The sequence below is a fragment of the Alkalilimnicola ehrlichii genome (genome assembly GCF_003399765.1).
Taxonomy (GTDB): domain Bacteria; phylum Pseudomonadota; class Gammaproteobacteria; order Nitrococcales; family AK92; genus AK92.
The window spans coordinates 225892-282458 of record NZ_NFZV01000001.1; the positions used below are offsets into that span (position 1 = coordinate 225892).

Below are 56567 nucleotides of genomic sequence, written 5' to 3' on the forward strand. Positions count from 1 at the left end.
ACGGTCGCCGGCACTTTTATCATGACGTTAGGGCGGTCGACCCAAGCGTGAAGTTTGCGCGCTTCGCGAACGGTACCTTCGGTATCGTGCGCAAGTGTCGGCGAGACTTCGATGCTGATCATGCCGTCGCGGGCATCGGTAGCATCGTATACCGGGCGCAGGATATCGGCGCCGGCTTGAATATCGGCAACGGCGAGATGATTGAAGAGCTCCTCCGTATCCCACTCGGGGTGCTCGGCGACAGCGCTGGCAATGGCCTCATCGTAGGCTTTGCTGCCGGTGATGGCCTTCTCGAAAATGGTCGGGTTGGAGGTGACGCCGGTCAAACCGTCCTCTGCAACCATGCGTTCGAGTTCGCCAGCCTGCAACATGTCACGGTGAATGTTGTCGTACCAGACGCTTTGGTCGAGACTACCAAGTAACTTTAAAGGATTTTCGCTCATGCCGTTCTCTGCTGTTGGCGCACCATGTGGAAACGAGGCCAGTCATTGTACCTGTTTGCCGGTGCCCCTTGAAATATGTGAATTGCTGCCGATAGTAGGAAAGTAAACGTTGTCAGGGCGGGGTATTGTGCTACGCTCGTAAGACAATCCTAATGGGTAAGGGTTCCGATCCCTCGGATAACCCGGGCACTTACTGAAAAATAAAGAATAAACGGGATATAAAAGCCATGCTGGATAATCGTTCGCGTTTTCCGAAACCCGATCTTATGACGGTGTTGACGGTGGTTGCCGTATTGGGCGTCATTGTGACCGTGGTGAGTAGCTACTTCTAGTCGAGGCTATTTCGAGGTCAAAGGCACAGCACCTGATTGAGTAGGCGTTGAGAAATAGCGCTGACGGGCCGTTTGCTAGCTGCCCGTACTCGCTTGGCTTCTCTGCGCCTGCTGGTGCCTTTTGGCCAAAACTAGAGGCGGACCGCTAAGACATCGCACGGCGCGCGTGGAGGATGGCATTGGCGGTAGAGCCGAGCAACAGGGCTAAGCCGTGGCGACCGTGGCTGCCGACGACGATAAGATCGGCGGGCAACTCTTCGGCTCGGCGCAGTATTTCATGCTTGGTGTGACCTAGGCGAACCTGACAGCGCTGCTCAGGAAGGCCGTGCCGGACGGTAAGCTCACGGAGTTTTTGCTCGGCCTGCTCGACGTATTCTTGTTCCAGATACAGCGATGGCGGCACCACCGTTTCGCTGCCTGCCTCGACCGGAATCGGTTCCACGACGTGGAAGATACTCAACTGGCAGTCATACCGCTGTTGCAGGTCCAGGGCGCGCAGGAGGACTTGCTCGCAATCTTCGTTGAGATCGATCGCCAGCAGGATATGTTGATATGCGCTCATCGCCGGGCTCCTCTGCTGGATGTCCCTCGTCCTGTCAGCGACTCTCTATGCTTTCCGCTTATGTTGGCAGAAAGCCCTATCGGATTACTGAAACTGGTTTCGATAAACCTAATAGATGGCCTTGTTTTCCAGTATAGGCAACTTAGGCGCCGGTGTCAGCGCGGACAGCAAGCGCATCGGCGAGGCGAATAAAGCCGGCGAGATCGATTTGTTCGGCGCGGGCGCCGGGATCGATAGCGGACGCTTTCAGCTGAGACTCGCTCGCTAAACCTTTAAGGGTGTTGCGTAAGGTTTTGCGGCGTTGGCTGAAAGCCTGGGTAACAACCCGTGCGAATAACGCTTCGTCGCTGACCTGCATACGTTCAATGCCGCGCCGGGGCTTTAACCTGACAAACGCAGAGTCGACTTTAGGGACGGGACGGAAGGCGCCGGGCGGAATAGTAAACAGGCTGTCTACCTGACAATAGTATTGAACGATTACCGAAAGACGGCCGTAGGCCTTGGTATGTGGCGCTGCGGCGAGTCGATCTACCACTTCTTTCTGTAACGTGAAGTGCATGTCTTCGATCGCGTCGATATCTTCAAGAAGATGAAAGATCAACGGAGTGGAGATGTTATAGGGCAGATTGCCGACGACGCGAAGCCGTTGGTCTCCCGCTCGCAGTTTGGAGAACGAGAAGGTCAGAGCGTCGCCTTCGTGAATGAGCAGCTCGCCCGCGCCGGCGCAATGCGCACGCAGTTTTGCGGGTAAATCCCGGTCTAGCTCTACGGCTTGAAGGCGTCCGCAGCGTTCCAGCAAGGGGCGCGTTAGAGCGCCCAGCCCGGGGCCGATTTCTACGATGTTATCCTCAGCGCGCGGCGCGATGGTTTCAACCATTCGGTTGATGATGCCGGGATTGTTAAGGAAGTTCTGGCCAAAGCGTTTGCGTGCGCGGTGCTTCATTGGATAGTGCTTATGCTTTATGACAGGTATGCGCCAAGTCGGTCGCCGCGACGATAGCGGCTTCCAGGCTGCCGGAATCGATCTTGCCGGTACCGGAGATGAGGGCTGTTCCATGGTCGACGGAAGTGCGAATGATGGGCAAGCCCAGGGTAATGTTCACCGCATGGCCGAATCCGACATGTTTGAGGACCGGGAGCCCTTGGTCGTGATACATCGCTAGCACAGCGTCGGCATCCTGCAAATGCTGTGGCGTAAAAAGCGTATCCGCCGGTAAGGGGCCTTGGAAATCCAATCCTTCGGTTCGAAGCCGCGCCAGGCAAGGCTCGATCACGTCGAGCTCTTCCCGGCCAAGGTGGCCGCCTTCGCCGGCATGGGGGTTCAGGCCGCAAACGAGCACGCGTGGTTGAGCCAGTCCGAACTTTTGCTGTAAATCGCGCTGTAAAATACGACACACCTGGGTCAGGCGTTGGTCGGTGATGGCGGCACTGACATCTTTTAGCGGCAGGTGCGTGGTGACCAGGGCAACACGCAGCCGATCCGCGGCCAGCATCATGACCGGTAGCGGTGCCTGGGTAAGCTCGGCAAAGTATTCGGTATGCCCGGTGAACGCGGTGCCGGCGTCGTTTATGACGCCTTTATGGACGGGGGCGGTAACCACAGCATCGAACACCCCTTGCAGGCAGCCTTGGCCGCCCTCGCGCAAAGTTTGCAGAACATAGCTCGCGTTTGCAGGGTCGAGCCGACCGGCTGCAACGGGCGTGTGCAACGGCGTGTGGAGAACTTGCAATTGCCCTGCCGCTTGCCGTTGCCGAGGCGCCGAGGCATCGAAGGTGCGTAACGTAAGCGGAAGTCCAAGCTGTGCCGCCCGTGCGGCCAGCAACGCTTTATCGGCGATAACCACCAGCTCTGCATGATGCGCCTGTTGCGCGATCATGGCACAAAGGTCCGGTCCGATGCCGGCCGGCTCGCCGGCCGTAATCGCAATCCGCGGCAGTTGCAGCATGAGCTAGTCCAGCCGAATTTCGACGTAAGCCTCGTCCCGCATCTGGCGCAACCAGTTCTCGGTTGCCTCCTCCATCTTACGCGCTCGCAACTGTTCGGCTGCTTGGGCGCGTCGAATGTCTTCGCTCACGTCTTGTTCGCGGCGATCCAGCACTTCCACAATGTGCCAGCCAAAGGGCGTGCGGAAAGGTTCGCTCAGCTCGCCCGGTGCTAATGAGTTCATGACGTTCTCGAATTCGGGCACCATAGTGCCGGGGTCGGCCCAGCCTAAGTCGCCGCCGCGTGCGGCGCTGCCGGGGTCGTCGGAGTGGGAGCGAGCCAGTTCGGCAAAATTGGCACCACCCTCAATGCGGCGATGTAGGCTTTCGATACGTGCTTGGGCATCGTCGTCCCCGACCAGTTCGGTCGTACGAATGAGAATATGCCGGGCGCGGGTTTGCGTCACCATCTCCGCGTCTCCGGTACGCCGTTGTTGGAGTTTGACGATGTGGAATCCGCCGGCATTCTCGATGATGTCGCTCACTTCGCCGGTTTCCATGGCGGGTACGACAGCGGCGAATAAGGTGGGCAGCTCGCCTTCGCTGCGCCAGCCCAGATCACCGCCTTCTAGCGCGGTTCGGCTGTCGGAGTGACTCGCCGCCATTGCGGCGAAGTCGGCGCCTTCGCGTAGTTCGGCCAGGACTTGCTCTGCTTCGGCGCGCGCTTCTCGGATCTGCTCGGCCGATGCCGCCTCAGGAGTGGCGATCAGGATGTGGCTGACCAGATACTCGGTCGAGTCGTCGCGGGCGGCTCGCGTTTCCAAATACTCGTCGATTTCCTGCGGAGTGATTTGTATTTGCCGTTCCAGCTGGGCTTGCCGGAGGCGGGTGACGGCGATTTCGTCGCGTACGGCCTCGCGGAATTGCGCATAGCTAATGCCGTCTTGTTCGAGGACATCGCGAAACTGCGACAAGGTCATGTTGTTTTGTTGAGCAATACGGCGTACGGCTGAGTTGAGCGTGGCTTCGTCAACTTGTATGCCCATGCGCTCGGCCACCGATAGCTGTAAGCGTTGGATAATAAGCCGCTCCAGCACTTGCTCTCGCAAGACCTGTATGGGCGGTAGTCGTGCGCCTTGCGCTTGCAGCTGAGCGGCGATTTGCTGCATCTCTTGCTCCAATTCGGAGGCGAGTACAACATCGTCGTTGACGACCGCAACGATGCGGTCCAGGGTTTCTCCGGCGCTGACGGCAGTGCCGATGCAGGCCAATAGTAGACCGGCGGTCCATTGCGTTAAGCGGCGGCGCAGAGAGATGCTCATGTTGGTGTCTACCTTCTCGGACGATAGCCCGTGACAGCGTCAATCATAAAATCTTGTACCGAGCGTCCGACATCGGCAAGCCCGGTGAATTCTAGTTGGAACATGACCTCACGTTCCGGTTCCCGGTCCAGGTCGCGCACATATTCGCGCGCCAATAGGCGGAACGACCAGCAGCAGTTGTCGAATTCAAAGCCCGCGAACTGTTCTAGGGTTTCGTTATCGAGCAGCGAGTAGCGCCAACCGCCAATCGCGTGCCAGCGTGCCCCTATAGGCCAGACAAACGAAAGGTCGGTTTGTTCCAGCTCGCGTGAGCCGCTGTCGCGTTCGGTGCGCGAACGATACCCTAGATTGATCACTGCGTCAGGCTGCGGGCGATACTGCAAGCGTAAACCGCTGCGCCGGGTTCGGTTATCGTAAGGGTCCCATCGATAATCCGCAAAGACATTGAAACCGCCGGGCAGTTGGCTGCGAAGTTCTGCCATGATGTCAGAGCTATTGCGCGTGGGATCTTCCAGGGCGTCGTTAATGGTGACTTCGCGGTCTTCCAAGTAAAAGATCTGGCCGACTGACGCGCTGAGGTGTTCCCGTCCGCTTTGGCGGTCGACGACGCGGCTGGTCAACGCCGCCGAGACTTGGTTGGCATCGCCTTGGCGGTCGGGGCCGGTAAAACGATTGGTGCGGAAGAGCTGACCAAGTGTCAGTTCGCTGTCGCGGGTATCGAAACGCGGCTGGTCGCTTTGATCGTATTCGGGAACGTACAGATAGAACAGTCGTGGCTCCAGCGTTTGCATTAAAGCGCGATTGCCTAAGGCGAAATCGCGCTCCAGAAATATCCCTGCCTCGACACTGAAGATCGGTATCGTGCTGCTGGGGTTCTCCGCCGCGCTGTTGTCCGGGCGATCCAGCCAGTACTCGGTGTGGCTAACCGCAAAACTGGGCGTAATAAAATACGCCAGCCCGTCCCAAGTTCGGCTTAAGGTCGGCACGACATGGGCGCGAACGCCGGTATCGCGGGCGCTGGGGTTGGCGTGATCGAAGTAGGTCAGCTCGGATTCCAGACGGTAGTCGAGTCCGGCGGCGATAGGGGCGGGATTATAGTCGACCCTGACTCGCGGCAGTATGCGGTAGGGGGAGCTGACTTCCTGGTCAAGCGTTTGCCACGTTTGCGCTTGGGCGCTGACCCGTAAGTCCAGCGTCTGATAACTGGCTATTGCCAGAGAGGGAAGGTGCGAGACGCTGCTGCTGGCAATGCCGCTGCCGAAATCCCGCAGGTAGTCCTCGTCGCTGACGCGGTTTAAGTCGAGCTCCCACTGAATAGCCCTCTCTTCGGGGCTCTCCATACGGAGGCTGGCCAGCCAGCGGTCGTCGCCGTAGAGGTCGTCGTCCGGTAAATACTGTAAATCGGTTTCTGCCGCGAACTGTCGGGTCAGTAAACGCCATTCGGTATCCAGCATCAGGCCGCGACGGGTGACGATACGCGGTGCGAGCACGGCGTCGTAGTTCGGTGCCATGTTCCAATAGTAGGGGATGCGTAGATCAAAGCCCGAACGCGAGCTTTGCCGGTAACTAGGCGCTAACAAACCGGAGCGGCGCCGGTCGTCGATCGGGAAGCTGATATAAGGCGTATAGAACAACGGAACGCCCATGAATTGGAGCCATGCGTGGCGAGCGCTGCCCATGCCCTCCTCGCGATCGGTACGCAACTCGCTGCCGCGCAACCACCAGTCGGTACGATCGGGTGGGCAGGTTGTGAACCTGACGTCCCGATAGCGACTACGTTGGCTGTCCTCGATAATAATCTCGTCAGCGTCGCCGTGGGTGTAACTATGTTCGAACTGAAACCGTGCGGTGGAAAGCGCGCCGCGGGTGACATCGAAATACAGATGCCCTTCCTCGGCCCATAGGGTCAACCCATCCTCGTAATAACGCAAGTTGCCGCTCGCATCCGCCCGGCTGGTCTCTTGGTTGAAGACGATGCGATCGGCTTGCAGTTGTTGGTCGGCCTGTTGCAGCAGGACATTCCCGGCGAACCGGTAGCTTTGCGTCGCGCCGAAATAGTCGACCCGGTCGGCATCGATAGTCACAGGCGTTGCGGGATCTTCGCGAGCGGCAAGATTCGCCGGGTCCGGTTGCGTACTAATAGGGCCGCCGCACAACGCAGGATCGAATGGCAGATCATTGTTTTCGGCATGCGCGAGCACCGGCGCTACGCCGGCGAGCATAGCGCTAAGTAGAGCGATGCGCGTTAAAGAAGATTTTCGATACACCGGCGATTTACCCGTGTCTGCAGCGGCCGATACCATCTCACAGAAGATGAAGTGCATCAATTGGGCAGACACATTTTACTTCCTTACGCTTTTCGCTAAACGGGAGGTCCGGTAAACGACATGGTTCATGTCGGTAGTTTAAGCCGCTCGTTTATACTGCAGGGCAATGGGTCTTTTTTGAGAGGCAACTCGTGACAGAGGATGTAGTAACCAGCCAACGGCTACCGGCAGCGGTCGACGACGAGCGCTTGCAGATCATGCAGCGTTGGCTAGTGGAAGAATGTGGGTACGCGATCGATACATTGCGTCCGGTATCCGGCGATGCCAGCTTTCGGCGCTACTTCCGCGCCAGCCGTGGTAGCGCCAGTTGGGTCGTTATGGACGCGCCGCCGAGTCACGAGCGCTGCGACGAGTTTGTCCGTATTGCCGATTGCTTACGGTCGATGGGTTTGGCCGCACCGGAGGTGTTGGAAGCGGATCTGGCGCGCGGCTTTTTGTTGTTATCCGATCAGGGAGATCGCCAATATCTCGATGCGCTGGGTGCCGAGCCGGCGGACGATCTCTATCGGGAGGCGCTCGCGGCCTTGGCGCGTCTACAAACCCAAGGCGAGGCGTTAGCCACAACGCTCCCTATTTATGACGAGTCGATGTTGCTGCGGGAAATGCGCTTATTCCCGGATTGGTTGTTGACCCGGCACTTGGGTCTTGAGCTTAGTTCGGCTACCACGCGAATGCTCGAAACCAGTTTTGCCCACTTGGTCGAAGTCGCTCTCAGTCAGCCGCAAGTGGTAGTGCACCGGGATTACCACTCGCGGAACTTGATGATTTTGCCGGATGGCGGTCCGGGGGTATTGGATTTTCAGGATGCCGTGCGCGGCCCCATCACCTACGATTTGGTGTCGTTACTGCGCGATGCCTACATAGATTGGCCCCTTGAGCGGGTTGAGGCCTGGGCCGTGGGTTATCTCGACCGGGAGGGGATTCGCGATTTGGTCGGTACGGTCGATCGCGAACAATGGCTGTATTGGTTTGACCTGATGGGCTTGCAGCGGCACCTCAAGGTCAGTGGTATTTTTGCCCGTCTTTGGCACCGAGACGGAAAAGCTCGCTATTTGCCGGATATTCCGCGAGTGCTTGCTTACCTAGTTCAGGTGAGCGAGCGTTATCCGCAGTTTGCAGGATTGCATCGATTGCTTGTCGAACAGGTGCAGCCGGCTATGGAGGCGATATGCGAGCCATGATTTTAGCCGCTGGGCGCGGCGAGCGGATGCGCCCTCTGACCGATCGAATGCCGAAACCGCTGCTACCGGTTGCCGGACGGCCGCTGATCGTGCATCACATCGAGGCGCTCAAAGCGGCCGGGATTCGCGACATCGTGATCAATACTGCTTGGCTGGGCGAACGGATTACGGAGGCGCTCGGCGATGGCGCGGCGTTTGGCGTTCGCCTTGCGTATTCCGACGAAGGCTCGCAGGCGTTAGAAACCGGCGGAGGCATTTTTAAGGCGCTTCCGTTGTTAGGGGACGAACCGTTTATTGTGGTAAACGGCGATGTGTGGACCGATTTCTCTTTTGAGTCCTTGCCGGAAGTGCCGACTGGAGTGGCTCATCTTGTATTGGTCGATAATCCGTCGCACCACCCTGAAGGCGATTTTCGTTTGCAGGCGGGGCGTGTCGTTGAGGATCAGGGAGAGCGGTTCACGTTCAGCGGGATTGGTGTGTATCGCCCGCAACTGTTTGCCGATTGCCGGCCGGGCGCTTTTCGGTTGGCGCCGTTGTTGCGTGCGGCTATTGCGCGCGGCGACGTGACGGGCGAACATCATGGCGGCCATTGGATAGATGTTGGCACGCCGGCGCGACTTGCCGCCTTAGATCGGATGCTGCAAAAGACGGTCTGAGGTCATGGCCGTGCCCGATAAACAGGCGCAATCAGGTGCGCCGTTGAGCCGGATATGTAAAGAGCCGCAGATGGGAATCGAAATTGACTCGACTTCGTTCAGCAAAGAAGACTTTCGCGCTTTTGCCGCGCGTTTGAAAGAAGAAACCGAGCTGTTCAAAACTTGGTGGAAACAGGGCGGCTTAGCGGCCGAACCGCCGCGGTTCGGCTTTGAGCTGGAAGCCTGGTTAATCGATCAGGCAGGTAATCCGGCGCGTTAACGATGCCTTGCTCGGTCGACAGCAGGACCCTCTGTTGGCGCCGGAGCTGGCACAGTACAACCTTGAGTTGAATAGTCTGCCTCTACCTGCAAAGGGAGCCTCGTTCTCTGCCATGGAAGCGCAACTTAGCGCACTATGGCAGCGGACGAACGCGGCGGCCGAGGCTTCCTCTGCTCGCCTTGGGATGGTGGGAATACTCCCCACACTAAAGCCCGAGCATTTGTGTCTGGAAAGGATGTCGAACTTGCAGCGGTACCGTGCGCTGAATGAGCAGGTGCTGTTGTTGCGCAATCGACGGCCGTTAGATTTGGATATCGAGGGCGAGGAAGTCCTGCGGTTGACACAAGGCGATGTGATGTTGGAGGCGGCGGCAACATCCTTGCAATTACACCTTCAAGTCTCGCCCGCGACTGCGCAGCCTTTATTCAATGCGTCCGTGCTGGCTTCGGCGATCACCGTCGCGGTAGCCGCCAACTCGCCATTTCTGTTCGGTCGACAATTGTGGGAAGAGACTCGGATTCCTTTGTTCGAACAGGCCGTGGCGGTGATGCCGTTGCATGGAGGGCATGCCGGTCCGTACGCCAGGGTGAGTTTCGGCAGTGGCTACGGGCGCGACTGTTTGTACGGTTTCTTCGTCGAGAACCGCCAGCATTTCCCGGTGCTGTTGCCGGTTGTGTTGGACGAGCCGGTAGAGCGCGTCCCGCATCTACGTTTGCACAACGGCACGATTTGGCGTTGGAATCGCCCGGTGATCGGTTTCAATGAGGATGGCCGGCCGCATTTGCGAGTTGAGCATCGAGTGATGGCCGCGGGGCCTTCCGTGCCCGACTCGGTGGCCAACGCCGCCTTTTATTATGGCCTCGTTTTCGGCTTGGCAAAAAGCGAAGAAGGGGCCGATGCCCGCTTGCCGTTTGCGATTGCCGAACGCAATTTTTACGAAGCGGCGCGCGCGGCCTGGCGGCCGATATCGATTGGTTCGGCGGTAGTCGCGCTAATCTGCGGCAACTGATATTAAGTAGTTTACTTCCCCTGGCGCAAAGCGGGCTGGAGACTGTCGGCGTAGACAGCACCGATATCAATCGCTACTTAAGTATTATCGAACGACGCGTTGAAAGCGAGCTGACCGGGGCTGCCTGGCAGCGTGCCTTTGCCGAACGCTACGGGCGCGACTTTTCGGCCATGGTCCAAGCGTACTTGAAGCGGCAGGAGTCGGATATTCCGGTGCACGAATGGCCGCTGTGAAGTAGAGAGCAAGATGACACGGTTAACGGGACGTTGGTGCGGGCATGCTGCAAATCTATGAAGCCTTGCCTGCCGGATTTGTAGACGCTGCTCCGACAGCCTTGGCAGCGTTGTTGGGTGGCCCAAGCTTAATCCACCTGCCCGGGCGGCGTACGCCGGCGCTCTTCGTATCGGTATTGCTGCATGGTAACGAAACGACTGGTGTTGAGGCCGTGCAAGCCGTCCTGCGCCACTACCGAGGTCGCGACCTACCGCGCGCGCTGTCCTTGTTTGTCGGCAATGTGACGGCCGCTCGGGAGGGGTTGCGGCGGCTGGACGGACAGCCGGATTACAACCGCATCTGGCCCGGCGGCGAGCACGTCGACTCTCCCGAGGCTCGGATGGCGGCGGATGTGGTGGATATTATGCGGCGACGAGGTGTGTTCGCGAGTATCGATATTCACAATAATACGGGCTTAAATCCGCACTACGGCTGCATTAATCGGTTAGACGGTCAGTATCTGCATCTGGCGTCCTTGTTTTCGCATACGGTTGTGTACTTTACGCGTCCGCGCGGTGTGCAATCGATGGCGTTTGCCGAGTTGTGCCCGGCGGTAACCGTCGAGTGCGGCCAGGCTGGGAGCGCGTTTGCCGCAGAGCATGCGCAGGAATTTATCGAAGCGGGGCTCCATTTGGCCGAAATACCGGCTCATCCTTCGATGCCGGTGGGCGTTTTCCATACGGTGGCTACGCTCAAAATTGCTCCGGACGTCTCGTTCGGTTTTGGGCGTTGCGGCGCCGAGTTGGAATTGCTGGAAGATCTGGAACAGCTCAATTTCCACGAACTGCCGGTTGGTACCGCTTTGGGGAGAATCGGCAACCATGCGGGGGTGGCCATTGTCGCGGAGGACAATAGCGGTCGGGATGCCACACGGCGTTTCTTATCGGTGGATAACCACGAGATACAGCTGCGTCGTCATGCAATGCCGGCGATGCTGACTCGGGATGAGCGAGTTATCCGCCAGGATTGTTTGGGTTATCTGATGGAGCGGTTGGAGTTGCCGGCAAGCTGAGCGTTCAGATGAACTAGCAAGCGCTTGCTCAGCTCGCCCATACCGATATCCACGCCTAAGTTTTTCAGTTGCGTTACCTCCAGCCCCGGATAGCCGCAGGGGTTAATCCGCTGAAAAGGTTCCACATCCATGTCGACATTGAGACTCAGCCCGTGATAACTACAACCTCGGCGTACGCGTAGGCCGAGAGAGGCAATCTTTTTTTCGTCGACGTAGACGCCGGGCGCTTCAGGCTTCGCCGCCGCCGCAATATCAAACTCGGCTAACAAGTCGACGACGCTTTGCTCCAAAAGACTGACCAAGCGACGGACGCCGAAATCGCGCCGTTTTAGATTGATCAGTACATAAGCAATCAATTGCCCAGGCCCGTGATACGTAACCTGCCCGCCGCGATCGCAAGCTACAACTGGAATCTCGCCCGGTGCAAGCAAGTGTTCGCGTTTGCCCGCCAAGCCCAAGGTATACACCGAGGGGTGCTCGACGAACCAGATTTCGTCGGCAGTGTCTGGGGTCCGCCGGTCGGTAAAGTCTTGCATGTCTCGCCATACGGGTTCGTAGTCCCGTAACCCGAGCTGGCGAATCGTAAGCGGATGTACGGCTGTCATAGTACTTGGGGCTGGGGCTACAGCGTCATGACAATTGCATCGTGATCGTTTAGCGCAAGATAAATGGTATCGAGCTGCTCCCGGCTGGTGGCCGTAATGGTGACGGTAACCGATACGTACTTGCCGTTCCGACTCGGTGTAACTTGAATGTCCTCGTCGCTAACATCCGCAGCGTGTTCGCGAACCAGTGCTGCGACGGTCGGACGTATGTCGTTGTTGGCAAGTCCCATGGCCTTGATCGGAAAGCGGCAGGGAAAATCAAACAGCGTATCGTCGTCGGCAGTCATCGTCTTCTCCAGGGGCGGCGGTCAGCGTTTCCTGGCCATTGTAACATCGACGTAAGAAGAGGGTGCGCAAACACCCGCTTCCAGAATTTTGCAATGATAAGCGGGCGAACAAGCCCAAAGAAATGGCGCGCGTCGCTTAAGCGACGCGCGCGGAGCGGTTCGCGAGCCGAAAGTAGCCGGGAAAGCCTTTTCGGGCAGTCTGTTAGTGGAACAACAAACGAACGTCGTCCATCATCCGGCGCCAAAAACCACCTTCGTCCACCGAATCTAAAGCGAACAGCGGTTCTTCCCGAACGATCTCGTCGCCCAGGCGGATAACCACGTGGCCGAGCGGGCTGCCGGCCGTTACCGGGGCCACAATCTGGCTGTCCACGCTCATGCTGGCGCGCAGGTTGTCGTACTGGCGACGCGGAATCGTGACGTAGAGATCTTGGTTCAGGCCCAGCGGTAGGCCATCCGCCGCGCCGCGCCAGACGCGGGTTTCGGTCAGTGCGTTGTTGGCTTCGTAGAGGCGGTGGGTTTCGAAGAACCGGAACCCATAGTTCAATAGCGCATGGCTTTGATCGGCACGCGCGCGTTCGCTCGAAGCACCCATCACGACCGAGACTAAACGCATGTTATCGCGCATAGCCGATGTTGCAAGGCAATAGCCTGCGGCTGAGGTGTGGCCCGTTTTCATGCCGTCGACGGAGTCGTCGCGCCATAGCAGTTGGTTACGGTTGCGCTGCGAGATACCGTTCCAGGTGAATTGCCGCTCCGAGTACCAAGCGTAATATTCCGGGAAATCCCGAATAGCTGCTTTGGCGAGAATCGCGACATCCCGTGCCGTGGTGTAGTGGTCCTCGTGCGGAAGCCCGGTCGCATTGCGGTAGTTGGTGTTATCCATGCCCAGGCGCGCGGCATACTGGTTCATCACCTGGGCGAAGGTGTCTTCGTTGCCGGCAATGTGCTCCGCTAGGGCGATGCTGGCATCGTTGCCGGATTGAATAATCAGCCCTTTCAGCAGGTTTTCTACCGATACCTGGGTGCCGACTTCGACGAACATCCGAGAGCCCGGGGCGCGCCAGGCGCGTTCGCTAATCGTGACTCTCTCGTCCAGGGTAATGTTGCCGGATTTAAGTTCGTTGAAAACGACATAGGCGGTCATGATCTTTGTCAGGCTTGCCGGATCCACGCGCTCGTCGGCGTTATGGGTGACAAGTTCTCGACCGCTATGGAAGTCCAGCAAAATGTAACTATTAGCCGAAAGACTGGGAGGGGCCGGCAAGGGGATAGAGGCTTGTACTGCCCCGGCCACCAGATACAGGCCTACCAACACTAGCGAAGCGATAAAGCGACTGGATTTAGTCCACGTAGCCATGAGCCGTCAATCTTCCTTATTACCTTGTCGGTCGCCAATACTGCCGGCGACCACAAAACGTTATTTAGCATTCACGCAAGCGCTACAGGCCGGCGTATCGGAGTCAATCGTTGGGCGGTCGCCCGGGGACTGGTCCGATTACTCCATGCGCAGCACTTGGGGCGCGTTAATGCCGAGTTCGGCTAGCCGGGCAGTGAGTTGTGCTAACTGCTCTTCCTGCCTCACCGGTCCTAATCGCACACGGTACACAGAGCCCCGCTCCAGTTCCGCGGCCTGAATCTCAACCGGCGTATCCAGTGCTGCATTTTGGAGCTGAGTTCGCAGCCGTTCGGCGTTGCCGCGTTGGCTGAAAGCGCCGGCCTGGACGAAGATGTTGCTGCCGTTAGGTTCGACCTTGGCCGGCACCGGGGGTTCCCCGGCTTGGTAGTCGGCCATATTGGCGGGTGCTTCTGTTGCGATCACCTCGATCCTGACCGGTGCCGTACCGCGGTCGAGCATGTCCAGGCGATAGGCGGCCGCGTAGGATAAGTCGATAATGCGGTTTCTGGCGAACGGGCCTCGATCGTTGACGCGGACGATAATCTGTTTATCGTTCTCTAGGTTGGTGACGCGTACGTAGACCGGGATCGGCAGATGTTTATGGGCCGCCGTCATGGCGTACATGTCGTAGGTTTCCCCGCTCGACGTGCGCCTGCCATGAAACTTCTTGCCGTACCAAGAGGCGATGCCCTCTTCGGTATAGCCCTGCTCGATGCTATCCATCACTTCATAGGTGACGCCGAATACCTCGTAGCTGCTGGGGTTGCCCCAGCGGCTCGGTGGCTCCCATTTCGGCTCCGGATCGATCACATGGCTGAGGTCCGGCGGGTTGGCGGGTGGGCCATCCGGCTGCCGGTCCGGATCCGGCCCTGGCGTACCCGTTTCGCTCGGTGGCGTGGTCGCGCAGCCGATCATAAACAGACAGATGAGTAAAGGCGCTAAGCGTAACCACGGCTTCATTGTTCAGCCTCCCGCTGTTCTCGAATCGCCTCGCTCAGTTGGTGTACGGCCATAGCGTAGAGCGGGCTGTGGTTGTAACGCGTGATGACGTAGAAGTTTTGTAGGGTCACCCAGTGCTCCGCGCCGTCTTCGGTCTCCAACTCCAGTAGGCGTGCCCGCCGGTCGTCGGCTAGCGTCGCGTTAAATTGGATGCCGGCTTGACGTAATTCGGCAACGCTGTGGCGTGGGCGTAAATCGTTAACGAGTAATTCACGCCAGGCATTGCCGCTGACCTGGGCCGTCGCGACCACCGGGTCGCCGTCGCGCCAGCCGTGACGACGAAAGTAATTGGCAACGCTTGCGAGTATATCGGCCGGATCGCTGAACAGGTCGCGGCGGCCGTTATTGCTGCCGTCTACCGCGTAGGCCCGGTAGCTACTTGAAATGAACTGGGGCACGCCCATTGCGCCGGCGTAGGAGCCGCTTAGGACTAACGGATCGATGCCTTCTTCCCGAGTCAGCAGTAGGAAATGCTCCAGCTCTCGACGGAAGAAGCTGCCGCGCGGCGGGTAGTCGAAAGCCAACGTCGCTAAGGCGTCGATGACTCGATGGCGTCCGCGATAGCGGCCGTAATAGGTTTCCACGCCAACGATAGCGACCAATATCTCCGGGGCTACTCCGTACTCGGCGCTAACCCGTTCAAGAATGTCTTGATGTTCTTTCCAATAGGCGACACCTAGTCGGATTCGCTCATCTGTCAGAAAGATCGGCCGATACCGATACCAGGGAAGTCCCTCCGCCGGTCGCGTAATAGCGTCAATAATTTCCTGGCGGTGCTTCGCCTGCCCGAGCAGCTCGGCAACCTCTGCGCGGTCTAAGCCGTGCCGTTCGCTGACTTCATCGATAAAGCGTTGGACTTCGGTGTGTTCGCTGAAGTCCATGGCCTGAGCCGCTATGGGGCCGCTCAGACTGAATGCGAGGCACAGGGTGCCAATGATCGGTACGCGCAAGGGGAAGTTCCTCTTCTTGTCCCGCTGCTGGTAAACGGTCAATCCGTCCTGTGCCGGTGGCGGAGGCCGGCTATGAAGACCACATTCGGCGATGGGTGTGGATCGACATGAGGATACCGAAAGCGGCCATCAGCGTCACCATCGAGGTGCCGCCGTAGCTAATCAGCGGTAAGGGTAGGCCGACGACAGGTAGTAGCCCGGAAACCATACCCGCGTTAACGAAAATGTATACGAAAAAGGTCAGCGATAGGCTACCGGCAAGCAACCGGCTGAAGCTGTCTTGTGCATTAACCGCAATGAACAGTCCACGGCCGATAATGAAGGCGTATAGCAGTAGGAGCAGGATGACGCCGAATAAGCCGAACTCTTCCCCGAGAACGGCGAATACGAAGTCGGTATGCCGTTCCGGTAGAAACTCCAGGTGAGACTGCGTGCCGTTCAGCCAGCCTTTGCCGTACGTGCCGCCGGAACCAAGGGCAATTTTCGATTGGATAATGTGATAGCCGGCCCCGAGCGGGTCGCGTTCCGGATTAAGGAATGTGAGTACCCGTTGACGTTGGTAGTCGTGCATGCCGAAATACCACAGCAGCGGCGCCGAGCCGACGATGGCGATTGCGGCTCCGATCATGTAGCGCAGACGTAAGCCCGCTAAATAGAGTACGAACAGGCCGGAGGCGGCTACCAGCAGCGACGTGCCGAGGTCGGGCTGCCTAATAATGAGTGCCGTCGGTACAAGCACGATAAACAGGCTGATGGCGATTTGTTTCCAATTCGGCGGCAAGGGATAGCGCGATAAGTACCAGGCCACCATCATCGGTAACGCGATTTTCATGACTTCCGATGGCTGGAAGCGAAAGACACCGAAGTCCAGCCAACGCTTAGCACCTTTGCCTTCGACGCCGATGAAAAGGACCGCCACCAAGGTGGCAACGCTGACGGCAAAGAGCCATGGGGCCCAGCGGCGGAGCGTGGTGGGCGGTATCTGCGCCAGGACCAGCATGACGCCGAAAGCGATTCCTAAACGGATGATTTGGCGGTTAATGGCATCGATATTTTGATCGAACGCACTATATAAGACGGCGAGTCCGGCAAGCGCAAGAATCAGCAACGGGCCCAGTAAGGTCTCGTCAAGGTGCAGGTTGCGCTGTATCCACGTCTGTTTTAGGAACGTGGTGTTCGATGGACCCCTACTCAGCATCGTTCTCATCCCTCAGTAGGTAGGCATCCAGCACCTGGCGCGCCACGGGGGCGGCGACCGAGCCGCCCCCGCCGCCGTGTTCGACGATGACCGCGACCGCAATCCGCGGGTTCTCGATCGGTGCAAAGGCTACGAATAATGCGTGGTTATGAAGCTCCCGGGCCAGTGCTTCGGCATCGTACTCTTGGTCCTGAGCAAGGCTAAATACCTGCGATGTCCCCGTTTTGCCGGCGACGGTATAGCTGAGATTGCGCGAAATCCTGCGGGCGGTGCCTCGGGCGCCCGTAATGGAGAGCTCCATACCCTTGATGATGTCGTCCCAATGCGCGGGGTTTTGCAGGACGATCGGCGGCTGGCTGTAATCGGGGTCAACCGGCTGGATCTTGGCTTCTCCCGGCGCTCGGCTGCCGAGCAGTAAGCGTGGCGGTACCCGGTAACCGCGATTCGCGATGATGGCCGTCGAATATGCGAGCTGCGTGGGGGTGGCGAGATTAAAGCCCTGACCGATGGAGTTGATGATCGTCTCGCCGTGGAACCAGCCTTCGCCTCGCGCTTGGCGCTTCCATTCCCGCGAGGGCAGGATTCCACGCGATTCGCCGATGAGATCGATGCCGGTGGGGCGGCCGAAATTAAAAGGCTCCATGAAGCTACTCATCGCATCGATGCCGAGGTCGAAGGCGACTTCGTAGAACCATACGTCGCAGGACTCGACAAGCGCGTCGGTCAGGTTGGTCGCGCCATGACCGGATCGGTTCCAGCAGCGGTAACGGTGATCTTGCCCGGGGAGCGTATAGAAGCCACGGCAAAATACCCGCTCTTCGGCGCCGATGGTGCCGTTTTCCAGCGCGGCTAGGGCCACGATGGGCTTGGTGGTCGAGCCGGGCGGATACTGGCCCCGCAAGGCACGGTTAAACAGTGGACGGCGGCGGTCGCTCTGTAGTTCTCGGAAAACGTCGATATCAATGCCGTTGACGAACAAATTCGGGTCGAACGTTGGATTGCTCACAAAGGCGAGCACTTCGCCGGTGCTCGGCTCCATTGCCACGATGGCGCCGGTCTCGCCTTCCAACGCTGCCTCGGCCGCTCGTTGTAGTTCAATGTCCAATGTCAGATAAATATCTTCGCCGGGTATGGGGGGCGTGCGCTCCAGAACCCGGATGGCGCGGCCCGAGGCATTTGTCTCGACGCGCTCTAAACCGACTTTGCCGTGCAAGCGGTCTTCGTAGTAGCGTTCGATGCCGGTTTTGCCGATGTGGGTGGTGCCGGCGTAATTGGAACGGTCGATGCGTTGCAGCTCTTGCGCATTGATGCGGCCGACGTAGCCGATAGCGTGTACGGCTTCTTCTCCTAACGGATAATGCCGCGTGAGTTGTGCGCGAACTTCAACGCCCGGAAAACGGTGGCGGTTGATTGCCAAGGCGGCAATTTCCTCCTCGCTTAAGCGAACCTTTAACGGCACCTCTTCGAAGCGACGCTGCCGTGTCCGTAGCTGATGAAAGCGTGTTAAATCGCTTTCGTCGAGTTCGATGATCTCGCCCAGCGCGGTCAACGTGGCGTTCAGATCCTGCACCTGCTCGGGTGTGATGACCAGACGGAAAGACGGCCGATTCTCGGCGAGGACGACGCCGTTGCGGTCATAAATCAAGCCCCGCGTCGGCGGGACGGGAACGACGCGAACCCGGTTCTGTTGCGAGAGCGTAGAGTAGTGCTGGTGATTGACGATTTGCAGGTGGGCCATCCGGCCGACTAGCGTGAGCATCAACGCAATAACCACTAGCCCGGCAACGACGGCGCGCCCGAAAAAGATCCGGGTCTCACGGTTGCGATCCTGAAGAGAGGTATGGGTTGACATAGCCTGGATCCGAGCCGGGCAAACCTAGCGTACGTTGAAGTTTCTTCTGAGCTCCCGCATTAGCACGAACACCCAGGGCCAGAGGACGGTTCCGGTAAATGGCGCAAGCCAATAGGTCCAACTCGTCGGCGAGCGGCCGACCAAACCGTTAATCCAGAACAGAATAAGCTGTGTCAGCAGGAGCAGAACCAGTACTGTAAGTGCTTGCTGCCATAATGGAAATACGCGAATGCGCTGATGCAGCTTCATGGTTAAGAAGGCCAAGAGCGCGAAGGCAAGCGCATGCTGGCCGAGCAGGCTACCGAGCAAGGCGTCCTGCATAAAGCCAACGATAAAACCAATGCCTACCCCAACGCGTTGCGGCAGGGCCATGCACCAGTAAATAAGCACCAGGGCGACCCACTGTGGGCGTGCCGCTGCTGCCCATTCGGGCAACGGGACGACTGTCAGCATCAGAGCGATAACAAAACTTGCGGTTATCGTCCAACCGCCCTGGTGTCCGCTAGCCGACATTAACGTTCCCCCCGCTTGAATTCTCCGCATCCGGTGCGAGTAGGGCCGGGTCCATCTGGCCCTCGACCAGTAAGACCTGCCGGCTTCGGTCTAAGGCGGCGGTAGGCTTGGCGACGATTCTCGCAAATGGTAGTCCGGGGTCGATAATCACGTCGGTCACCCGGGCGACCGGATAACCTGGAGGGAAGCGTCCGCCAAGGCCCGAGGTGACTAATAGGTCGCCGACTTCGACATCGGCGGTTGTTGGTAAATTAACGACTTCGAGGCGTCGTAAATCCCCGCTACCCATCGCTACCGAGCGCAAACCATTGCGGTTGATCTGTACCGGGAGTGCGTGACTTGGGTCGGTAATCAAACGCACCATCGCACTGACCGGGCCGAGTCGATCCACCTGGCCGACGACGCCGTTGGCATCCAGCACCGGTTGGCCCACGAACAAGCCGTCCCGACTGCCTCGGTTGATTTGAATCAGATGAATGTTCGGGTCCAGGTCGACCCGCATTAACTCGGCGATCAGGGTCGGTTCGCCGACCTCGTAAGACGATTGCAATAGCGCTCTGAGATTGATGTTCTCCCGCTCCAGGCTGTCGAGGCGTTGCAAGCGGGTCTCGTTGAGCAATTGTTGAGCGCGCAGGCGGGCGTTCTCTTCGATCAATTGGCGCCGCGAGCCGAATTGATCGGAGAGGAAATTGCCGGCCCGAAAAGGGATGTCAACCGCCGCATGAATGGGGTAAACCAGTCCGGCAATGGTCTGCCGAACCGGATCGCCCAGTTGCTGGCGGTGGTCGAGCACCATGAGTAATGTCCCGAGCAGTAGACACAGTACCATTCGGGTGGTGATCGACGGCCCTTGTAGGAATAACGGTTTGATGGCGCTCCCCGTTGATATATCTAAGGCTCGGACACCCAGCCTTGTTATTTGCCAATCGGTATAGGGCGTCCGGCGGGGCCGATGAGACCCCGCCAGTTCGAGCTTAGTCCATCACAAACAGGTCAGTGCCTCGTTCATCCATTAGCTCAAGCGCACGCCCGCCACCGCGAGCGACACAAGTGAGCGGATCGTCGGCTACCACAACGGGCAAGCCTGTCTCCTCCATGAGGAGGCGGTCGAGGTTGCGTAACAACGCCCCGCCGCCGGTGAGGACGATGCCGCGTTCGGCAACGTCCGCGCCAAGCTCGGGCGGCGTTTGCTCTAGCGCCGTTTTCACAGCACCCACAATCCCCGATAAAGGTTCCTGTAACGCTTCCAGAATTTCATTGCTGTTTAGCGTGAAGCTGCGCGGCACGCCTTGCGCTAGATTGCGGCCTTTAACCTCGATCTCGCGAACTTCCGTGCCTGGGAAAGCGGTGCCTATCTCGTGCTTAATGCGCTCCGAGGTGGCTTCCCCGATCAGAATGCCGTAGTTGCGGCGTACATAGTGCGCGATCGCTTCGTCGAAACGATCCCCGCCGATGCGGACGGAGGCCGAATAGACGATACCGTTCAACGACAATACCGCGACTTCGGAAGTGCCGCCGCCAATGTCGAGCACCATCGAGCCGCGCGCTTCTTCTACCGGCATGTTGGCGCCGATCGCAGCCGCCATCGGCTCCTCGATCAGATACGCTTCGCGCGCACCGGCACCGGCTGCCGACTCTCGAATCGCACGCCGCTCCACTTGGGTCGAACCGCAAGGGACGCATACTAAAACGCGAGGGCTCGGTTTTAGAAAACGCGCTTCATGCACTTTTTTAATAAAATGCTGAAGCATTTTCTCCGTAACCGTAAAATCGGCAATTACGCCATCTTTTAACGGTCGGATGGCACGAATGTTTCCGGGCGTGCGTCCAAGCATTTGTTTCGCTTCCGCGCCGACCGCGGCAATGCTTTTGACGCCGCCATCGGGGTCCTGGCGAATGGCGACCACTGACGGCTCGTTCAATACGATGCCTTGGCCTCGGGAATAGATCAGCGTGTTGGCTGTCCCAAGATCGATCGACAGATCGTTTGAGAACAACCCGCGAATGCCCTTGAACATGTTCTCTACCTGCTTATGAGAAGGCGATAATCTAGCAACGGTGGGGGCTTTGGGCAAGCAGTGGACTATGGTAAGTTTGTCCGCTTCTTGGGATCAATTCTCCGGAGTGTGATATGTCTCTCAGCTCTGCCGATGTCCAAAGCATTGCCCATTTAGCCCGTCTTTCAATTGAAGACCAGGATATCCCAGAATATGCAAGAAATCTGTCGGATATTCTCAATTTTGTGGAACAGCTTGGAAAAGTTGATACAAAAGGTGTCGATCCGATGGCGCACCCGCTCGATATGGCTCAGCGGTTGCGCGTTGACGAAGTGAGCGAGAGCGACCAGCGGGAGTTGTTCCAGTCGATTGCGCCGGCAACCGAAGCAGGTTTGTACCTGGTGCCGCGCGTCATCGAGTAAGGGCAAGTGCTCGAACCCTCTGGCGACTTTTAAATCATCCCCATCCAAGGCCGGAAGATGTACGAAAAGACTTTAGCCGAATTGTCCGCCGCTTTGCGGGCCGGTGAAACTTCCAGCGTCGAATTGACGCAAACCTTTTTGGACCGCATCGAGCGGCTGAACCCGGATTTAAATGCCCTGATTACGGTGACGCGGGAACAGGCTTTAGCCGATGCTAAATCTGCCGACGAAATGCGTGCGGCCGGTAAGGCGGGCCCGCTAACCGGTATCCCGCTGGCGCACAAAGATATCTTCTGTACCCAAGGTGTGCGTACCAGCTGCGGTTCGCGGATGCTGGATAACTTTATCGCCCCCTACAATGCGACGGTGGTCGAGAAGCTGAAAGCAGCCGGCATGGTGTGCGTTGGTAAAACGAACATGGACGAATTTGCCATGGGGTCTTCCAACGAAACCAGCTTCTACGGCCCGGTCCGGAACCCCTGGGATGTCCAGGCCGTTCCTGGTGGTTCGTCTGGCGGTTCTGCGGCGGCTGTGGCCGCGCGTCTGGTGCCGGTCGCAACCGGTACCGACACCGGCGGCTCGATTCGTCAGCCGGCGGCGCTATGCGGCATTAGCGGACTGAAACCGACCTATGGGCGCGTTTCGCGCTACGGCATGATCGCGTTCGCATCCAGTCTCGACCAAGGCGGGCCGATGGGCTATAGCGCCGAAGACCTGGCGCTGATGATGAACGCAATGGCAGGCTTCGACGAGCGCGACTCGACCAGCGTCGAGCGCGAAGTGCCCGATTATACGGCCGATCTCGGCGAGTCGTTGCAGGGATTGAAGATCGGGTTGCCAAAAGAATATTTCGGCGAAGGCTTGGACTCGGAAGTGGCGAAGGTTGTCGAAGCCGCTGTCGAGGAATACCGCAAGCTCGGTGCCGAAGTGCGGGAAATCTCCCTACCCAATACGGAATTGGCCGTGCCGGTTTACTACGTGATCGCCCCGGCCGAGGCTTCTTCCAACCTGTCGCGCTACGACGGTGTACGGTTCGGCTACCGCTGCGAAAATCCGGTGGATTTGGAAGACCTTTATAAGCGTTCTCGCGGCGAAGGCTTCGGTCCGGAGGTGAAACGCCGCATTATGGTCGGTACTTATGCGCTTTCCGCCGGTTATTACGATGCCTACTACCTGAAGGCGCAACAGGTTCGGCGCATGATTCGCGACGACTTCACCCGGGCGCTGGAGGAGGTCGACGTGATTATGGGGCCGACCTCGCCTACCGTGGCGTTTAACTTGGGCGAGCGTTCGGACGATCCGGTGCAAATGTACTTGTCCGACGTCTACACCATTGCCATCAACCTTGCCGGGGTGCCGGCCATGTCGATTCCGGCCGGTTTCGCCAACGGCCGCCCTGTCGGCTTGCAGGTGATCGGCAATTATTTTGACGAGGCGCGGCTGCTTAACGTCGGCCATCAGTACCAACAGGTGACCGATTGGCACCGGCGGATGCCGGAACAGTACGCCTGATCAGATTGCCGCCGAGTCTCGTTAGCGGAGATCGGCGGCGGCTGTTCCCTCTAGACGCTTAGCGCCGCTGCAAGCGGTGGAACGAAGGTAGTAAGCATGGAATGGGAAACCGTAATTGGGCTGGAGATTCACGCTCAGCTCGCGACTAAGAGCAAGATTTTTTCCGGCGCATCGACCGCATACGGTGCAGCGCCGAACACCCAGGCGTGCGCGGTCGATCTGGGCTTGCCGGGGGTTTTGCCGGTATTGAACAAAGATGTAGTGCGGATGGCCGTGAAGTTCGGCTTGGCTATCGGTGCAAAGGTGGCTCCGCGCTCGGTGTTCGCCCGGAAGAATTATTTTTATCCCGATCTGCCCAAAGGCTATCAGATCAGTCAATACGAGCTGCCGGTTGTCGAGCAGGGTATGCTGGAGATCGAGCTGGAGGACGGCAGCACCAAGAACGTCGGGGTGACGCGAGCGCACCTGGAGGAAGATGCCGGTAAATCCATGCACGAAGATTTCGAAGGCATGAGCGGTATCGACCTTAACCGTGCCGGTACCCCGCTATTGGAAATCGTCTCCGAGCCGGATTTGCGTTCGGCGAAAGAGGCGGTGGCGTACATGAAAAAGCTACACAGCTTAGTACGTTACCTGGAAATCTGCGACGGCAACATGCAGGAAGGCTCGTTCCGCTGCGATGCTAACGTGTCGGTACGGCCGAAGGGGCAAAAGGAGTTCGGTACGCGCGCCGAGTTGAAAAACCTGAACTCGTTCCGTTTTGTCGAGCGTGCCATCAATATCGAGGTCGAGCGGCAGATCGATTTGCTGGAAAGCGGCGGCACGGTGGTGCAGGAAACTCGCCTGTACGACTCGGTGAAAAACGAGACCCGCTCCATGCGGACGAAGGAAGAAGCGAACGACTACCGCTACTTCCCGGACCCGGATTTGCTGCCGCTCGACATCGAGCCGGCTTTTATCGACCAGGTTCGCGCTACCTTGCCGGAGTTGCCGGACGAGAAACGGCGACGCTTTATCGATGAGTACAAGCTCAGCGTCTATGACGCCGGCGTATTAACCAGTAGTCGGGAAATGGCCGATTTCTTCGAAGCGGTGGTGCGCGAATCCGGCGGGCAGGCCAAGATGTCGGCGAACTGGGTGATGGGCGATTTCTCCGGCGCGTTGAATAAAGACGGCCTGGAAATCGGCGACAGCCCGGTCACCCCGACAATGCTCGGCCAACTCTTGCAGCGGATCGCCGACAATACGATTTCCGGCAAGATCGCTAAAGAAGTTTTCGAGGCGATGTGGAACGGCGAAGGCATGCCGGATGACATCATCGAGAAACGCGGCTTGAAGCAGGTGACCGACACCGGAGCGATCGAGGCGATGATCGACGAGGTTTTGGCGGCTAATCCGGGCCAGGTTGAGCAATATAAGGGCGGTAAGGACAAACTGCTCGGCTTCTTCGTCGGCCAGGTCATGAAGCTCTCGAAAGGCAAAGCCAACCCGGCTCAGCTCAATGAGCTATTGAAGAAAAAACTGGCCGAGTAACGGTGTGCGGGGTGTCCAACCTTGGTCGGACACCCCATATCCAGGTGAGCGTAGTCCTCCCGCCTGTTTTCGCTTGAGTAGCTGTCCGAGTATCCGATGAGCACCCCAGACCATCTTTATCGCTTCGTTTTCGAGCATGCCAATGTGCGCGGCGAGATCGTGCAGTTAGACGATACCTACCGTTCGGTACTTGCCCGCCGGGAGTACCCGCCGGTGCTACAGCGCTTGGTCGGCGAAGCCTTGGCTGCCGCGGCTTTGTTGACGGCCACGCTGAAATTCCGCGGCTCTTTAAGCCTTCAAATTCAGGGGCAGGGGCCGTTGACCTTGCTGTTGGTGCAAGCCGGTAGCGATGCCGGTTTGCGCGCGCTTGCCCGGTGGGATGGCGAGTTGCCGACAGAGGGCGACCTGACGGCCTTGTGTAAAGGCGGCTATTTGGCCATTACAATCGACCCGGAAGACGTCGCGACCGCTATCAGGGGATCGTTGCATTGGAGTCGAGCGGCTTGGCCGCCGCGCTCGATACGTACTTTCGCGAGTCGGAGCAGCTGGCAACGCGGGTTTGGCTAACGGCCGACGGCGGTCGGGCGGCGGGAATGCTGGTGCAGCGGTTACCCGGCGAGGACGACGATTCCGATGCCTGGAATCGGGCGGAAATTCTCAGCGACACGATAACCCCGCGTGAACTCATCGAACTCAGCGTGCCCGAGATATTGCAGCGTCTCTTTCACGAGGAAGATATTCGCCTTTTCGATCCTACGCCGTTTCGCTTTCATTGCACCTGCTCCGACGAGCGTATTCGCGACATGTTGCGATCGCTGGGTAGCGAAGAAGTGCACGATATCCTTGCCGAGCAAGGGCAGGTGGAAGTTAGCTGCGACTTTTGCGGCAAGCCGTATCGTTACGATGCGGTCGATGTCGAGCAGTTATTCCTCGCCGACGGCTCGCCGCCTACCTCTACAACTCGCCAATAAAAAAGGATTGTCGGGGGCGCTCGCAGAGCGCGGGCTTAGTGTCGGGCGCAGACTGGGCAGTTAGGGTCTTTGGGAATCCGCAAGGATCGCCAGCTGCTCTGGGTAGCGTCGAAGACGAGCAGTTTGCTGTCGGACGGCGTGCCGCAGCCACTAAGTATCTTGATGGCTTCCAGCGCTTGCAGGCTGCCGATAATGCCTGGTAAAGGGGAGAGAATGCCTGTTTCGCTGCACGTCTCGGCGACATCTTCGCTAGCGGGAAATAGACAATGATAGCAGGGCTGACCGGGGCGATCGGCGCGGAAAACGGCCAATTGGCCTTCCATGCGAATAACGGCGCCGGAGACGAGCGGAGTGCCACTGGCTACACAGGCGGCATTGACCGCATGGCGGGTTTGGAAATTATCGCACCCATCGATCACTAGATCGACGTCGGCAAGGTGCCGTTCTAGCTTTGCTTCGTCCAAGCGCTCGGCTAGAGTCTCGATGCCGACATCCGGATTGATGCTACGGATCGCCTCCGCGGCCGACTCCACCTTTAATCGCCCGATATCCTGGGTGCCATGGGCGATTTGACGTTGTAGATTGCTTAAATCGACGCGATCGAAATCGGCCAGAACGAGGCGGCCGACACCGGCTGCGGCGAGATAAAGCGCAACCGGCGATCCAAGCCCCCCACTCCTACTAACAGCACGCGTGCGTTCAGCAGCCGCTGTTGGCCTTCGATGTCGAATTCCGGCAGCATAATCTGGCGGCTGTAGCGAAGTAATTGTTCGTCTTCCATTGGTTTAGCGGTGCGTAACGTCCGGACGATGAGTGTTTGGTAAACGGCCGCGGCTTACCCGCTCGTGACCATTTAGATCCCTTATGGTAACGACCTGTTCGAAGCCCGCCAGGGTTAGCAGCTGGCGAACCGCGGCACCTTGTCGATAACCATGTTCTAACAAAAGTGCGCCATGTGGCGTGAGATAGTTCGGAGCAGCTTGAATAATCGTGCGCAAATCGGCAAGTCCGGCGTCTTCGGAGAGTAAAGCCGTGGCTGGTTCGAAGCGGCAGTCGCCTCGATACGGCTCCGGCTCTTCCGCTCCAATATACGGCGGATTGCTGACGATCACGTGTAAGCGCTCGCCAACTAACGGGGCGAACCAGTCTCCCTGGCGAAGATCGACGTTGCTAAATCCGAGCCTGTCACGATTGTCGCGGGCTACGGCTAACGCACCGGCGCTATTGTCTACGGCTATGACGTTCGCTTGCGGACGTTCGCTTGCAATGGCCAGTGCGATCGCGCCGCTACCGGTGCCGAGATCGGCTACTTTTACCGCAGCCTGGGAAGGTAACAGCACGAGCGCCTGTTCGACCAGCAGCTCGGTTTCCGGGCGTGGAATCAGCGTGTCGGGCGTCACGCGCAACGGTAAAGACCAAAACTCCTGCGCCCCGATCAAATAGGCGACCGGCTGTCCGCTATGACGCTGCTCGACCAGTGCCGTGAACGCCTCTTGCGTCGCCGTGTCTAATGCCCGCTCTGGCCAAGTATAAAGGAAGCTACGATTCACCTTGAGGCAGTGGCAGAGCAACACCTCGGCATCCAAACGCGCAGAGTCGGAAAGCCCGTACAAGCACTGCTCGCCCCAGGCAAGCGCTGCGGCCAGGGTCGCCAGCGGCGGCGGATGCGGCTGGGTCACTGCTACTTACTTCGCGTTGTCAAGCACTTGGCCTGGAATCGCTTTGTCTTCTAGCATGATTGGAATTCCATCGTCCACTCGGTAGATCCGTTCACCGTTTTCGGTAATCAGAGCCTCTTTCAAAGGCGCTTCTACCGGGGTATCGTCAAAGTAAAGTGTGCCGCCTTGCGCGATCGCATCGTTTAACCGTTTTAGCTGTTCCTTACGAAGCAGCTGCACGGAAGCGCCGGTAGCGGGGCAGCAGAGTATGTCGAGGAGCTTGTGGTCGATAGCCATGAACATTCCCTCAAATGGTTTGCCAACTATATCACCTGCTGACAGATTGGTTCTTGCGCTAGAAGCAAGATCTACAGCATTTTTACAGCTATATATAAAGAACGAGCGCATGAGTGCCGCTGTATTGGTTAAGGAACGACTCCCTCGTGATACTCGTCCGGAAATATAGAGACGAGGCATGATAGAAGCGTCCGCTGTTTCTAACAAAGCCGATTCCGCGCTTCCGGGTCGGTGCAACACGGGAAACCAGGAAAGGATACCCGTCTCTTCGCCGTAAAGGGTCTGCCGGATGGTTAGATGCCGTCCGTCATGGAAGAGCAGCCCGCACGGTAACGGAGGTGAGCCATGAGCCGCAAAGATTACCATGATCCCGGCCAACAAGACGGTGATTCCTTGTTTTGTTCGTTTTGTGGCAAAGCAGAGGAGCAAGTCGGTACTTTGATCGCCGGCCCGTCCGCATTTATTTGCGATAGCTGTGTAGAGGATTGCAATCGGCTCATGCTGGAAGAGTTCTCTGTACCGCCGCGAGAACTACTTAAAGAGTTGCCGAAGCCGCGCGAGATCCACAACTTCTTGGACGGCTACGTCGTTGGCCAAGAGCAAGCGAAGCGTACCCTCGCGGTTGCTGTTTATAACCATTACAAGCGCCTGGCCCACAACCAGAGCATCGACCCGGTCGAGATCAGCAAAAGCAATGTGATGTTGATCGGGCCCAGCGGTTCGGGGAAAACATTACTGGCCGAGACCATGGCGCGGATGTTGGACGTTCCTTTTGCAGTGGTCGATGCCACCAGCCTGACAGAAGCCGGTTATGTCGGCGAAGACGTTGAGACGGTTGTGCAAAAGCTTCTGCAGGCATGCGACTACGACGCTGAAAAAGCGGGGCGGGGGATTGTCTATATCGACGAGATCGACAAGCTGGCCCGGCGTTCGCAGAACCCTAGCCATGGTCGGGACGTGTCCGGGGAGGGGGTGCAGCAGGCCTTGTTAAAGCTTATGGAAGGCACGGTTGTGACCTTGCAAGGGCGAGGCGGCCGGCGCCAGATGCAGCAGGAGCAGGTGCAAATCAACACGCGCGATATCCTCTTTATCTGCGGCGGCGCCTTTGCCGGCCTCGATAAAGTGGTCGCGGGCCGTACCACGCCGCGCGGTATCGGTTTCGGGGCGACGGTCTCTGCCCAGCAGAATGCGGAGTTTGCGAAGTCGCTCGCAGTCGACGATTTGATCAAGTTCGGCCTGATTCCGGAGTTTGTCGGTCGTTTGCCTGTGATTGCCGTCCTCGACGAGCTTGACGAGGCTGCGCTGGTCGGCATTCTCACGGAACCGAAAAACGCGTTGGTGCGGCAATATGCGGAGTTGTTCGGTCTGGACGATTGCGCATTGGAAATCGAGGCGGAAGCGTTGGCGGCGATCGCACGCGAAGCCATTGCGCGGGGAACCGGTGCTCGCGGCTTACGGGCGGTCTTGGAGCGCGTGCTGCTTGAGCCGATGTATCGGGTGCCGGCGGCGGGAGATGTCCAGGCTGTCGTGATCGATGCAGAGTGCGTCAACGGCAAACCTGCCCAGTATCGCTATGTGAGCCAACCGCAGAGAGTTGCACAGAACTAATTCCGCTACAGGCGGTCTAAGGGCGGGAATGCCATATTAGGCCACGGTTTTTAGGTCGTCGCAAAGCGGATGTCTGAGGCTTGGCGAGGCTGGTAGCGAGTGGCTCCAGCTCTGAATAAGGCGTTGTTCAGTATTTGCTGAAGTTGCTATGAGCTGAGGCCAAGCCGAAATGGCTTGGCCTTCTTGTTTACAGCGGGCTAAGATGATTTCTTAGAGAGATTCGGTTATTACTGTCCCGCCGTAGAACGATGTGTCGTGAGTTATGTCAGAAAAGTCGGTTGATAATACTAATGTCCTGTCGCAAGAGCTGTTGCCGACGCCGCAGGAAGTGAAACAGAAGTTGCCCTTAAGCGAGAAAGCGCGGGCGACTGTCGTCGAAGGTCGTCGCACCGTGGAGGCCATCCTCGATGGTCGGGATCCGCGGTTGTTGGTCGTTGTCGGTCCTTGTTCGATTCATGACCTAAAGGCTGCGCGCGAGTATGCGGCTCGTTTGAAGCGCCTGCGGGAAGAGTTGCGCGACGAACTCTATATCGTGATGCGAGTATATTTTGAGAAGCCGCGGACCACCGTCGGTTGGAAAGGGCTGATCAATGACCCGCGGATGGACGATTCCTTCCATATTGAGGAAGGTTTGCACGTGGCGCGAGGTCTCCTTCTAGAGTTGGCGGAGATGGGCTTGCCGACCGCGACCGAAGCGTTGGACCCTATCTCGCCGCAGTATTTGCAAGATCTTATTACCTGGACTGCAATCGGCGCTCGTACCACCGAGTCGCAGACCCACCGCGAGATGGCAAGCGGTTTATCGACGCCGGTCGGTTTCAAAAATGGGACTGACGGCAGCTTAACGGTGGCGATCAATGCCTTGCACTCCGCAGCCACTCCGCATAACTTTTTGGGGATCGATCAAAACGGGCGTTGTGCGGTTATTCGCACTGCCGGTAACCGGTACGGCCATGTGGTCCTGCGGGGCGGCGAGAAGCCGAACTACGACTCGGTGAGTATCGCCTTGTGCGAGAAAGAGCTGGCTGCTGCCGGTTTGCGGACGAAGCTCGTTGTCGATTGCAGCCATGCCAACTCGAACAAGGATCCGGCATTACAGCCGTTAGTATTCGATAATCTGGTAAATCAGATCTTAGAAGGCAATCAGTCGATCGTTGGCGTTATGCTGGAGAGTAACCTCGGTTGGGGAAACCAGAAATTGACGGCCGATAAAGCAGATCTCGAGTATGGCGTCTCGATTACCGATGCCTGTATCGACTGGGATACGACAGATCGTGCTTTGCGCGATGCCGCCGCAAAGTTGAAGCAGGTATTGGCGAAGCGAGTGGCTTGTTAGTCGGCATTAGGAGGTCCAGGCGGGTGGTGTCGGGCCTCATTAATGATGTTTTGCAAGAAGTAGCTTGAATTTTTAGAGCGCGGTCACAAAGTTTTTGGCTGCTTTCCAGCAGGCTTTACGGACGTGCCGGAAAGTGTTTTTGTTATACCAACACGCGGATCAAAGCTGCATGCCGATTAGGAATGGCGAGGCATTGTGTGTCTCCACAAGGAATCATGAAAGCCGTGTCGCAGCTTGGGAGGCCAGGTGCTTGGAGGAGGCCTGGTTAGATGGAGGAAAAGACCATGTCCAATAAACATGTTTTGCCGGTAAAGGGCTTTGAGCCGTATAAGGAAAGCGAGGGCGAGGAGTACATGAGCAGGGCTCAGCTGGAGCATTTCAGCGAGCTTTTGCTGGCTTGGAAGCGGCAGTTGCAAGAAGAAGTCGAGCGCACTGTGCATCACATGCGCGACGATGCATACAACTACGCCGACCCCGCCGACCGAGCGACTCAGGAAGAGGAATTCGCCCTTGAGCTGCGTGCGCGTGATCGTGAGCGCAAGCTGATTCGGAAGATCGACCAGACACTGGAGAAGATTCGTAAGGACGATTACGGCTACTGCGAGATGTGCGGGGTTGAAATCGGCTTGCGGCGTCTGGAGGCGCGGCCAACGGCGACGCTTTGCATCGATTGCAAAACGCTCGAAGAAATTCGCGAGAAACAGCGCGTTGCTTAATGGCGTTTCAGACGAGTCTAATAAAAAAGCCTGCTTTAAGCAGGCTTTTTATTGTTTATCGCGCTTTACTTTAGTGAGGGGATTAGTTTCCGCTGTTGGCGGTTCAGTGTGGTGCGCGCTTCGCACGGCTTAATGCATCGCTACCGGCAGTAGCGATAAAGATAAGCACATTCTCGCCAAAGCGTGATGAACCCCTTTTATTGGACGCGTCCGTATGTAGGGCAACGCTTATTGATCGGCCAAAGCTGCTAGCTGGTCCGCCTGATATTCGTTGACCAACGGGTCGATGACCTGATCTAAGTTGCCTTGTAATATTTCGTCGAGCTTATACAGCGTCAGGTTGATGCGATGATCCGTTACGCGGCCTTGCGGAAAGTTGTAGGTTCGTATGCGTTCGGAGCGGTCGCCGCTACCCACTAGCAGACGCCGTTGCGCCGTTTGCTCCGCGGCCTGCTTTTCTTGCTCGGACGATAACAGCTTGGCCTGTAGCAGGCTCAGCGCTTTGGCTCGGTTCTTGTGTTGCGAGCGCTCGTCCTGACATTCCACAACGATGCCGGACGGCAAGTGGGTGATCCGAATGGCCGAGTCCGTCTTGTTTACGTGCTGACCGCCAGCCCCCGACGCCCGGAACGTATCGACCTTCAGGTCGCTGGGGTTGATGTCGATCTCTTCCACCGCTTCCACTTCCGGCAACACGGCTACCGTGCAGGCAGAGGTGTGAATGCGACCCTGGGACTCGGTTTCGGGTACACGTTGAACCCGATGGGCGCCGGATTCGAATTTCAACCTCGAATAAGCGCCTTGGCCGATAATGCGGGCAATGACCTCCTTAAAACCGCCATGCTCGCCGCCGCTTTCGCTGATCATTTCGATCTGCCAGCGCTGTTGTTCGGCGTAGCGGCTATACATGCGGAATAGATCGCCGGCGAATAAAGCCGCCTCGTCGCCGCCGGTGCCGGCGCGAATTTCCAGGAAGATGTTGCGCTCGTCGTTAGGGTCCGTTGGGAGGAGCAGGATTTGCAGTTCGCGCTCCCGCTCCGCTAAAGCATCTTCAACCGCAGCCAGCTCTTCTTCCGCCATAGTGCGTATATCCGGGTCGTTATCGGCCCGCATGGCTTCGGCATTTGTTCGACGCTCCTCGTAATCCCGGTAGTTGCGCAGCGCCTCGACGACGGGCTCAAGGCGGGCATACTCCTTCGACAAACTCGTAAAACGTGTCTGGTCGCTAATAATATCCGGTTGCGCCAACAGCGCACCGACTTCCTCGAAGCGTTCTTCGAGCTGGTTTAGTTTGTTGCGTATAGAAGCCTTCACGGCGTTAACTCGTCCTCGTCGCTGATATCGAGCAGGCGTTTGGCTGCTTTAATGCCATTGTCGTCGCCGGTAGCGGCGATTTCCCGCAACCCTTTGGTGGGGGCGTGGAGTAGGGTGTTGGTCAGGGTATGCGCTAAATACTGCAATACTTCGACGGCATCGTCGCCGGCTTCCAAGCGTCGTTGCGCGCGTGCAAGGAGTTCGTCGCGCTGACGCTCGGCACGACTGCGCAATTGCTTGATCGGCGGGACGGCCTCTAGCGAACGTACCCAGCCCATGAACTGCTCGACCTGCTCGGCGACGATTTCTTCCGCTTGCTCTGCCGCTGCTTGTCGCGAGCGAAGATTATCCTCGATGACCTCGCGAAGATCGTCGACGGTATAAAGGTAGGCATCGTTTAGTTTGCCGACTTCGGCTTCAATATCCCTTGGCACGGCCATGTCTACCATGAAAATGGGCCTGTGTTTGCGTTGCTTGAGCGCGCGCTCCACGCTGCCTTTTCCAATGATCGGTAACGGACTCGCGGTCGAGGCGATTATGATATCGCTACGATGCAAATGGCCAGGGATCTCGCTGAGCGTAATCGCTTCCGCGTCATGGGGGGCTGCGACGGATTGCGCGCGCTCCAATGTGCGATTGGCTACCAGCATGTGGCCGACGCCTTGCTGCCGTAGGTGGCGGGCAGTCAGCTCGATGGTTTCCCCGGCGCCTATCAGTAAAGCTGTGCTCCGGTTTAACTCGCCGAAGATTTGGCGCGCTAAACTCACCGCTGCAAACGCTACCGATACCGGATTGGCGCCAATGGCCGTTTGGGTGCGGACTTGTTTGGCAACCGCGAACGCATGTTGGAAGGCGCGATCGAGTAAGTGCCCTAAAGTGCCGCCGGATACCGCACAGTTATAGGCCAGTTTCGCTTGGCCGAGAATTTGCGGCTCGCCGAGGATCATCGAATCGAGCCCGGCGCAAACGCGTAATAAATGGCGTAGCGCCTCGCCACCTTGATAGCAAAACAAATGAGGCTTGAGTTTTTCGAAGCGGATGCCCTTATGTTGGCAGAACCACCGTATGAGTGCGTCCTGGTCCGGCGTGTTGGCCAGCGATACATAGAGCTCCGTCCGGTTGCAGGTGGAAATAACCACTGCTTCGGAAACACCCAGTTGCTCTTTTAATTCGCGCAGGCTGGCAGGCAAGGTTTCCATGGAGAAAACCATGCGTTCGCGAACCTCAAGGGGCGCGGTGTTATGACTGAGTCCTACGGTAAAAAGAGGCATTGGTGTCCAGGCGGTTTAGATTGGGCCGATTTTAGAGGTACCGCGCATAAATACAAGCTAATGGATTAAGCTAATCGTTTCTACACGCCGCTATCGGTATAGTAGCGGAAAGGAATTTTGCGCCGCTTGATATAAGTTGGCAACGCCGCCTGCTATAACCATACCCGCGTTGGGCGGATGCTGTCGCGGCGGTGTTCGGCAGTTCACGACGAAAACGTCGAATAATCCCCCGGGGGTCTCGGTGGGCTTTGTGTGCGCTGCAACGCAAGGAAATCGCTCAGCGTTTCCTTGCGTTGCCCGTTTGCCGTCAGTGGTCTGAGCACGTCGCAAATCCGGGACTAATATCGGCCAGGATGCGGAAGGCTCCAGGGCCGCTGATCGGAAAACGTTCGCTATTGTACCGAAAGGTTGCCGCTTTTTCTGCGGCAAGTTGGAGAATAAGGCAGATGTGTCGCAGTTTCTTGCTCGTACTGCTAGGCCTGATGGTGGCTGCCTGCGCCAGTGTCCCGCCGCAGCCCGAGGTTTCGGAAGACCGAGAGGTTTTTGAGGGCCGGTATGAGTTGTTGGCGCAAGAGCTGGAAATTGTGGAGTTGGAAGACGACGACAACCCATTAAGCGAGCTCTACTACCACTTACTCGTCGCTGAGTTGTCGGTTCAACTGGACGATGCCGGGCAGGCGCTGGATAGTTATCTGGCCGCGATGCGTATGGCCGACGATGTCCGGGTTGCCGAGCGCGCAGCGCGGCTGGCGCTCTATGAGCGTCGTAACAACGACGGCTTAGAGGCTGCGCAACGTTGGCTGGCGTTGGCGCCAGCCAGCCCCGAGGCGCACCAGGCGGTGGGGCTGTTCGAGTTACGGCATGGCAATCGAGACGCAGCGCTAGAGCATTTTCAGGTGTTGCTGGACGATCCGCTGATCGGTCCGGAGGAGGCTTTGGCCCGGCTTGGGGTGGCGTTGAGTCAGGAGCCCGATCGCGAAGCAGGCTTAGCCGTGCTGGAGACAATTGTCGCCGAGCGTCCTGCAGAAGCTCATGCTCAGTATGTCTTAGCGCAAGTGGCGGCCCAGGTAGGTCGTACGGACGTGGCCTTGCTCGCTGCTCAGCGCGCGAGCCTGTTAGAGCCGGAGTGGCGGGCGCCTTACTTGCTAAACATCCGTATCCAATTACAAGAGGGCGAAACGAAAGCGGCGCTTGATTTACTGGAGAAAGTGCTGGCGAATCGGCCGGAAGACTACGAGTTACGCCTTTATTACGCGCGCACGTTGCTGAACATGGAGAGAACGGCGTCGGCTCTGGGGCAGTTCGAGTTGTTGTTGCAGGAGCGCCCCCGCGATCCGCAGATTTTGTACGGCGCTGCGTTACTCGCTGTCGAGCTGGAGCGCGTCGAGCAGGCCCGTCGTTATTTGCTGCGTTTGATCAATGTCGGCGAGCGTTTGGATGACGCCTACTTTTATCTTGGGCGCCTTGCCGAGGGCGAAGGCGATTATAACGGCGCAATCCGCTGGTACGGTGAGGCGGGCGGCGACCGGCTGGTCGAGGCCCAGTTTCGAATTGCCTTATTGTTGGTTGAGCGCGGCGAGGTCCGGGCAGCCAGGCAGCGGCTCGCACGTTTTCGCCGCGAGCATCCGGAAGAGGCGTTGCGAGCCTATGTGATGGAGGCCGAACTGGTTCGGCAGGTCGGGCAGCCGGATCAGGCTTTGGTTCTGCTCAGCCGAGCTTTGGGCGAGTGGCCCGATGCGGTGGAGTTGTTGTACAGCAGAGCATTGGTTAACGTTGAGTTAGATCGCTTGCTCGCCGCTGAGCGGGATTTGCGAGCCATTATCCGCCAGCGCCCCGATCATGCCCATGCCTTGAATGCGCTAGGCTATACCCTTGTCGATCGCACCGAACGCTACCAGGAGGGGTATGAACTGATTCGGCGGGCCCATGCGTTGAAGCCGACCAATCCGGCCATCATGGATAGCTTGGGGTGGGCCTACTATCGCCTGGGCGATGCGGCAAAGGCGCTGGAATATATAGAACAGGCCTATCAACGTCATCCTGACCCCGAAATCGCCGCCCACTTAGCGAAGATCTTGTGGGCACTGGGAGAGTACGAAGAAGCGTTGCAAGTCTTCTCCGAGGCGTGGGAGGCCGATCCCGAACACCCTGCGCTGCTACGTGCGCAACAATTTTTGAGTGAGTAATGTTTCGTCGTTTATCGCTTTTACTATTGTTGGCGTTCTTGCTGAGCGCCTGCGCCACAATGGCGCCTGGCCCCGTCGTCGAGCAGGATTACGACGAGCGGGCAGAAGTGTTACGCACCTTGCCCGGCTGGAGCTTGAGCGGACGGGCGGCGATCCGTACCGCGGCCGATTCCGGCACGGTTAGTTTGGATTGGCGGCAGGAGGGCGAGCAGTACTCGGTCGCCTTGCGTGCACCTTGGGGAGCAGGGCAGGTCCAGGTCGATGGTACGCCGGGGTGGGTGCGTTTGCGTACCAGCGAAGGCGTCGACGATTATGCGGCGGCCCCCGGTGAGCTTTTGGCTTACTACACCGGTTTCGACCTCCCGCTAGAGTCCTTACGGTTTTGGTTGCTCGGTATCCCCGACCCGGGCACGGAAGCGAGCTATAACCTGGATGAGCTGGGGCTGGTGGACGAGTTGCGCCAGCACGGCTGGGTGATTGACTATCGGCGCTATCAAACCGTCGGCACCTACGTCCTGCCGCGCACCGTGTTTATGCGGGGAGACGGAATTGAGGTGCGGGTTGCGGTGCAAGCCTGGGAGATCGCGCCATGAGTGTCGCTATCGAGTGGCCGGCACCGGCCAAGCTGAATTTGTTTCTTCACGTTCTGGGGCGGCGCGACGATGGCTACCACGAGCTACAGACCGTGTTCCAGCTGCTCGATTATGGCGACAGCCTTCGGTTCGACGTCCGCCGCGACGGACGCATTCAACGCAAGCCGGCCCGGCCGATTGCGCCCGAGCAAGATCTCTGCGTGCGTGCCGCAAGCTTGCTGCAAGAGGCCAGCGGAACGACGCTCGGTGCCGACATAGCCTTGCACAAGCGCTTACCGATGGGTGGCGGGGTAGGCGGCGGCAGCAGTAATGCGGCAACGGTGCTGGTTGCGCTGAACACGCTCTGGCAAACAGGCTTGACGGAGGACGAACTGGCCGAACTCGGGTTGCGGTTAGGGGCCGATGTGCCGGTTTTCGTTCGTGGTCGCAGTGCCTGGGCCGAAGGGGTCGGCGAGCGGCTTGCGCCGGTAAGTCTTGATTCTTCATGGTTTTTAGTGCTTCATCCCGGTTGCAAAATAAGCACTCGGCAAATCTTTTGCACGCCGGAATTGACAAGAAATTCTCCGAGTATCACAATGTCGGCCTTTCGCGCGGGCCAGGCGCGTAATGATTGCGAGCCGGTGGTGCGGTCGCTCTACCCTGAGGTGGCGCGGGCGCTCGATTGGTTAGCAGGCTTCGGCCAAGCGCGCCTAACCGGTACGGGCGCTTGCCTCTTCGCCGAATTCGACGATGAGGCACAAGCACGAGAGGTGCTTGCAAGTGTGCCCAAACCGTGGCAAGGTTTCGTTGCCCGGGGCGTAGACGAATCACCGCTACGCTCACGCGTGAAAGCAGCGACCGCTGCCGCATAGTGATAGGCGAGCTGATCATAAAGTCAGACAACTGGGGTGTCGCCAAGTGGTAAGGCACGGGATTTTGATTCCCGCATGCGCAGGTTCGAATCCTGCCACCCCAGCCATTTCCCTGCCGCGCCTGGATCTGTTATCGAGTCCTCACACTGCAAATAAATGAATGGGTAAGCCGTGACCGATAATGGACGCATGATGGTGTTTGCGGGTAACGCAAACCCGCAATTGGCCGAGGCAATTGCCGATCATCTCAAAACCCGGCTTGGGCATGCCGTTGTAGGCCGTTTTAGCGACGGCGAAGTGATGGTCGAAGTCGACGAACACGTTCGCGGCAAGGACGTTTTCATCGTTCAACCCACTTGCGCTCCGACCAACGATAACTTAATGGAATTGTTGGTTATTGCAGATGCCCTGCGGCGCTCTTCCGCCGCTCGCTTGACCGCTGTTATCCCCTATTTCGGTTATGCCCGACAGGATCGCCGGCCGCGTTCGCAGCGGGTGCCGATTACGGCCAAGCTGGTTGCCGATATGATCTCCGCGGCCGGTATTAACCGGGTGCTGACCGTCGACCTGCATGCCGACCAGATTCAGGGCTTTTTCAATGTGCCGGTGGACAACGTCTATGCTTCCCCGGTGCTGCTTGGCGATATCTGGCGCCAGTTATATCCGAACAAGATTGTCGTATCGCCCGACGTCGGCGGCGTAGTGCGCGCGCGCGCCATCGCCAAGCGTTTGGACGATGCCGACTTAGCTATTATCGATAAGCGCCGCCCGCGCGCTAACGAAGCCAAGGTAATGAATATCATCGGCGATGTTCGGGATAAGACTTGCATCATCGTCGACGACTTAGTAGACACCGCAGGCACCTTGTGCGAAGCCGCCAAAGCTTTGAAAGACAAGGGGGCCGCCAAGGTCGTTGCCTATATCACCCACCCGGTGTTGTCCGGGAAGGCGATCGAGCGAATTTCCGATTCGCACCTTGATGAATTAGTGGTGACCAACACGATCCCGCTGCGGCCCGAAGCGAAGGCTTGCCCGCGGATTAGGCAGCTAAGCATTGCCGCCGTGTTGGCCGAAACGATTCGACGTATTAGTAACGACGAATCGGTAAGCGAGCTGTTTATCGAATAAGAACCGTAGGGCGTTGGCGTGGTGCCGATGCGCTCGGTTTTTCGGAGCATCGCCCTTGGTCGCGGGGGCGATGTTTTTGCCGTTGTAACGGCCTTTTTTGGAGTACGACATGACTATCGAATTGAAACTCGATGCGGAAAAGCGCACGGATCTGGGGAAAGGTGCGAGCCGCCGCCTGCGCCGTGCGAAGAAAATTCCCGCCATCCTCTACGGCGGTAAGAAAAAGCCGGTTTCCTTGACGGTGCCGGAGCAGCAGTTGCTGCGTTTGCTGGAAGAAGAAGCCTTCTATTCGCAGATCATTACCGTCGACATTGAGGGTAAGAGCGAGAAGGCTATCCTGAAAGACTTGCAGCGTCATCCGTACAAGCCGCTGGTTCAGCACATGGACTTGCAGCGTGTCTTGGCCGGCACCAAGCTGACCAGCCACGTACCGCTGCATTTCCTCAACGAAGAAGCGCCGAAGAAAGCCGGCGGCGTTCTGCATCACGACATGATCGAAGTCGAGATCGAGTGTCTGCCGAAGGATTTGCCGCCGTTTATCGAGGTCGACTGCGCTGCGCTGAAGCCGGGCACCTCCCTGCACCTGTCCGATCTTAAGCTGCCGAAGGGTGTGAGCATTCCTGCGCTGGCGCAAGGTCCGGAGCATGACGTGGCCGTCGTCTCCGTCAGCGGAGCGGGCGCCAGCGGCTCTGCCGAAGGCGAAGAGGGCGAAGAGGCCTAAGGTCTCGAAGGTCGGGGTAGTCGAGGATGGCGGCAGCAGCACCGATAGCGCTGATCGTAGGCCTGGGCAACCCCGGCGATCGCTACACGCAGACCCGTCATAACGCAGGGTTCTGGTTCGTTGAGGAACTAGCCCGGCGGTATGGCGGGTCTTTCCGTTCGGAAGCCAAGTTTCAAGGCGAAACCGCGCGGATTGTCGTCGGCGGGCAGGACTGCCACTTACTCAAGCCGATGACGTTTATGAATCGCAGCGGGGCTTCGGTTGCTGCCTTGGCGCGCTTTTACCGCATTCCACCGGAGCAGATTCTCATCGCCCATGACGAAATCGATTTGCCGCCTGGGCAGGTGAAAATGAAACTCAGCGGCGGTCATGGCGGTCATAACGGCTTGAGAGACATCATACAGGTGTTGGGGAGTCGCGATTTCTGGCGCTTGCGTATCGGGGTCGGCCACCCTGGGCAGAAAGAGCAGGTAGTCGGCTATGTGCTGGGGCGGGCGAGTGCGGCCGAACAGCCGTTGATCGATACGTGCAACGACCTGGCTGCCGATCAAGCCGAGCGTTTGCTGGCCGGCGATTTCGAGCGCGCGATGCAGACCTTGCACAGCCATAAAGCTTAAAGCCTCTCCCGCGCCACACCCAACTTCCGCTATTTACACAGTGACAGGATTCCACCATGGGCTTTAAATGCGGTATCGTCGGTTTGCCGAACGTCGGTAAATCCACGCTTTTCAATGCCTTGACGAAGGCCGAGATTCCCGCCGAAAACTACCCTTTCTGCACCATCGACCCGAACGTGGGGATGGTGGCCGTTCCCGATCTGCGGCTACAGGCGCTGGCAGAGATTGTGAAGCCTGAAAAGGTCGTGCCCACCACGATGGAGTTCGTCGATATTGCCGGTTTGGTGGCGGGCGCTTCAAAGGGCGAGGGCTTGGGTAATCAATTCCTGGCGCATATCCGCGAGACGGATGCCATCGGCCAGGTGGTGCGTTGCTTCGAGGATGACGACGTTCATCATGTCAACGGCCAGGTCGATCCGTTGGCGGACGCCGAAACGATTAACACCGAGCTGGCCTTGGCGGATTTGGATTCGGTTGAGCGCGCGCTGCAGCGGGTGGAGAAGCAAACCAAGTCCGGCGACAAGGTCGCGTTAGCTAAGCGTGATTTGCTCAAGAAGGTGCGCGAGCACCTGGATACGGGGCAGGCTCTACGGTCGATGGATTTAAGCGACGAGGAAGCCGCTCAGCTGCGCGATCTACATCTTTTAACGATCAAGCCGCTGATGTACATCGCCAATGTGGCTGAAGACGGTTTTCGGAATAACCCGCTGCTCGACAAAGTCGCCGAGATGGCGGAGCAGGAGGGGGCGGAAGTCGTTGCCGTCTGTGCGGCCATCGAGGCGGAGCTGGCCGCGCTGGAGCCTGAGGATCAGCAAGAGTTTCTGAAAGAGTACGGTTTAGACGAACCGGGCTTGAATCGCGTGATTCGCACCGGTTACAAGCTGCTCGGTTTGCAGACCTACTTTACCGCCGGAGTGAAAGAAGTGCGGGCCTGGACCGTTACGGCCGGCTCCACCGCACCGCAAGCCGCCGGTCGCATCCATACCGACTTTGAGCGCGGTTTTATTCGTGCTGAGACGATGGCGTACGATGACTTTATCGCCTACAAAGGCGAGCAGGGCTGTAAGGAGGCCGGCAAGCTGCGGCTGGAGGGTAAGGAGTACATCGTTCAGGAAGGCGACATAATGCACTTCCGCTTTAATGTCTAAAAAGGCGAAAGATGTAGCGGTTGGGCCTTGACAGCACGGCCGCTACATAAGAGAATTTGCGCCCTACCTACCTGATATGGCTACGTAGCTCAGTTGGTTAGAGCACAGCACTCATAATGCTGGGGTCGGTGGTTCAAGTCCACCCGTAGCCACCATTTATTTTCTCTGTTGTTGCTTTCTTGTGTGTGTGGAATTCCTTGTTGCCGTTGGGGCGGGGTGAGGGTTTTGCGCATGCGGGTGAAATGGTTCGTTGGGCTTTGGCGGGGCGGTTATTTTTTGTGTTGGTGGTTAAGGGTGGTGCGCTTCGCGCGATTTGTTTAGAAGGCGGGGTTCCGCCCCCGCACGGCGTCTGGGGTCTGCGCTTAGTCGCTATTGCCTGTAGTGATGCTTAACGCCCTGTTTCGCCCTCCTGGGCGAGTTACTTTTCTTTGCGTCGCAAAAGAAAGACAACAAAGAAAGGCGACCCGGAGGCGCTGCCCCGCTAACGCGGGGTGCCCTGCGCTTCTCGGAGCTTTCGGGGTTCGCCCGACAGGCCATCCCTGGCCTGACGGTCGAATGGCCGCCATCCGTGGCGGCCACCCCTACGGGGCCTTTACCGAAAGCCCCTGCGATGCTCGGCAGCGCCAACGGGCAAGAGCAAGACCCTTCGATTAACGTCTTCCCAAGAAGCAAACGCCAAACCGGTTAACAGCGTTAGGCGGGTCGGAGAAAGCAGAGGCAACGAACGAAGCGCTCTTACTTCGCCCTTTGGCTCGCCGAGCATCGCAGGCTTCGAGCGACAAGGCCCGAAGGGGCGCGGCAGGGAAGCCGCGCGTCTGTCGTCGGGCCAAGGATGGCCCGTCGGCAGACCCCGCTCGAAGCCGAGAAGCGCAGGGGACCCCGCCGCAGGCGGGGCGAGACAGTGGGCTGCCCTTCTTTTGGTTCCTTTTCTTGGGCAAGCAAGAAAAGGAACCCGCCGTGCGGGGGCGGAACCCCGCCTTCTAAACAAATCGCGCGAAGCGCACAATTTTCAAATCTTCAGTAATAACCGCAGCCGCTTACAGCAAAGGCCTTACCGAAAAGCCGACAACCCTGCTAAGCGCAAAGAGCAAAAAAAAAGCCCCCGGCCGAAGGGCGCAGGGGCTTTTCTCAAGTGGTTAACTCTTAGCGGCGCAGGGTCGGCCGGTAGGAGGCTTCGACGCTAGAGAGATCGTCGATGGTCCAGGAAACGACTCCTTGTTCATTCATTCTGCCAATGAAGATAAGGTTTTCGCCGGACAGCGGTTGCGGTACGCTCATTGCAGTACCGGTATCACCGCATTCTTCAACCGGATTCTCGCCGTTCTCATAGAACGTGACGGTAACTTCGATCTCTCGATCATCGGAGCTGTCAGCAAACCCCGTAATCTGTACAAGTTGCACAATGCCGCTACAGGTATTAGCTTCTTCTGCCTCGTCTAGAGACGGGAGGTTGCCATACCCTTCCGGAAGGGCACGATTGATCTGCGCGTACTCTGCAATCGCCAGCTGAATCGGGCGGATGGCAGAGATACCGTCGCTTGCCGCACTACGGGCGGTATATTGCTGATACTGCGGAATGGCCACCGCCGCGAGAATACCGATGATCGCGACGACGATCATTAATTCGATGAGCGTAAAGCCTTTTTGTTGAGCCTTCTTCATTATCTTCCCCTGCTCATTTGTTGTTGATCGGCCGCTGGCGCGGCCGCTGTTCCTTTTCATTGTTCTAGCCGGCGGCGAGGCCGCGGCTCGCAAGGGATAATGCAGAAGGCGTGCCAATGTTGCCGGTATGGCTACGTGCCTCTGTAACAAGGACTTGCGTGAGTCGGGACCGGCGAGTGCTTCAGTGCGGGTGACGTGGTGCGGCAGGTGGCGTTTGCCGAGGTGACCAATTTTGTCACCTCGGCCGGTGGTCGAGCAGGCTTTATTCCAGCTCCAGCTTCTTGAGTCGATAACGTAGCGCGCGGAAGCTGATGCCGAGCAGTTTGGCTGCCGCGGTTTTATTGTAGTTGGCCTTCTCCAGGGCGCTGACGATCACGTTACGCTCGATGTCGCCCAAGTAATCCTCTAAGGCAAAATCCTCGTCCGGCTCGACATCGACCGGCTGCGGAGCGCTAACTTCGGCTTCCGGTAGCAATAGGTCGTCGGCTTGAATCGTTTCTCCTTCCGCAAGCGTGACGGCGCGCTCCAGTACGTTTTCCAGCTCCCGTACATTGCCGGGAAAGGGGTAGTGGCATAAGGCTTTCATGGCTTCCGAGCTGAGGCGTAGTGGGGCGCCATCGGCTTCCAGTTGCTTCAGAAAGTGTTCGGCCAAGGCGGGGATGTCGTCCCGTCTTTCCCGCAAGGGCGGCACGGGGAGTTGGATGACGTTGATGCGGTAATACAGATCTTGCCGAAACCCACCGTCGCTAACCAGCTGGGCGAGATCTTTGTGGGTGGCGCTTAGGATGCGAACGTCGATGGGGGTTTCGCGCTGTTCTCCGATCGGGCGGATCGCTTTCTCCTGAATCGCGCGCAGTAGTTTGACCTGCATGTGCATCGGCAATTCGGCAATTTCGTCCAAGAATAAGGTGCCGCCGTCAGCGGCCTGAAACAGGCCTTGTTTGTCGGTGTTGGCGCCGGTGAAGCTACCTTTCTTGTGGCCGAAAAATTCGCTCTCCATCAACTCGGCGGGGATGGCGCCGCAGTTAACCGGCACGAAAGGTTTGTCCCGACGGGGGCCTTTATCGTGAATCAGGTGTGCCACCAGCTCTTTGCCAGTGCCGGATTCGCCGCTGATATAAACCGGAGCCTGGCTGCGGGCCAGCTTGCCGATCAGGGAGCGGATGCGTTGCATCGGCTTCGATTCGCCTAATAAGGTGTGGCGAGAGCGGCGGTCCTCGGCCGGGCTGAGCGTAAGTTTTACTGCACTGTCGACCAGCTTGCGTAAGATCGCCAGGTCGACGGGCTTGGCGACGAAATCGAAGGCGCCGGCTTTCAACGCTTGCACAGCCGTATCCATGCTGCCGTGAGCCGTAACGACCGCAACCGGTATGTCGGGAAAGCGGTCCCGCATGTGTTCGACCAGTTCGATTCCATTGCCATCGGGTAGCTGCATGTCGGTCAGGCATAAGGAAAAGTTTTGCTTGCCCAATATCTGCCTTGCTTCCGTCAGGTTGGCGGCGGTGACGGTATCGATTTCCATGCGCTGAAGCGTCAGCTGTATCAGCTCGCGGATATCGGGCTCGTCGTCAACGATGAGTGCCAAGGGTCGGCTCATGATTATGCAATCTCCCTGTGAGCGACACCGAACCGGATGCGGAAGCAGCTACCGCTGCTGCTCGGTATGTGGTGTAGCTGAGCTTGGTTCGCTTCGCAGAGTTCGCGGCATAAATAAAGCCCCAGGCCTGTCCCGGCCGAGGCGGTGGTGAAAAACGGTTCAAAGAGGCGGTTGGCCGTTTCCGGGGCGATGCCTTGGCCGTTGTCCCTCACCTCGAGTTCGACCTGCCCTTGGTTGCTGCGCCGGGCATGAATGGCGATGCAGCGTGGGCGGACGGGGCCGCCGTGGCGTAAGGCGTTGCCGCAGAGGTTGTCGAGTATTTGGTGTAAATGCTCGCGATCGAAGGGCGCGACCAAGGTAGGGGGCGTGACGTAAATCTCGAGCTGGAAATGCTCGGTGTGGTGTTGGGCGGCAAAGCTGTCGCGGAATTCCTCCAGCCAGGCTTGTAGTGCCACCGACTGTCGCTCGGCGCTACGCCGGCGCGAGAGTTGGAGGACGTTCTCGACAATACCGTTAAGGCGCCCGCTGTGCTTACGAATGATCTCTATTAGGCGGCGATCGCCGTCTTGCAGCCCTTCGGCTTCTTCCAGCAACTGCCCGGCATGGACAATGGCGCTGAGCGGATTGCGGATCTCGTGAGAGATACTGGCGGTGAGGCGGCCGAGGCCGGCGAGCTTTTCTTGTTGGACTTGTACGCGTAGTTCGCCGAGGTCCTGCAGAAACGCTAAAGCCCGGCGGCGTTCCGGATCTAAGGTCTGAAAGCGTACCCGATACTCGCCTTGCTCCCCTTGCAAGACGGGTTCGGAAAGGCTGTAGCCGTGGTGGCGCCAGCTGCTTAAGGCGGCGACAAGCCCGGGCGCAATTGCGGATACGTTGGCGCCTGGGGTTTCGACGCCTGCGCCGAGCAAGCGAGCGGCAGCGCGATTGCTGAGTTGGATGCGGTTATCTTCGTCCAGCGCCAGAACGCCTTCTTCCATGCGCTGGACGATATGATGATTAAGGACTTCGAGGCTTGCGAGGTCGCCGCTACGTTGATCGGCCAGCATCTGGTTTTCGCGGGCTCGTTTCGCCAACAGGTTGCCCACCAGGGCGGTCGCGAAAATACTCATGCCGAGCAGCCCGGCCTGGGTGTAATCGTTATGATCCCTGCCGGCGAAAACGTGCGAATAAGCTTGTTCGAGCAGTAGCGATAAGCTGGCCAGCGCGGCAAAAAAGAAGGCCATGCGGCGGTTGGTGAGGATGCTGCCGGCGGCGACGGCCACCAGCATGAGTGCCCCGAGGCCGCTGCCTAAGGTGCCGCTGGCATGGATGAGCATGGTGATGGCGACGATATCGACGCTGACATGACAGTACAGCTGCCATCTAAAACGAGGGCGCCGATAGCTGACGGCAAGATAGGCCATGACGCTAAAGACCAGGTAGGCGACCGCGAGCTTTAGAAAAAGCGCACTGTCCGACGGCCCGCTGAAGACGCTGCTACTGCCCGCGGTCATCGTTGCCAGGGTAAGGCTGGCAACGATGATGATGCGATAAATCGCCAAGGCTCGTAACGGTCGCCAGCTATAGGCGTCTTGACGAGCGCCGCGAGAGAATAAGGTTTCGTCCGTGGAACGGATGCTCATAGTCCAATGAGTGCGCGCCGAAATCGCTTTCGCGCGAAGATCCCGTATGTTGTTGTTCTAATGGCCGGCGTTGCCGGCTTCCTTGTTTCGGCGCCCGCTCGATAGCCGTCTAAGGAATCCCACGGGCGGTTCCTTTCGGGTCTTTTGGGGCACGTCTACTCGCTGCTAAACAGTCTCAAGCTAATACGGACTGGATGCAAGGCTTGCATGCGTTTCAAACGCTTGTATTTTGCGTTGACCGGCAGATTCGTAGAGAATGACGGCCGCATAATTTTCCTTCCTATCCTTCCTCAGGGGAGCTGGCGCAAGATGAATCTTCATGAGTATCAGGCCAAAAGCCTTTTCACCGAGTATGGAATTCCCATTCCCCAGGGCTCGGTAGCTCGCTCAGCCGAAGAGGCGCAAAACGCCGCTAAAAGGCTGGGTGGCAACGTTTGGGTTGTCAAAGCACAAGTGCATGCCGGTGGCCGCGGCAAGGCCGGTGGCGTGAAAGTGGTCAAGGACCTGGACGAGGTCAAGGACTACACCAATTCGTTGCTGGGTAGCCGCCTGGTAACGCACCAAACCGACGCTAACGGTATGCCCATTCATTCGGTGATGGTCGAGCAAGGCCTCAACATCGAGCGGGAGCTGTATCTCGGTGCGCTGATCGATCGGGCGAGCAAGCGCCTCGTGTTCATGGGCTCCGCCGCCGGCGGCATGGACATTGAAGAAGTCGCTGCCACGGAGCCGGAAAAGATCATTACCATCGGCCTCAATCCGGTTGCCGGTTTCCAAGCTTATCAGGGGCGTCAAATGGCGTTTGCCCTGGGTCTTAAGGGCAAACAGGTTGGCCAGTTGGTGAAAATCATGGCCGCTCTGGCGAAGCTGTTCGAGGACAAAGACTTTAGCCTGGTCGAGATCAACCCGCTGATCGTGACGCAAGAAGGCGAGTTGCTGGCCTTGGACGCTAAGGTCAACATCGACCCGAACGCGATCGAAGTCGGACGTCAGGCGGCGATTGCCGATATGCGCGATATCACGCAAGAAGACGAAACCGAAGTCGCGGCCGCCGAACATAACCTCAACTACATCACGCTCGACGGCAACATCGGCTGCATGGTCAACGGTGCCGGTCTGGCGATGGCGACCATGGACGTGATCAAGCTGCACGGCGGCGATCCGGCGAACTTCTTGGACGTTGGCGGCGGTGCTACCAAAGAGCGGGTGACCGAAGCGTTCAAGCTGATCCTCTCCAGCCCCAAGGTCGAAGGCATTTTGGTGAACATCTTCGGCGGTATCGTCCGTTGCGACATGATCGCCGAGGGGATCATCGAGGCCGTTAAGGAAGTCGGGGTGAAGGTGCCGGTCGTGGTTCGGCTGGAAGGCACCAACGTCGACAAGGGCAAAGAGCTGCTGAACGGCAGCAACCTGAACCTGATTCCGGCCGACGACTTGACCGATGCAGCGAAGAAAGTCGTCGCTGCCGTCGCCCAATAAGGCCCGCACCGACTGAGGAATTTGCACAGCCATGAGTATTCTTGTCGACAAGAACACGAAGGTCATCTGCCAGGGTTTTACCGGTAAGCAGGGGACCTTCCATTCCGAACAGGCGATTGCCTACGGCACCAACCTGGTCGGCGGCGTGACGCCTGGCCGCGGTGGCGAAACCCACCTGGATCGCCCGGTTTTCAACACGGCGAAAGAGGCCGTTGCGGCCACCGGCGCTACCGCGTCCATGATTTACGTGCCGGCTGCGTTCGCCGCCGATGCGATTCTGGAAGCGGCCGAAGCCGGTGTGAAAGTGATCGCTTGCATCACCGAAGGCATTCCGGTCATGGATATGCTGAAAGTGAAAGGTGCCTTGGATTACTACGGCGCGCGGCTGATCGGCCCGAACTGCCCGGGGATCATCACCCCCGGCGAGTGCAAGATCGGCATTATGCCGGGGCACATCCATAAGCCGGGTTCCATTGGTATCGTTTCCCGTTCCGGCACCCTGACCTACGAAGCGGTCAAGCAAACCACCGACATCGGTCTGGGGCAAAGCACTTGCGTCGGCATCGGTGGCGACCCCATTCACGGTATGTCCTTCATCGACTGCCTGGAACTGTTCCAGGAAGACCGTCAGACCAAGGGCATCGTGATGGTGGGCGAGATTGGCGGTACGGCCGAGGAAGAGGCCGCGGAGTACATCAAGGCCAACGTACGTAAGCCGGTTGTCGCGTATATCGCCGGTGTCACCGCGCCTCCGGGTAAGCGCATGGGGCACGCCGGTGCGATCATCAGCGGCGGCAAAGGCACGGCGAAGGACAAGTTCGCCGCGCTGGAAGCGGCCGGTGTGGTTACCGTTCGTTCGCCGGCCGAGATCGGCGCACGGATGAACGAGTTCTTCTCTGGTTAAGTCCACAGCGCTTCGGGGCGAGGTCGGCTGACGCGAGCCGGCCTCGCCTTAGGCATGTTTCCTCGTCGCCGAGGTTGCGGTTGTCGATTCGCTTGCCGTTCCCTCCGCCTTACATAAGCTGCTATCTTTGCCGCTGGTCTGGCGGATTTGACGTAAAAAGGATCAGTCATGAAAAAGGTTGAGGCCATCATTAAGCCTTTTAAGCTGGACGACGTCCGTGAAGCGTTGTCGGATATCGGTATCACCGGTATGACGGTAACCGAGGTGAAGGGGTTCGGGCGGCAGAAAGGTCACACCGAGTTGTATCGCGGTGCCGAGTACGTTGTCGATTTCTTACCGAAAATGCGTCTGGAAGTTGTCGTAGCGGACGATCAGGTCGACCATTGCGTTGAGGTCATTACCAAGGCGGCTCGTACCGGCAAGATCGGCGACGGTAAGATTTTCGTCACCTCGGTCGAGCAGGTTATCCGTATTCGTACCGGCGAGCAGGATCAGGACGCAATTTAACGGCTTATCGATCAGCCGGAGGATGGCACCCGCCCGCGCGTGCGTAAGCCATTTCAAGGGCAGTCCGTTTGGTCGGACTGCCGTTGTTGTCGATTAGACGGCAGCGGCTGTTTCCAGCAGTTGCCTGATTTCTTCCCGCAAATCGTCCATTTCCAAACGTTCGTAAGCCTCGCTCAGAATATGGAGCGCGTCTTCGTAGGCGGGTGTGTCGTTGAACTGTTCGACGACGCCTTGAGCGCGGCGTGCCGCAGCGACATAAGCGCCCCGCCGCATGTAGTAGTCCGCGACGTATAATTCGTGCTCCGCCAGTTGCATCCGCAGGTTGGTCATCTGGTCGCGGGCGTCATCCGCATACTCGGTGTCGGGGAAATTTTGCGCCAAATAGCGGAAGTCGGCGTAAGCTTGCCGCAGCGGCTCCGGGTCGCGCATGCTGCGGTCGATGCGGAATATGCCGGTGAGGAAGTCGCGACCGCGGTTCATATTCGCCGTCGCCCTCATATAATACGCGTAGGCTACGTTCTCATCGCGCGGATAAAGGCGCATGTAACGGTCGGCGGCGGCAACCGTCGAGTCCATGTCTTCGGCCCGGAAGTACATGTGGATGATGTCGAGCTGCGCCTGACGAGCGTAATGGCCGAACGGGAATTGCGCTTGCAACTGCTCCAGCTGGCGAATCGCCGTTTCGAATTCTCCGCGCCGGCCGGCTGCTTGAGCTTGCTCGTAGAGCGCCTGGGCGGTTTGTGCTTCGTCGTCGGTTCGGTCGCCGCGTAGCGTTCCGCAGGCGGCGAGGCTGGCAGACAGCAGCAGGAGCAGGAAAAGTCGGCTTAGCGTCATGTTCGCGTTCATCCACGTGAAGTAATGAGCGTCATTGTAGAGAAACGTAGTGGCCCAGGACAATCAATGCGCTTACTGAGCGCCTCTTTTTATGCAGGTAATCGAACGGTATGAGCGACACCGTCCAGCTTTCCGCCATCGTCCCCGCCGATTGTGCCGGACAACGTTTAGACCAGGTTCTGGCGCAACTGTTCCCTGACTTCTCCCGCAGCCGCCTGCAAGCGTGGATTAAGGCCGGGGAGGTGGAGGTCGACGGCCGAACGCTGCGACCGCGAGACAAAGTCTATGGCGGCGAGACGGTGGTCGTTGCCGGCGAGCTGGAGACGAACGATGCCGTTAAGGCCCAGCCCTTGGCGCTCGATCTCGTGTATGAGGATGAGGCCATCCTGGTTCTGCACAAGCCGGCAGGCTTGATCGTGCACCCGGGGGCCGGTAACCCCGACGGCACGGTCCAGAATGCCTTGTTACATCATGCGCCCGAGTTGGCCGTTGTTCCGCGGGCCGGGATTGTGCACCGCCTGGATAAAGACACGTCCGGCCTCATGGTGGTTGCGAAAACCTTGGCAGCGCATAAATCTCTGGTGGAGCAGCTGTCCGCGCGTACGGTGCGGCGCGACTATCTGGCGTTGATCAACGGTACCCTGACCGCCGGAGGGCGCGTAGAGGGTGCGATCGGGCGGCATCCTCGCGATCGAAAGCGCATGGCAGTGTTGTCCCACGGCGGCCGACCGGCCATCACGCATTATCGACTGGTTGAGCGTTTTCGTGCTCATACGCTGGTTCGGGCCAGTCTGGAAACGGGCCGGACCCATCAGATCCGCGTGCACATGGCTTATATCGGGCATTCGTTGGTGGGCGATCCGGTGTACGGGGGCCGTCTTTTGTTGCCTAAAGGCGCGAGCGAGCTGCTGCGAGAGACGCTGCGGGGGTTTCGTCGTCAGGCTTTACACGCGACGCGGTTAGGGTTGGTGCATCCGGAAACGGGCGAGCCTATGGAGTGGGAGGTGCAGCCGCCGCGGGATTTGCAAGATCTCTTGGCGGTTATGCGTAGCGAGTGTCCGGCAGATACGGTGGAGCCATGACCGAGAGTGCATCGTTTATCGCCGCCGATTGGCCGGCGCCGACGAACATTAAAGCAGGGGTGACGACGCGGGTCGGTGGGGCGAGCCTCCCGCCGTTGGCGAGTTTTAACCTCGGGATTAATGTCGAGGACGATCCGGTGTGCTTGGCAGAGAACCGCCGCAGGTTGCGCGAGCGCTTACGGCTACCGCAAGAGCCTGCGTGGTTGCGGCAGGTTCACGGAACGCGCGTCGTGCCGGCGGCCGATGGCGAGGCCGAGGCCGACGGTAGCTGGGCGGACCGGCCCGGTATCGTGTGCGCAGTGTTAACGGCCGACTGTCTGCCGGTTTTGCTGTGTGACGACGCCGGCGAGCGGGTGGCGGCGCTGCATGCCGGGTGGCGTGGGTTAGCGGCCGGAATTATCGAACAAGGTGTCGCTGCGCTGCAAACGGCGCCGGCCACGCTGATGGCATGGCTTGGGCCGGCGATTGGGCCGGCGGTCTTTGAGGTGGGAGGCGAAGTACGTGCCGCTTTTCTGCGGCAATCGCCTGCCGCCGCAGAGTGTTTTGTGCCTGCTGACCGCGAAGGTCATTGGTACGCCGACCTTTACGGTTTGGCGCGTGAGCGCTTGCAACGCTTAGGTATAGATCGCGTTTACGGCGGCGGGTTTTGTACGTATCGCCAGAAGGACATGTTCTACTCGTATCGCCGCGACGGCCGTACCGGGCGAATGGCGAGCCTTATCTGGCGCTGAGGCCGGTAGACTTAGGCGTTGTTGGCGGCTTTCCTGTCTTGAGCCGTATTTCTTCCACGGCAGCATCGCTTTATCCCGATGGAATGGGATCAAACTCACAAATCTGTGGTCACACTTCTTAGTTGGCAGAGTTAGCACTCCTCTTGCGTGAGTGCTAAAATGGACCTAAAGATTTGAGTGAGGAAGTTTTCCCATGCGGATGGATAAGCTTACAACGAAATTTCAAATGGCTCTGGCCGATGCCCAGAGCTTAGCGGTAGGGCGCGATCACCAGTTTATCGAGCCCATTCATGTGTTAACCGCTCTGCTCGACCAGGACGGCGGCGGTATCCGCCAGTTGCTGAGTCAGGCAGGCACTAACGTCAATTACCTTCGCTCGCAATTGGGCGAGGCGCTGGAGCGTCTGCCGAGCGTGCAAGGCGTCGGCGGCGAAGTGCATTTGTCCAACGATCTGGGGCGCTTGCTGAATCTGACCGATAAACTCGCCCAGAAACGCAAGGACCAGTACATCTCCAGCGAGCTGTTCGTTCTGGCGGCGACCGACGATAAAGGGCCTGTCGGCGAATTGCTGCGTAAGGCCGGTGCCACTAAAGACGCCGTCGAAAAGGCTGTGGACGATATGCGCGGCGGGCAGAACGTTGACGACCCGAACGCCGAAGATCAGCGTCAGGCTCTGGAGAAGTACACCATCGACCTGACCGAGCGGGCCGAGCAAGGCAAGCTCGACCCGGTGATCGGGCGTGACGACGAAATTCGCCGCACTATCCAGGTTCTGCAACGGCGAACCAAAAACAACCCGGTGCTGATCGGTGAGCCGGGTGTGGGTAAGACAGCGATCGTCGAGGGGTTGGCGCAACGGATCATCAATGGCGAAGTGCCGGAAGCGCTAAAGAACAAGCGCCTGTTGAGCCTCGACATGGGCGCACTGATCGCCGGTGCTAAGTTTCGGGGCGAGTTCGAGGAGCGCTTGAAAGCCGTATTGAACGATCTGGCCAAGCAAGAGGGGCAGATCATTCTCTTCATCGACGAAATCCACACCATCGTCGGGGCGGGTAAGGCCGAAGGCTCGATGGATGCGGGCAACATGCTCAAGCCTGCGCTCGCGCGCGGGGAGCTGCATTGCATCGGCGCTACGACGCTTGATGAGTATCGCAAGTACATCGAAAAAGACGCAGCCTTGGAACGGCGCTTTCAGAAAGTGCTGGTGGACGAACCAAGTGTGGAAGACACCATTGCGATTCTGCGCGGCTTGAAAGAGCGCTACGAGGTGCACCACGGCGTATCGGTGACCGACCCGGCGCTAGTCGCGGCGGCAACCTTATCGCATCGTTACATCACCGACCGCCAGCTGCCGGACAAGGCAATCGACTTGATCGACGAGGCGGCCAGCCGAATTCGTATCGAGATCGATTCGAAGCCGGAGCAGATGGATAAGCTCGAACGGCGGCTGATTCAGCTCAAGATCGAGCGCGAGGCGCTGAATAAGGAGTCGGACGAGGCGTCGAAGAAGCGGCTGGAGGCTTTGCAAGACGAAATCGATCGGCTTGAGCGCGAGTACGGCGAGCTGGAAGAGATCTGGAACTCGGAAAAGGCCGCGGTACAGGGCACTCAGCACATCAAGGAGGCGTTGGAGCGCGCCCGTCAGGAGATGGAAACGGCGCGCCGTGCGGGCGATCTAACCCGCATGTCCGAGCTACAGTACGGCCGTATCCCCGAGCTTGAGCAGCAGCTCGATCTGGCCGCCCAGGCCGAAATGCACGATATGCAGCTGTTGCGCATTAGCGTGACGGAAGAAGAAATCGCCGAGGTCGTGTCCAAGTGGACCGGCATCCCGGTATCCAAGATGTTGGAGGGCGAGCGCGAGAAGCTGTTGCGGATGGAAGAGGTCTTGCGCAAGCGCGTCGTCGGTCAGGAAGAAGCGGTGTCCGCCGTGTCCAACGCCATTCGCCGGTCGCGAGCGGGCTTGTCGGACCCGAACCGGCCGAACGGTTCGTTCCTGTTCCTGGGGCCGACCGGCGTTGGTAAAACCGAGTTATGCAAAGCGTTGGCGTCGTTCCTGTTCGATACCGAAGAGGCGATGGTGCGGATCGACATGTCCGAGTACATGGAAAAACATGCCGTGGCTCGCTTAATCGGCGCGCGCCTGGGTATGTCGGTTATGAAGAAGGCGGTTACCTGACCGAAGCTGTGCGCCGTAAGCCGTATTCGGTGATCTTGCTCGACGAGATCGAGAAGGCGCACCCGGATGTGTTCAATATTCTGTTACAGGTCTTGGACGACGGTCGGTTGACCGATAGCCACGGACGGACGGTCGACTTCCGCAACGCGGTGATCGTGATGACGTCGAACCTCGGGTCGAGCGTTATTCAGGAACGTATCGGCAACGTCGAATATCAGGAGTTGCGCTCGGAGTTGATGGATCTTCTCACCGGCCACTTCCGGCCCGAGTTCGTCAACCGGGTGGACGAAGTGGTGGTGTTCCGGCCGCTGGCGCTGGAGCAGATTCGGGAAATCAGCCGAATCCAGGTCGGTTATCTCGATCGTCGCCTGCACGATCGCGATATGGCCATCCGCTTCAGCGAAGCCGCGCTGGATAAGCTCGGCGAAGCCGGTTTCGATCCCGTATACGGTGCGCGACCGCTGAAACGCGTCATCCAGCATCAGATCGAAAACCGCCTGGCGCAGGAGATTCTGCAAGGTCATTACGGGCCGGGCGATGAAATACAGATCGATGTGCGCGATGGCGACTTCGTGTTCGCGAAAGGTCGGCGCGAGGCGGCGGCGTAAACCGCCGCCTCGCAACGGCTTGTTACGGTAGGCGTCGCTCCGACTCGGTGCTTTTCAGGAGCACCCAGTCGAGCGCACGCGTTGATAAGAAACGGCGAAGCCAGCCGAATAAATGGGTCGGAACCGTGACATAATAGCGCGGCTTCGGCCGTCGGCTTCGCAGCGCGTGGCGAACCGGCTTTAGCAACGCCTCGGCCGGTAAGGTAAAGCCGCTGCCTTTGCCGGGGTTGGTGAGGCGCTGTTCTAAAGCCGCGTACAAGGCTTCGTGGGCGCTGCCTTCGCGCTTTATACGGCGTCGGTAAGCGGCCTCGGCATTAGCACGGAAGCGGCTCTCGATGGGGCCGGGTTCGATCAGGCTGACGGCGATTCCGCTGCCTTTAAGTTCCATACGCAGCGTGTCGGTAAGGCCTTCAAGCGCGAATTTACTGGCGTTATAAGCGCCGCGGTAAGGTAAGGCGGCCAAGCCGAGCACGGAACTGTTTTGGATGATTCGGCCATGCCCCTGGCGGCGCATGACGGGGATGACCCGGTTGGTTAATTCCAGCGTGCCGAAGAGGTTGGTTTCGAACTGGGCGCGAATGGCCTCTCGGCTGAGATCTTCCACCGCGCCGGGTTGGCCGTAGGCGGCATTATTGAATAAGGCATCGAGCGTGCCGCCAGTGGCGACAAGTACCTGTTCCAGTGCCGTGCGGATGCTGGCGGAATCGTCGAGATCGAGCTGCACGCACTCCAGGCCTTCGGTTTGCAGGCGTTGCACATCGGCCGGTTTGCGGGCACTGGCGAATACGCGATAGCCGTCTCGTTTGAGGCCGTGGGCGACGGCATAGCCGATACCGCTGGAGCAGCCGGTAATCAGAATGCTTTGTTGAGTCATGGTTTGGCGACCGTTTGTTGGTGGTTATGTCGAGATTGTCGCAAAACGGCGGCCGTCTTCGATACCGCTGACGGCGTAGAGCCGCTACACTATCCGCGATTAACGGCCCTGTTGCCGCGCGGACATCTGCCCAAGAGGGTCTTTTTTTTAGAGGAAAAAAAGATGCCCATTTACGAGTATCAATGCAGCGAATGTGGTCATGAGCTGGAAGCTATCCAGTCCTTGAGCGATGCGCCTCTGACCGAATGCCCGAATTGCGGCAAGCAGGGGTTGGCTAAGAAGGTCAGTGCGGCCGGTTTCCGTCTCAAAGGCGGCGGCTGGTACGAAACCGACTTTAAGAGCAAGAACAAGCGTAACCTTGCCGGGGGCGGCGGCACGTCGTCCGGGGGAGCGTCCTCCTCCAAGAGCACCGGCACGGACAATTAGCGAAATAATCAGTGAGTCCTGATAACCCGAGGCCAACTTGCGCGGCCTCGGGTCAAGTCTTACCATTTCCCGCTCACTCGGGCGAACCCCGTCATCCTAAACAACAAGGCACGGTCTGGATTCATGCGCAGCCATTATTGCGGTCTAATTACAGAGAGCCTGCTCGATCAAGAGCTTACCATTTGCGGTTGGGTGCACCGCCGCCGCGATCACGGCGGGGTGATTTTCATCGACTTGCGAGACCGCGAAGGTCTGGTGCAGGTGGTGGTCGACCCGGACGAGGCAGAAGCCTTCGCTACTGCCGAGCGGGTGCGTAGCGAATTCGTCCTCCAGATCAAAGGCAAGGTCCGCCGGCGCGGCCGGCACCGAGAACGCCGAGCTGCGGACCGGGCAGATCGAACTGCTGGCGCGGGAAGTTTCGATCATCAACCGTGCGAAGACGCCGCCCTTCCAGCTCGATGAAGACGATGTCGGCGAAGACACTCGCTTGCGTTTCCGTTACATCGACTTGCGGCGCCCGCAGATGCAGGAGCGTTTACGAACGCGCGCTCGGGTAACGAGCCTATTACGGCGCTTCCTGGACGACCGCGGGTTCCTCGATATCGAAACGCCGATGCTGACTCGGGCAACGCCGGAAGGTGCGCGCGACTATCTGGTGCCGAGCCGCGTTCATCCAGGGTCGTTCTATGCTCTGCCGCAGTCGCCCCAGCTGTTCAAACAGTTGTTGATGATGTCGGGCATGGATCGTTACTACCAAATCGTGCGCTGCTTTCGCGACGAGGATCTGCGCGCCGATCGGCAGCCGGAGTTTACCCAGCTCGACATCGAAACCTCGTTCATGGACGAGGAAGAGATCATGGGTTTGATGGAGGAAATGATCCGCAAGCTTTTCGCGGAAGTCCTCCAGACCGAGTTGCCCGAGCCGTTCCCGCGCATGAGCTTTGCCGAGGCAATGGATCGGTTCGGCAGTGACAAGCCGGATTTGCGGATTCCGCTTGAGCTGGTCGAGATTGCGGACCTGCTGCAGGATGTCGAGTTCAAAGTCTTCGCCGGCCCGGCAAAAGACCCCAAAGGCCGGGTT

Annotated in this window: 49 protein-coding genes, 2 tRNA genes and 4 pseudogenes (2 of these 55 only partly in view); 29 read left to right on the plus strand and 26 right to left on the minus strand. The window is 58.5% G+C overall.

Annotation, left to right across the window (positions count from 1 at the left end; translation table 11 throughout):
- The 6 genes from tal to CAI21_RS01145 form a co-directional block, all read right to left on the minus strand.
- Positions 1 to 443, minus strand: partial view of a transaldolase gene (gene tal, locus CAI21_RS01120; protein ID WP_116300589.1) — the beginning only. Its footprint begins 679 nt before the window's first position; the window shows 443 of its 1122 coding nt (coding positions 1-443); it begins with the start codon at positions 441 to 443; its stop codon lies beyond the left edge, outside the window.
- Between the two features lie 477 nt (positions 444 to 920).
- Positions 921 to 1337: a universal stress protein gene (locus CAI21_RS01125; protein WP_220347709.1), complete on the minus strand. Its 417-nt coding sequence runs from the start codon at positions 1335 to 1337 to the stop codon at positions 921 to 923.
- A 142-nt stretch (positions 1338 to 1479) separates the two neighbouring features.
- Complete coding sequence (gene rsmA / locus CAI21_RS01130; protein WP_116300590.1) at positions 1480 to 2280, minus strand: 16S rRNA (adenine(1518)-N(6)/adenine(1519)-N(6))-dimethyltransferase RsmA; 801 nt, start codon at positions 2278 to 2280, stop codon at positions 1480 to 1482.
- Between the two features lie 10 nt (positions 2281 to 2290).
- Entirely contained in the window at positions 2291 to 3283 is a 993-nt protein-coding gene (pdxA, locus tag CAI21_RS01135; RefSeq protein WP_116300591.1) for a 4-hydroxythreonine-4-phosphate dehydrogenase PdxA, read from the minus strand.
- A 3-nt stretch (positions 3284 to 3286) separates the two neighbouring features.
- On the minus strand, positions 3287 to 4582 hold the full coding sequence (locus CAI21_RS01140) for a peptidylprolyl isomerase (protein ID WP_116300592.1): 1296 nt from the start codon (positions 4580 to 4582) through the stop codon (positions 3287 to 3289).
- 8 nt (positions 4583 to 4590) lie between these two features.
- A complete protein-coding gene (locus tag CAI21_RS01145; RefSeq protein WP_147305013.1) occupies positions 4591 to 6921 on the minus strand; it encodes an LPS-assembly protein LptD in 2331 nt (776 codons plus the stop codon).
- A gap of 119 nt (positions 6922 to 7040) precedes the next feature.
- Between CAI21_RS01145 and CAI21_RS01150 the strand changes: the two genes are divergently transcribed.
- From CAI21_RS01150 to CAI21_RS01165, 5 genes are all read left to right on the plus strand, one after another.
- Positions 7041 to 8090 carry an aminoglycoside phosphotransferase family protein gene (locus CAI21_RS01150; protein ID WP_258867930.1) on the plus strand — a complete coding sequence of 350 codons (1050 nt, stop codon included), beginning with the start codon at positions 7041 to 7043 and terminating at the stop codon, positions 8088 to 8090.
- A complete protein-coding gene (gene murU, locus CAI21_RS01155; RefSeq protein WP_116300594.1) occupies positions 8078 to 8746 on the plus strand; it encodes an N-acetylmuramate alpha-1-phosphate uridylyltransferase MurU in 669 nt (222 codons plus the stop codon). Before CAI21_RS01150 ends, murU begins: the two co-directional genes overlap by 13 nt.
- 70 nt (positions 8747 to 8816) lie before the next feature.
- Positions 8817 to 9005, plus strand: a complete 189-nt coding sequence (locus tag CAI21_RS24465) for a hypothetical protein (protein WP_258868876.1) — start codon at positions 8817 to 8819, stop codon at positions 9003 to 9005.
- 67 nt (positions 9006 to 9072) lie between these two features.
- A complete protein-coding gene (locus CAI21_RS24470) occupies positions 9073 to 10014 on the plus strand; it encodes a glutamate-cysteine ligase family protein (protein WP_472974021.1) in 942 nt (313 codons plus the stop codon).
- A 277-nt stretch (positions 10015 to 10291) separates the two neighbouring features.
- The gene (locus CAI21_RS01165; RefSeq protein ID WP_116300595.1) at positions 10292 to 11299 is read left to right on the plus strand and encodes a M14 family metallopeptidase; all 1008 of its coding nucleotides are present in this window, start codon (positions 10292 to 10294) and stop codon (positions 11297 to 11299) included.
- On the opposite strand, the gene lipB is transcribed toward CAI21_RS01165, so the two are convergent.
- From lipB to CAI21_RS01215, 10 genes are all read right to left on the minus strand, one after another.
- Positions 11263 to 11904, minus strand: a complete 642-nt coding sequence (gene lipB / locus CAI21_RS01170) for a lipoyl(octanoyl) transferase LipB (protein ID WP_116300596.1) — start codon at positions 11902 to 11904, stop codon at positions 11263 to 11265. The genes CAI21_RS01165 and lipB overlap by 37 nt on opposite strands.
- Positions 11905 to 11921: 17 nt before the next feature.
- Positions 11922 to 12191: a YbeD family protein gene (locus tag CAI21_RS01175; RefSeq protein ID WP_116300597.1), complete on the minus strand. Its 270-nt coding sequence runs from the start codon at positions 12189 to 12191 to the stop codon at positions 11922 to 11924.
- A 202-nt stretch (positions 12192 to 12393) separates the two neighbouring features.
- Entirely contained in the window at positions 12394 to 13551 is a 1158-nt protein-coding gene (locus tag CAI21_RS01180; RefSeq protein ID WP_116300598.1) for a D-alanyl-D-alanine carboxypeptidase family protein, read from the minus strand.
- 138 nt (positions 13552 to 13689) lie between these two features.
- Positions 13690 to 14550 (minus strand): septal ring lytic transglycosylase RlpA family protein, encoded by an 861-nt coding sequence (locus tag CAI21_RS25435; protein WP_116300599.1) that lies wholly within the window; start codon positions 14548 to 14550, stop codon positions 13690 to 13692.
- Positions 14547 to 15539, minus strand: coding sequence for a lytic murein transglycosylase B (gene mltB / locus CAI21_RS01190; RefSeq protein ID WP_258867926.1), 993 nt, complete (start codon positions 15537 to 15539; stop codon positions 14547 to 14549). Before mltB ends, CAI21_RS25435 begins: the two co-directional genes overlap by 4 nt.
- A gap of 70 nt (positions 15540 to 15609) precedes the next feature.
- Positions 15610 to 16737: a rod shape-determining protein RodA gene (gene rodA / locus CAI21_RS01195; RefSeq protein WP_116300600.1), complete on the minus strand. Its 1128-nt coding sequence runs from the start codon at positions 16735 to 16737 to the stop codon at positions 15610 to 15612.
- Entirely contained in the window at positions 16727 to 18589 is a 1863-nt protein-coding gene (mrdA, locus tag CAI21_RS01200) for a penicillin-binding protein 2 (protein WP_116300601.1), read from the minus strand. Before mrdA ends, rodA begins: the two co-directional genes overlap by 11 nt.
- Before the next feature lie 24 nt (positions 18590 to 18613).
- Positions 18614 to 19102, minus strand: coding sequence for a rod shape-determining protein MreD (mreD, locus tag CAI21_RS01205; RefSeq protein ID WP_116300602.1), 489 nt, complete (start codon positions 19100 to 19102; stop codon positions 18614 to 18616).
- A complete protein-coding gene (gene mreC, locus CAI21_RS01210) occupies positions 19092 to 20021 on the minus strand; it encodes a rod shape-determining protein MreC (protein WP_309544933.1) in 930 nt (309 codons plus the stop codon). The genes mreD and mreC overlap by 11 nt, the downstream gene beginning before the upstream one ends.
- Before the next feature lie 55 nt (positions 20022 to 20076).
- On the minus strand, positions 20077 to 21120 hold the full coding sequence (locus CAI21_RS01215; protein WP_116300604.1) for a rod shape-determining protein: 1044 nt from the start codon (positions 21118 to 21120) through the stop codon (positions 20077 to 20079).
- Between the two features lie 113 nt (positions 21121 to 21233).
- On the opposite strand from CAI21_RS01215, the gene gatC reads away from it, so the two are divergent.
- The 4 genes and pseudogenes from gatC (at position 21234) to hslO (ending at position 25537) form a co-directional block, all read left to right on the plus strand.
- The gene (gene gatC / locus CAI21_RS01220) at positions 21234 to 21521 is read left to right on the plus strand and encodes an Asp-tRNA(Asn)/Glu-tRNA(Gln) amidotransferase subunit GatC (protein WP_116300605.1); all 288 of its coding nucleotides are present in this window, start codon (positions 21234 to 21236) and stop codon (positions 21519 to 21521) included.
- A gap of 57 nt (positions 21522 to 21578) precedes the next feature.
- Positions 21579 to 23033 carry an Asp-tRNA(Asn)/Glu-tRNA(Gln) amidotransferase subunit GatA gene (gene gatA, locus CAI21_RS01225; protein WP_116300606.1) on the plus strand — a complete coding sequence of 485 codons (1455 nt, stop codon included), beginning with the start codon at positions 21579 to 21581 and terminating at the stop codon, positions 23031 to 23033.
- Between the two features lie 96 nt (positions 23034 to 23129).
- Positions 23130 to 24566, plus strand: a complete 1437-nt coding sequence (gene gatB / locus CAI21_RS01230) for an Asp-tRNA(Asn)/Glu-tRNA(Gln) amidotransferase subunit GatB (protein WP_116300607.1) — start codon at positions 23130 to 23132, stop codon at positions 24564 to 24566.
- Between the two features lie 96 nt (positions 24567 to 24662).
- Positions 24663 to 25537, plus strand: a pseudogene (gene hslO / locus CAI21_RS01235) (Hsp33 family molecular chaperone HslO).
- 35 nt (positions 25538 to 25572) lie between these two features.
- Here the strand turns inward: hslO and CAI21_RS01240 are convergent.
- The 3 genes and pseudogenes from CAI21_RS01240 to CAI21_RS01250 all read right to left on the minus strand — a co-directional run bounded on the left by CAI21_RS01240 (position 25573) and on the right by CAI21_RS01250 (position 27492).
- Positions 25573 to 26318 (minus strand): annotated as a pseudogene (locus CAI21_RS01240) (HesA/MoeB/ThiF family protein).
- A gap of 4 nt (positions 26319 to 26322) precedes the next feature.
- The gene (prmC, locus tag CAI21_RS01245; protein WP_258867925.1) at positions 26323 to 27216 is read right to left on the minus strand and encodes a peptide chain release factor N(5)-glutamine methyltransferase; all 894 of its coding nucleotides are present in this window, start codon (positions 27214 to 27216) and stop codon (positions 26323 to 26325) included.
- A 6-nt stretch (positions 27217 to 27222) separates the two neighbouring features.
- Positions 27223 to 27492, minus strand: a complete 270-nt coding sequence (locus CAI21_RS01250) for a Trm112 family protein (protein WP_116300608.1) — start codon at positions 27490 to 27492, stop codon at positions 27223 to 27225.
- Between the two features lie 345 nt (positions 27493 to 27837).
- Between CAI21_RS01250 and clpX the strand changes: the two genes are divergently transcribed.
- The 3 genes from clpX to dksA all read left to right on the plus strand — a co-directional run bounded on the left by clpX (position 27838) and on the right by dksA (position 31152).
- Positions 27838 to 29100, plus strand: a complete 1263-nt coding sequence (clpX, locus tag CAI21_RS01255; RefSeq protein WP_116300609.1) for an ATP-dependent Clp protease ATP-binding subunit ClpX — start codon at positions 27838 to 27840, stop codon at positions 29098 to 29100.
- Positions 29101 to 29362: 262 nt separating this feature from the next.
- Positions 29363 to 30436 (plus strand): 3-deoxy-7-phosphoheptulonate synthase, encoded by a 1074-nt coding sequence (locus CAI21_RS01260; protein ID WP_116300610.1) that lies wholly within the window; start codon positions 29363 to 29365, stop codon positions 30434 to 30436.
- A 284-nt stretch (positions 30437 to 30720) separates the two neighbouring features.
- The gene (gene dksA / locus CAI21_RS01265) at positions 30721 to 31152 is read left to right on the plus strand and encodes an RNA polymerase-binding protein DksA (protein WP_116300807.1); all 432 of its coding nucleotides are present in this window, start codon (positions 30721 to 30723) and stop codon (positions 31150 to 31152) included.
- 228 nt (positions 31153 to 31380) lie between these two features.
- Here dksA and prfA read toward each other — a convergent pair whose 3' ends face one another.
- Both prfA and hemA read right to left on the minus strand, forming a co-directional pair.
- Positions 31381 to 32466 (minus strand): peptide chain release factor 1, encoded by a 1086-nt coding sequence (gene prfA, locus CAI21_RS01270; protein WP_116300611.1) that lies wholly within the window; start codon positions 32464 to 32466, stop codon positions 31381 to 31383.
- Positions 32463 to 33677, minus strand: coding sequence for a glutamyl-tRNA reductase (hemA, locus tag CAI21_RS01275; RefSeq protein ID WP_404840843.1), 1215 nt, complete (start codon positions 33675 to 33677; stop codon positions 32463 to 32465). The genes prfA and hemA overlap by 4 nt, the downstream gene beginning before the upstream one ends.
- A gap of 506 nt (positions 33678 to 34183) precedes the next feature.
- On the opposite strand from hemA, the gene CAI21_RS01280 reads away from it, so the two are divergent.
- The 9 genes from CAI21_RS01280 (at position 34184) to CAI21_RS01320 (ending at position 41136) form a co-directional block, all read left to right on the plus strand.
- On the plus strand, positions 34184 to 35923 hold the full coding sequence (locus tag CAI21_RS01280; protein WP_181919206.1) for a tetratricopeptide repeat protein: 1740 nt from the start codon (positions 34184 to 34186) through the stop codon (positions 35921 to 35923).
- Positions 35923 to 36516 (plus strand): lipoprotein insertase outer membrane protein LolB, encoded by a 594-nt coding sequence (lolB, locus tag CAI21_RS01285; protein ID WP_116300614.1) that lies wholly within the window; start codon positions 35923 to 35925, stop codon positions 36514 to 36516. Before CAI21_RS01280 ends, lolB begins: the two co-directional genes overlap by 1 nt.
- Entirely contained in the window at positions 36513 to 37367 is an 855-nt protein-coding gene (gene ispE / locus CAI21_RS01290) for a 4-(cytidine 5'-diphospho)-2-C-methyl-D-erythritol kinase (protein ID WP_116300615.1), read from the plus strand. The genes lolB and ispE overlap by 4 nt, the downstream gene beginning before the upstream one ends.
- 32 nt (positions 37368 to 37399) lie before the next feature.
- A tRNA-Gln gene (locus tag CAI21_RS01295) sits at positions 37400 to 37474 on the plus strand.
- An 82-nt stretch (positions 37475 to 37556) separates the two neighbouring features.
- Positions 37557 to 38495 (plus strand): ribose-phosphate diphosphokinase, encoded by a 939-nt coding sequence (locus CAI21_RS01300; protein ID WP_116300616.1) that lies wholly within the window; start codon positions 37557 to 37559, stop codon positions 38493 to 38495.
- 109 nt (positions 38496 to 38604) lie between these two features.
- Complete coding sequence (locus CAI21_RS01305; RefSeq protein WP_116300617.1) at positions 38605 to 39216, plus strand: 50S ribosomal protein L25/general stress protein Ctc; 612 nt, start codon at positions 38605 to 38607, stop codon at positions 39214 to 39216.
- Positions 39217 to 39242: 26 nt separating this feature from the next.
- Entirely contained in the window at positions 39243 to 39833 is a 591-nt protein-coding gene (gene pth, locus CAI21_RS01310) for an aminoacyl-tRNA hydrolase (protein ID WP_116300618.1), read from the plus strand.
- A gap of 56 nt (positions 39834 to 39889) precedes the next feature.
- The gene (gene ychF, locus CAI21_RS01315; protein ID WP_116300619.1) at positions 39890 to 40981 is read left to right on the plus strand and encodes a redox-regulated ATPase YchF; all 1092 of its coding nucleotides are present in this window, start codon (positions 39890 to 39892) and stop codon (positions 40979 to 40981) included.
- 78 nt (positions 40982 to 41059) lie between these two features.
- A tRNA-Met gene (locus CAI21_RS01320) sits at positions 41060 to 41136 on the plus strand.
- Positions 41137 to 42124: 988 nt separating this feature from the next.
- Here the strand turns inward: CAI21_RS01320 and CAI21_RS25440 are convergent.
- The 3 genes from CAI21_RS25440 to CAI21_RS01335 all read right to left on the minus strand — a co-directional run bounded on the left by CAI21_RS25440 (position 42125) and on the right by CAI21_RS01335 (position 45862).
- Positions 42125 to 42646: a prepilin-type N-terminal cleavage/methylation domain-containing protein gene (locus CAI21_RS25440; protein WP_309544626.1), complete on the minus strand. Its 522-nt coding sequence runs from the start codon at positions 42644 to 42646 to the stop codon at positions 42125 to 42127.
- 259 nt (positions 42647 to 42905) lie between these two features.
- On the minus strand, positions 42906 to 44240 hold the full coding sequence (locus CAI21_RS01330; protein WP_116300621.1) for a sigma-54-dependent transcriptional regulator: 1335 nt from the start codon (positions 44238 to 44240) through the stop codon (positions 42906 to 42908).
- Positions 44241 to 44242: 2 nt separating this feature from the next.
- Positions 44243 to 45862 (minus strand): sensor histidine kinase, encoded by a 1620-nt coding sequence (locus CAI21_RS01335; RefSeq protein WP_116300622.1) that lies wholly within the window; start codon positions 45860 to 45862, stop codon positions 44243 to 44245.
- 309 nt (positions 45863 to 46171) lie between these two features.
- Between CAI21_RS01335 and sucC the strand changes: the two genes are divergently transcribed.
- From sucC to CAI21_RS01350, 3 genes are all read left to right on the plus strand, one after another.
- The gene (sucC, locus tag CAI21_RS01340) at positions 46172 to 47341 is read left to right on the plus strand and encodes an ADP-forming succinate--CoA ligase subunit beta (protein ID WP_116300808.1); all 1170 of its coding nucleotides are present in this window, start codon (positions 46172 to 46174) and stop codon (positions 47339 to 47341) included.
- Positions 47342 to 47372: 31 nt separating this feature from the next.
- The gene (gene sucD / locus CAI21_RS01345) at positions 47373 to 48245 is read left to right on the plus strand and encodes a succinate--CoA ligase subunit alpha (RefSeq protein ID WP_116300623.1); all 873 of its coding nucleotides are present in this window, start codon (positions 47373 to 47375) and stop codon (positions 48243 to 48245) included.
- 168 nt (positions 48246 to 48413) lie between these two features.
- On the plus strand, positions 48414 to 48752 hold the full coding sequence (locus tag CAI21_RS01350; protein ID WP_116300624.1) for a P-II family nitrogen regulator: 339 nt from the start codon (positions 48414 to 48416) through the stop codon (positions 48750 to 48752).
- 93 nt (positions 48753 to 48845) lie between these two features.
- Here the strand turns inward: CAI21_RS01350 and CAI21_RS01355 are convergent, their stop codons facing one another.
- Positions 48846 to 49586: an outer membrane protein assembly factor BamD gene (locus tag CAI21_RS01355; protein WP_181919207.1), complete on the minus strand. Its 741-nt coding sequence runs from the start codon at positions 49584 to 49586 to the stop codon at positions 48846 to 48848.
- Positions 49587 to 49696: 110 nt separating this feature from the next.
- On the opposite strand from CAI21_RS01355, the gene rluD reads away from it, so the two are divergent.
- The 3 genes and pseudogenes from rluD to clpB all read left to right on the plus strand — a co-directional run bounded on the left by rluD (position 49697) and on the right by clpB (position 54186).
- Positions 49697 to 50668: a 23S rRNA pseudouridine(1911/1915/1917) synthase RluD gene (gene rluD / locus CAI21_RS01360; RefSeq protein ID WP_116300626.1), complete on the plus strand. Its 972-nt coding sequence runs from the start codon at positions 49697 to 49699 to the stop codon at positions 50666 to 50668.
- Positions 50665 to 51399, plus strand: coding sequence for a peptidoglycan editing factor PgeF (gene pgeF, locus CAI21_RS01365; protein ID WP_116300627.1), 735 nt, complete (start codon positions 50665 to 50667; stop codon positions 51397 to 51399). The genes rluD and pgeF overlap by 4 nt, the downstream gene beginning before the upstream one ends.
- Before the next feature lie 193 nt (positions 51400 to 51592).
- Positions 51593 to 54186 (plus strand): annotated as a pseudogene (gene clpB / locus CAI21_RS25445) (ATP-dependent chaperone ClpB).
- Between the two features lie 22 nt (positions 54187 to 54208).
- On the opposite strand, the gene CAI21_RS01375 reads toward clpB, so the two are convergent.
- Entirely contained in the window at positions 54209 to 55060 is an 852-nt protein-coding gene (locus CAI21_RS01375) for an SDR family oxidoreductase (protein ID WP_116300628.1), read from the minus strand.
- A 162-nt stretch (positions 55061 to 55222) separates the two neighbouring features.
- On the opposite strand from CAI21_RS01375, the gene CAI21_RS01380 reads away from it, so the two are divergent.
- Both CAI21_RS01380 and aspS read left to right on the plus strand, forming a co-directional pair.
- Positions 55223 to 55486: an FmdB family zinc ribbon protein gene (locus CAI21_RS01380; protein ID WP_116300809.1), complete on the plus strand. Its 264-nt coding sequence runs from the start codon at positions 55223 to 55225 to the stop codon at positions 55484 to 55486.
- A 123-nt stretch (positions 55487 to 55609) separates the two neighbouring features.
- Positions 55610 to 56567: pseudogene (gene aspS, locus CAI21_RS01385) on the plus strand (aspartate--tRNA ligase) (it continues 816 nt past the right edge of the window).

What these genes read in the sequence shown, in the direction of transcription:
- CAI21_RS01125 (WP_220347709.1), bottom strand. Translation starts at nt 1,337, where the DNA reads ATGAGCGCATATCAACATATCCTGCTGGCGATCGATCTCAACGAAGAT.
- rsmA (WP_116300590.1), bottom strand. Translation starts at nt 2,280, where the DNA reads ATGAAGCACCGCGCACGCAAACGCTTTGGCCAGAACTTCCTTAACAAT.
- pdxA (WP_116300591.1), bottom strand. Translation starts at nt 3,283, where the DNA reads ATGCTGCAACTGCCGCGGATTGCGATTACGGCCGGCGAGCCGGCCGGC.
- CAI21_RS01140 (WP_116300592.1), bottom strand. Translation starts at nt 4,582, where the DNA reads ATGAGCATCTCTCTGCGCCGCCGCTTAACGCAATGGACCGCCGGTCTA.
- murU (WP_116300594.1), top strand. Translation starts at nt 8,078, where the DNA reads ATGCGAGCCATGATTTTAGCCGCTGGGCGCGGCGAGCGGATGCGCCCT.
- CAI21_RS24465 (WP_258868876.1), top strand. Translation starts at nt 8,817, where the DNA reads ATGGGAATCGAAATTGACTCGACTTCGTTCAGCAAAGAAGACTTTCGC.
- CAI21_RS01165 (WP_116300595.1), top strand. Translation starts at nt 10,292, where the DNA reads ATGCTGCAAATCTATGAAGCCTTGCCTGCCGGATTTGTAGACGCTGCT.
- lipB (WP_116300596.1), bottom strand. Translation starts at nt 11,904, where the DNA reads ATGACAGCCGTACATCCGCTTACGATTCGCCAGCTCGGGTTACGGGAC.
- CAI21_RS01175 (WP_116300597.1), bottom strand. Translation starts at nt 12,191, where the DNA reads ATGACTGCCGACGACGATACGCTGTTTGATTTTCCCTGCCGCTTTCCG.
- CAI21_RS01180 (WP_116300598.1), bottom strand. Translation starts at nt 13,551, where the DNA reads ATGGCTACGTGGACTAAATCCAGTCGCTTTATCGCTTCGCTAGTGTTG.
- CAI21_RS25435 (WP_116300599.1), bottom strand. Translation starts at nt 14,550, where the DNA reads ATGAAGCCGTGGTTACGCTTAGCGCCTTTACTCATCTGTCTGTTTATG.
- rodA (WP_116300600.1), bottom strand. Translation starts at nt 16,737, where the DNA reads ATGCTGAGTAGGGGTCCATCGAACACCACGTTCCTAAAACAGACGTGG.
- mrdA (WP_116300601.1), bottom strand. Translation starts at nt 18,589, where the DNA reads ATGTCAACCCATACCTCTCTTCAGGATCGCAACCGTGAGACCCGGATC.
- mreD (WP_116300602.1), bottom strand. Translation starts at nt 19,102, where the DNA reads ATGTCGGCTAGCGGACACCAGGGCGGTTGGACGATAACCGCAAGTTTT.
- CAI21_RS01215 (WP_116300604.1), bottom strand. Translation starts at nt 21,120, where the DNA reads ATGTTCAAGGGCATTCGCGGGTTGTTCTCAAACGATCTGTCGATCGAT.
- gatC (WP_116300605.1), top strand. Translation starts at nt 21,234, where the DNA reads ATGTCTCTCAGCTCTGCCGATGTCCAAAGCATTGCCCATTTAGCCCGT.
- gatA (WP_116300606.1), top strand. Translation starts at nt 21,579, where the DNA reads ATGTACGAAAAGACTTTAGCCGAATTGTCCGCCGCTTTGCGGGCCGGT.
- gatB (WP_116300607.1), top strand. Translation starts at nt 23,130, where the DNA reads ATGGAATGGGAAACCGTAATTGGGCTGGAGATTCACGCTCAGCTCGCG.
- CAI21_RS01250 (WP_116300608.1), bottom strand. Translation starts at nt 27,492, where the DNA reads ATGGCTATCGACCACAAGCTCCTCGACATACTCTGCTGCCCCGCTACC.
- clpX (WP_116300609.1), top strand. Translation starts at nt 27,838, where the DNA reads ATGAGCCGCAAAGATTACCATGATCCCGGCCAACAAGACGGTGATTCC.
- CAI21_RS01260 (WP_116300610.1), top strand. Translation starts at nt 29,363, where the DNA reads ATGTCAGAAAAGTCGGTTGATAATACTAATGTCCTGTCGCAAGAGCTG.
- dksA (WP_116300807.1), top strand. Translation starts at nt 30,721, where the DNA reads ATGTCCAATAAACATGTTTTGCCGGTAAAGGGCTTTGAGCCGTATAAG.
- hemA (WP_404840843.1), bottom strand. Translation starts at nt 33,677, where the DNA reads ATGGTTTTCTCCATGGAAACCTTGCCTGCCAGCCTGCGCGAATTAAAA.
- CAI21_RS01280 (WP_181919206.1), top strand. Translation starts at nt 34,184, where the DNA reads ATGTGTCGCAGTTTCTTGCTCGTACTGCTAGGCCTGATGGTGGCTGCC.
- lolB (WP_116300614.1), top strand. Translation starts at nt 35,923, where the DNA reads ATGTTTCGTCGTTTATCGCTTTTACTATTGTTGGCGTTCTTGCTGAGC.
- ispE (WP_116300615.1), top strand. Translation starts at nt 36,513, where the DNA reads ATGAGTGTCGCTATCGAGTGGCCGGCACCGGCCAAGCTGAATTTGTTT.
- CAI21_RS01300 (WP_116300616.1), top strand. Translation starts at nt 37,557, where the DNA reads ATGATGGTGTTTGCGGGTAACGCAAACCCGCAATTGGCCGAGGCAATT.
- CAI21_RS01305 (WP_116300617.1), top strand. Translation starts at nt 38,605, where the DNA reads ATGACTATCGAATTGAAACTCGATGCGGAAAAGCGCACGGATCTGGGG.
- pth (WP_116300618.1), top strand. Translation starts at nt 39,243, where the DNA reads ATGGCGGCAGCAGCACCGATAGCGCTGATCGTAGGCCTGGGCAACCCC.
- ychF (WP_116300619.1), top strand. Translation starts at nt 39,890, where the DNA reads ATGGGCTTTAAATGCGGTATCGTCGGTTTGCCGAACGTCGGTAAATCC.
- CAI21_RS01330 (WP_116300621.1), bottom strand. Translation starts at nt 44,240, where the DNA reads ATGAGCCGACCCTTGGCACTCATCGTTGACGACGAGCCCGATATCCGC.
- CAI21_RS01335 (WP_116300622.1), bottom strand. Translation starts at nt 45,862, where the DNA reads ATGAGCATCCGTTCCACGGACGAAACCTTATTCTCTCGCGGCGCTCGT.
- sucC (WP_116300808.1), top strand. Translation starts at nt 46,172, where the DNA reads ATGAATCTTCATGAGTATCAGGCCAAAAGCCTTTTCACCGAGTATGGA.
- sucD (WP_116300623.1), top strand. Translation starts at nt 47,373, where the DNA reads ATGAGTATTCTTGTCGACAAGAACACGAAGGTCATCTGCCAGGGTTTT.
- CAI21_RS01350 (WP_116300624.1), top strand. Translation starts at nt 48,414, where the DNA reads ATGAAAAAGGTTGAGGCCATCATTAAGCCTTTTAAGCTGGACGACGTC.
- CAI21_RS01355 (WP_181919207.1), bottom strand. Translation starts at nt 49,586, where the DNA reads ATGACGCTAAGCCGACTTTTCCTGCTCCTGCTGCTGTCTGCCAGCCTC.
- rluD (WP_116300626.1), top strand. Translation starts at nt 49,697, where the DNA reads ATGAGCGACACCGTCCAGCTTTCCGCCATCGTCCCCGCCGATTGTGCC.
- pgeF (WP_116300627.1), top strand. Translation starts at nt 50,665, where the DNA reads ATGACCGAGAGTGCATCGTTTATCGCCGCCGATTGGCCGGCGCCGACG.
- CAI21_RS01375 (WP_116300628.1), bottom strand. Translation starts at nt 55,060, where the DNA reads ATGACTCAACAAAGCATTCTGATTACCGGCTGCTCCAGCGGTATCGGC.
- CAI21_RS01380 (WP_116300809.1), top strand. Translation starts at nt 55,223, where the DNA reads ATGCCCATTTACGAGTATCAATGCAGCGAATGTGGTCATGAGCTGGAA.